This is a genomic window from Nonomuraea monospora, from assembly GCF_039531895.1.
Taxonomy (GTDB): Bacteria; Actinomycetota; Actinomycetes; order Streptosporangiales; family Streptosporangiaceae; genus Nonomuraea; species Nonomuraea monospora.
In genome coordinates, this window is record NZ_BAAAQX010000047.1 from 1 (window position 1) to 54849 (window position 54849).

Consider the following 54849-nt stretch of genomic DNA (forward strand, 5'->3'; position numbering starts at 1 on the left):
TGGTGTCGCGGGCGTCGACCTCGTGCTCCTCGATGTGGATCGAGGACAGGACGTCGTCCTGCACCAGCCGCTGAGAAAGGATGATCGCGTCTTCGTAGTTGTGACCCTCCCACGGCATGAACGCCACCAGGAGGTTCTTGCCCAGCGCCATCTCGCCCTGGTCCGTGCAGGGACCGTCGGCGATGACCTGGTTGACCTCGACGCGGTCGCCCTCGGCCACGATCGGCTTCTGGTTGAAGCTGGTGCCCTGGTTGGAGCGCTTGAACTTGGCGACCCGGTACGTCGTACGCGTGCCGTCGTCGTTCATGACCGTGACGTAGTCGGCGGAGACCTCCTCCACCACGCCGGCCTTCTCGGCGCTGATGACGTCGCCCGCGTCGGTCGCGGCACGGTACTCCATGCCGGTGCCGACCAGCGGCGCCTCGCTCTTCAGCAGCGGCACGGACTGCCTCTGCATGTTGGAGCCCATGAGCGCGCGGTTGGCGTCGTCGTGCTCCAGGAAGGGGATCATCGCGGTGGCGACCGACACCATCTGGCGCGGCGACACGTCGATGTAGTCGACCTCCTCGGCCCGCATGAGCTCGGTCTCGCCGCCCTTGGTGCGGACCAGGACGCGCGCCTCGGCGAACGAGCCGTCGGCGTTGAGCACCGTGTTGGCCTGCGCCTTGACGTAGCGGTCTTCCTCGTCGGCGGTCAGGTAGTCGATCTGCTCGGTCACCTTGCCGTCGACGACCTTGCGGTACGGCGTCTCGACGAAGCCGAAGGCGTTGATCCGGCCGTAGGAGGCCAGCGAGCCGATCAGACCGATGTTGGGGCCTTCAGGCGTCTCGATCGGGCACATCCGGCCGTAGTGGGACGGGTGCACGTCGCGGACCTCGAAGCCGGCCCGCTCACGGGACAGACCACCGGGGCCCAGGGCGGACAGACGCCGCTTGTGCGTCAGGCCGGCCAGGGGGTTGGTCTGGTCCATGAACTGCGAGAGCTGCGAGGTGCCGAAGAACTCCTTGATCGACGCCACGACCGGGCGGATGTTGATCAGGGTCTGCGGCGTGATGGCCTCGACGTCCTGCGTGGTCATGCGCTCGCGCACGACGCGCTCCATGCGGGCCAGGCCCAGGCGGACCTGGTTCTGGATGAGCTCGCCGACGCTGCGCAGGCGGCGGTTGCCGAAGTGGTCGATGTCGTCGACCTCGACGATGACCTCACGGCCCTCGGCGCCCGGCATCGACTCCTCGCCCGCGTGCAGGCGGACGATGTACTCGATGGTGGCGACGATGTCCTCTTCGGTGAGGGTGCCCTGGGTGATCTCCGAGTCGACCCCCAGCTTCTTGTTGATCTTGTAGCGACCCACCTTGGCGAGGTCGTACCGCTTGGGGTTGAAATAGAGGTTCTCCAGCAGGGTCTGCGCCGACTCCTTGGTCGGCGGCTCACCCGGCCGCAGCTTGCGGTAGATGTCGAGCAGGGCGTCGTCCTGACCGGCGGTGTGGTCCTTCTCCAGGGTCGCCCGCATCGACTCGTACTGGCCGAAGCGCTCGAGGATCTGGTCGCTGGTCCACCCCAGTGCCTTGAGAAGCACGGTGACGGCCTGCTTGCGCTTGCGGTCGATGCGCACACCGACGCTGTCGCGCTTGTCGATCTCGAACTCCAGCCAGGCACCCCTCGACGGGATGACCTTGCAGCCGTAGAGGTCCTTGTCGGACGTCTTGTCGACGTTGCGTTCGAAGTAGACGCCCGGCGAACGGACGAGCTGGGAGACCACGACACGCTCGGTGCCGTTGATGATGAAGGTGCCCTTCGGCGTCATGAGCGGGAAGTCGCCCATGAACACCGTCTGGCTCTTGATTTCACCGGTGGTGTTATTGATGAACTCCGCCGTCACGAACATCGGGGCGGAGAAGGTCATGTCCTTCTCTTTGCACTCATCTACGGAGTACTTCGGCGGCTCGAACCGGTGGTCGCGGAACGACAGGGACATGGTCCCCGAGAAGTCCTCGATCGGACTGATCTCTTCGAAGATCTCTTCGAGGCCCGACTGAGTCGGGACGTCCCGACGCCCGGCCTGGCGAGCCGCCTCGACCCGGGCCTTCCACTTCTCGTTTCCGAGCAGCCAGTCGAAAGACTCGGTCTGCAGAGCGAGAAGGTCAGGAACTTCGAGAGGCTCCTGGATACGCGCGAAAGAGACGCGACGGGGACCAGCGGGTACGGCGGAGGCGTTGCGCGAGGCTGCCAACAGATGTCCTTCCGAGGGCTCGCGGCGGACTGACTACACGCACGCCAGACAACCTCGCAACGTGAGCAAGCATCGCGGGTCGTCAAAGGGCAGCGCAAAGGGGCAGTGTAGCCGAACGGCACACGCCTGTCCACTTCACCCTCGCTGCATGCTCCACGTTGGTCGCAGCATCGCCCGTTCAGGCGGAAACGTCAAGCCCGCGAGCCCGACTTTTAGCCGACTCAGGGCCCCGACGCTGGGTTTTCTCCCCTGTGTGACTGATCGCCTACCGCCAGGCCCAAGACGATACCCGCGAACGGGGGCGGTTAACGCTCCGTCACACCGGGGGTCGAACCCATGCCGACAACCGGTGTTGCAGTGACTGGGGTACCCCTATCAAAGGCTTCGCTAAACCTGATTTTTGGTAACAATTGAAGGAAGCGACGCGCCAGCGATCACCTGGAGCCTCAGGCCGTCCCCAAGAGGGTGGACAGGCCGGCCACGAGCCAGCGGGAGTCTTGCCGCACCATGACGAACCTGGCGCGGTTCTGGGTGAACTCTTGCTGGACCCCTTCTTTACCGGGGATCTCCTTGACCGTACCAGTGTTCACGAAGAGCAGAACTTCTACCCGGTCGGGCTCTGCCCGTTCCACACCGGCGCCCGCCACTGCCACGTTCTGGACGATCTTCTCCTCCTTCGCCTTGGGCACCAGGGTCTTCGCCAGCTCCTTGTAATGCCCGGCCAGCTCGCCCGTGGTGAACGTGCCGGCCCTGGCCAGATCCTCCTCCACCGTCCGGTAGTCGTAGGAGAGCAGGTCGGGCGCGACCTTCCTGGCCGCGACCACGGCCTCCTGACCCGCCGCGTCGCTGTCGCGCAGCTCGCGCAGGTCGAACCACATCGTCGGCACCAGCACCCCGCCCGCGACCACCAGGACGCCGAGCACCGCGATCATGAAGACCCTCACCGGACCTGCACCACCTTCGCCGCCAGCCAGGTCCTGCCGATCTTGGTCAGGTCCATCTGCCAGCGGTAGAAGCGCTCCTGCGGCGGGCTGTCGGAGCCGTCCCAGCGGATCTCCACGTCGCCCACGACCAGCACCCTGGCCGTGGTGGCGGTCATCGTGACCAGGCCGGTCGCGCGCAGCACGCCGTGCTGGACGACCTTGTTCTCGACCGTGGTGGTCCGCAACTTGGTCGCGTTGGCCTCGTACTCCGCCCTGGCGGCTCCGGTGGAGGAGCCGATGATCCGCCGCACGTCGGCGTCGGCGCTCTTGTAGTCGAGGGACATGAGGTTCTTGGCGTGCGTGCCCGCGGCCAGGAGCACTGCCTGCTTGTCGCCTGCCCTGCCCTGCTCGTCGCGCGCCTGGGCCGCGATCCACACGCCGGTGCCGACGAGCACCGCCAGCACCCCGCTCAGCGCCGCCAGCAGGATGCGAGCGGGCCGGACAGCAAGCCCTGCCACGTCTGCTCACCCCTCTCCCCGCCGGTCGCTGCCGGATCATAACGCGACATCCGCTTCCGCAGCCCGCCAACCGACGCAGGCGGTTGGGCAGGTGGCGCGGTGGCGGATCGGGTCATATAGGGGCGCTCGGGACACGTCAGGGAGTGAATCGGTCAGAGCCGAAAGATCTCCCACAAATGCCTTCAGATGGCCCTGAGAGGCCCGCAGAGCGCCGGGCACGGCCTCATGCTTGCGATGAGCCTCGGGACGGCCTTCTGCGCCTGTGCGGCGGCCTCGCGAGCGCCGGCCCGCGACCTTACCCGCCGGTTAGAGTTCCGCCACCTCGCCGTTATGCGATCCCGTGCAGGTGGGCGTTGATCAGCCGCGGGTACTCGTCCAGCCAGTTCCGCCCGCGCTCGTCCACGAACGACCCCTGCGGCGGGATCACCCCGTTGGCCGCCAGCCACGTGCCGGGCGGCCGCTGGGTGCGGCGGATCTTGTTGCCGGACGGCATGAGCTGCGGCGGGATCGGCGGCAACGGCCCGGGGTCGTGGCCCATCTGCGCCTCGGCCTCCAGCTCCGACAGGTCCTTCTCCTCCGACATGCCGATCGGGCCGTGCTTCCTGGCGTTGAGGAATTGCCGCACCACCGGCTCGTCGCTCGACAGCAGCATCTCCCGCGAGCCGAACATCACCAGCTCCCGCCGGAACATCAGCCCGATGTTGTCCGGCACCGTGCGGGCGGTGTTGATGTCGTGCGTCACGATCAGGAACGTCGCCTCGATCTCGGCGTTGATGTCCACGATGAGCTGGTTGAGTATCGCGGTGCGCACCGGGTCGAGACCCGAGTCGGGCTCGTCGAACAGGATGATCTCCGGGTCCAGGACCAGCGCCCTGGCCAGCCCCGCCCGCTTGCGCATCCCGCCGGAGATCTCGCCCGGGAGCTTGGTCTCCGCGCCGAGCAGGCCGACCAGCTCCACCTTCTCCATGACGATCTGGCGGACCTGGGCCTCGCTCTTCCTGGTGTGCTCGCGCAGCGGGAAGGCGATGTTGTCGTAGAGGTTGAGCGAGCCGAACAGAGCGCCGTCCTGGAACAGGACGCCGAACAGGCGGCGCAGCTCGTACAGCTTGGCCTCGGCGCAGTTGGCCAGGTCGAAGCCGTCGATCCAGATGTGCCCCCGGTCGGGCCGCAGCAGGCCGACCATGGTCTTGAGGAAGACCGACTTGCCGGTGCCCGAGGGGCCCAGCAGCACCGAGATCTCGCCCGCCGGGAGCGTGAGCGAGACGTCCTCCCAGATGACCTGCCGGCCGAACGACTTGGTCAACCCGTCGACCATGACTTCCACGCCCACGGTCACCTGCCCGATCACAGAAGGCATTGAGAGGATGTCATCACCGTAACGGCGTCCGGGCGAATGGGAACCCGATCTCTCAGCTTGTTACCGGGCAGTTATCAGACTTCCTGTCCAGTAAGGGCGCGCAGGCTCGGCCGCAGCAGCCGGGCCAGCTCCTCCTGCGGCACCCCGCGCAGCTCGTCGATCTCCAGGAGCTGATGGCCCACGGTGATGCCCAGCATGACCAGCGTCATCAGCGCCGCCCGCAGCCGCGCGTCCTCGCCGGGCAGCGCCTCGGCCAGGCGGTCGATCTGCTTGCCGAGCACCTGCCGCGCCGACGCGGCGGCCTCGGGGTGGGTGAGCATGGAGCGCATCATGGCCAGCGAGCCCTGCGGCAGCTCGCCCAGCTTCATGGTCAGCGAGCCCAGCACGTGCTCGACCGCCCCCTCGGGGCCCAGCTCGCCGCCGGCGGGCGGCGTCATGCGGACGGACTGCTGGAACAGCTCCTGCTTGCTGCCGAAGTACTGCATCACGAGGGCCGGGTCGACCTCGGCGCGCTTGGCGACGGCCCTGATCGTGGCGCGTTCGTAGCCCAGCTCGGCGAAGAGCGCCCTGGCCGCGTCGAGGATCCTCGCCTCGGTCCTGCGCCGCCTCTCGGCCCTCGGAACGCCCATCCCCTGACTCTACAGCCGTTGACCGTCCGCTCCATTTCGCTCTACGCTCGTTGAGTCAACAGCCGTTGAGCGAAATGAGGGATCATCATGTCGATCGAAGAGATCGTCACCGGCTTCCACGCGGCCATGCTGCACAAGTCGGCCGACGAACTGGCCGACCTGTACGCCGAGGACGGGCTGCACGAGTTCCCCTTCGGCGGGCTGGCGCCGTACGAGGGCAGGGAGGCGGTGCGCGAGAACTACCGCGCCACGTGGGGCGCGACGCCGTTCGAGGTCGAGGAGGTACGCCGGGTCGCGCTGCACCGCACCGAGGACCCGGAGGTCGTGGTGGTGGAGCAGACCGTGCACGGCGCGGCCGGCGGCCACCGGCTCACCGTGCCGGGCCTGCTCGTGCTGCGGATCAGGGACGGGCGGATCGTGCACACCAAGGACTACATGGACACCAGCGCCATCGCCCAGGTACAGGCGGCGGGCTGATCAGTCCTTGACCCGCGCGTTAACGACGAGCGTGCCCGCCAGCCGGTCGTGCAGGCAGCGCTTTTCCTCGTCGAAGAACGACCACAGCCAGTCAGCCACGGCGAGGAACTGGCCGACCACCGGGATCAGCGGCAGGAACACCCAGAGGGAGCGGAGGGCCGCGGCCCACGGCGAGGGCGGCCGGTCCGTTCCCCGTCCGACCACCTTGAGCCCGACCACCCACTTTCCCAGCGTCCGCCCGAAGCAGGCGTGCGCGGCGCAGAGGTAGGCGAAGGCGGGGACCAGGTTCGCCGGTTCGTCCCAGAAGAAGGGGAACACCCGCTGGACGCCTGAGACGAGCATCGCGCACACCAGGATGTCGAGGAGCCAGGCGCCGAAGCGGGTGAACCGGGGCGCGATCACCCGGCGGTCGACATGGGGGGTGGTGTCGGTCACTCCCCCATTTTGTCGATATTTCAGGATTTCGTGAGGTCGAACACCGTCGTGCCGCCGACCGTGGTCGCGGTGAACGTCTCCTGCACCCACGCCGCGATCTGGGCCGCGTCGTCGCTGCCGCCCGAGCTGCGTCCGGCGCCGCCCATGCCGGTGCCGACGAAGTAGTGGATCTTCTTGTCGGCGACGTACCGCTTGAACTGCTCCAGCGTCGGCGCCGGGTCCGTGCCGTTGAACCCGCCGACCGCCATCACCGGCAGCTCCGTCGCGAGCTGGTACCCGGCCGCGTTGTTGGACCCGACCGTCGCCGCCGCCCACGTGTAGGCGGAGGCGCCGGACTTCAGCAGCGCGGTCAGCTCGGCGCTCGGGGCGGCGGCGCCGAGCAACCCGCCCATGCCACCCCGCATCCCGCCGCCCATGCCCCCACGCATGCCGCCACCCGTACCGCCTGTGCCCCCGCCTGTGCCCCCGCCTGTGCCCCCGCCTGTGCCCCCGCCTGTGCTGCCGCCTGTGCTGCCGCCTGTGCCCCCTGTGCTGCCGTCCGTGCCGCCGCCGCGGCCCGTGCCGCCGGGGTTCTGGGAGCCGCCGTCACTTCCGCCCTGGCCGGGCTGCCCGCCGCCCTGCCACTGGCGAGGCTGCCCGCCCCCTGGTCGCTGGAACCCTCCACCGGATGGCCTCCCAAAACCCCCACCGGTGGAGGGCCCAGCAGTCGGAATGGCGCCCGTGTGCGCCGACGCGGCCGTGTCCACCGCGTACGCCGCCGGCCCGGCCAGGCACGCCACCAGCGCGACCACGACCACGGCCAGCGCCCGGCGGCCGAACAACATCGCCAGCGCCGCCCCGAGCCCCGCCACCAGCACGACCACGCCCAGCCACGGGTTCCAGTCGGAGCTGCGCGACAGCAGCACGTACGACCACCCGGCCGTCCCCGCCGTGACCAGGGCCAGCGCCCGGTGCGCGCCGCGCTCCCAGAGCACCGCCGCCCCCATGCCGACCACCGCCGCGATGGCCGGCGCCAGGGCCACGGTGTAGTAGGCGTGGAAGATGCCCTGCATCAGGCTGAAGATCAGCCCGGTGACGACCAGCCAGCTCCCCCAGACCCACAGCGCGGCCCGTACCGGATCGACGCGGGGCGCGCGGCGCGTCAGCCACGTGGCCGCGACCAGCAGCACCAGCGCCGCGGGCAGCAGCCAGGAGATCTGGCCGCCCGCCTCCGTGTCGAACAGCCGCAGCCAGCCGGCCTGCTGGTTGAGGTTGCCGAGCCCGCCGTAGTTCTCGCCGTTCAGCCGGCCGATGCCGTTGTAGCCGAGCGCCAGCTCAAGGACGCTGTTGTTCTGCGAGCCCCCGATGTAGGGCCGGTCGGCCGCGGGCACCAGCGCCACGGCCAGCAGCCACCACCCGGCCGAGACCACCATGGCCGCACCGGCCAGCAGCAACTGCCGTACCCGCCGCCAGAGCCCCACCGGCGCCGTCAGCAGATAGACCAGCGCGAACCCCGGCAGCACCAGGAACGCCTGCAACATCTTGGCCAGGAACGCGAACCCGATCGCCACCCCCGCCAGCACCAGCCACCGCGTCGCGCCGCGCTCCTGCGCCCTGATCACGCAGTACGCGGCCACGGTCAGCAGCAGGACCAGCAGCGCGTCGGGGTTGTTGAAGCGGAACATCAGCACGGCCACCGGAGTGAGCGCCATCGCGGCCCCGGCCAGCAGCCCCGCCCTGGCCGACAACACCCTGCGCACCGAGGCGTACACCATCGCCACCGAGCCGACCCCCATCAGCGCCTGCGGCACGAGGATCGCCCACGAGTTCAGCCCGAACAGGCGCACGCTGAGCACCATCGGCCACAGTGAGGCCGGCGTCTTGTCCACGGTGATCGCGTTGGCGGCGTCGGAAGCCCCGAAGAAGAACGCCTTCCAGCTCTGGCTGCCGGCCTGGACCGCCGCCGAGTAGAAGGAATTGGCCCACCCTGAGGCCCCCAGACCCCAGATGTAGAGCACACCGGTGCCGACGAGCAGCACGGCCAGCGCCCAACGAGACTTCGCTTCGGTAACCACACCAGGAACGCTAGGCAGGCCGGTTGGCCGGGCGATGAGACGTACATGAGAAGTTTCTGAACCCGCGCGGGGCCCTGGAACGCGAAAAGAGGCGGGCACACCCGGCACCAGGGTGTATCCGCCTCTTTCCGAAGAGCTTCCTGCGTGAAGTGAAGGGGAAGTTACTTCACGGTCACGGTGGCGCCGGCGCCCTCGAGGGCAGCCTTGGCCTTCTCCGCCTGCTCCTTGTTGACCTTGCCGTCGAAGACCGGCTTCGGAGCGCCGTCGACCAGGTCCTTGGCCTCCTTGAGGCCCAGGGACGTCAGGGCGCGGATCTCCTTGATGACCTGGATCTTCTTGTCGCCGGCGGCCTCGAGGATGACGTCGAACTCGTCCTGCTCCTCGACGGCGGCGGCCTCGCCACCGCCACCGGCGGCGGGGGCGGCGGCGACCGCGACGGGCGCGGCGGCCTTGACGTCGAAGGTCTCCTCGAAGGTCTTCACGAACTCGGACAGCTCGAGGAGGGTCATCTCCTTGAACGCGTCGAGCAGCTCGTCGGTGCTGAGCTTCGCCATGATTGTTTCCTTACGTTTAGGACTTGCAGAAAACTAGGAACGGGACCGCGGTACGTGCGGCAACCCCCGGTGTTACTCGCCAGCCTCGTCGCGCTTGGCGCGCAGGGCCTCAGCAAGCTGGGCCATCTGCGTGGGCAGAGCGGCGAACATCGCGGCCGCGGCGCTCTGCTTGGCCTTCAGGGCACCGGCGAGCTTCGCGAGGAGAACCTCGCGGGACTCGAGGTCGGCGAGCTTGGTGATCTCGGAAGCGTCGAGCGTCTTGCCGTCGAGGACGCCGCCCTTGATCACCAGAAGGGGATTGGCCTTGGCGAAGTCACGCAGACCCTTGGCCGCCTCGACAACGTCACCGTTGACGAAGGCGATCGCGGTCGGACCGGCGAGCAGGCCGTCGAGGCCCGTCAGACCGGCCTCGTTGGCCGCGATCTTGGTCAGGGTGTTCTTCGCCACGGCGAACTTCGCATTCCCACCGAGAGAGACGCGCAGCTCCTTGAGCTGAGCGACGGTGAGACCGCGGTACTCGGTCAGAACGGCGGCCTGGCTGCCTTCGAACTCGCTCTTGAGCTCGGCAACCGCTGTCGCCTTATCCGCCCTCGCCATGGGCCTCCTTCCAGATGTGCCGCCGGAGAAGGCCCGCAGAAATGAGAACAGCCCCGGCGCAGGGGCGCACGGGGCTCACGCACATGAATCAACCATGTGGGAAACTCGCATCACACCTGCGCAGGTCGCCCACATGACGTGGAACCTTCGGTCGTCAGGCTCAGAGCACCCGACGACGACCGGCGGTCTTCGGCAACGACCAGAGTACGTGCTGGCCGCCGAGTTTCCAAATCGTTCTCAGTTGGTCGTGCCCTTGGGCAGCTCACCGACCTGGTCGGCGGGCGGCGTCTGGATGGTGACGGCCTCGTTGAAGCCCTTGAAGAACAGGGTCGCGTCGAGCGTCGCGCCGTCCTTGGCGCCGTTCAGCCCGATCTTACGCGGCAGCCCGTCGGCCGCCACCCACATGTCGAACTTGACGTCCTTCAGCTCGGCCAGGTTCTGCCGGGCCTGCTCCTGCTCGGCGGCGGGCAACTGCTGCACGGCCACCTCCACGGGGAAGGTGCCGCTGTAGTGCGTGGTGTCCTCGCCGTTGACGCTCTCGGTGCCGACCGACTTGACGTCCTGCGACGCCGTGACCAGCTTCGTCATGTTGCCCAGGTCGAACTGCTGGATCTGGGCGAGGTACTGGTTGACCTCACCGGCGTGGCCCGTCTCGTTCAGCGAGACCTTGATCCACGGCTTGGTGTTGCCGAGGAAGTCGTTGAGCGCCTGCACCTTCACGTAGACGGTCTCGCCCTGCAGCACCGCCCGCACCCCGCCGGGGACGTTGCGTCCGCCCACGTCGACGGCGTCCAGGGTCAGGTCGGCGGCGACCTGCGGCTTGCTCTGGTAGAGCATGCGGCCCTGCACCTTGCCGGCGCCCTGCTGCGGGTGCGAGACGTTCACCACGGCGTCGACCGTGTAGCTGGTGACCTCGGCGGTCTTCTGCGCCGCCTGCGCGAGAACCTCGGAGGCGGCCAGGTTGACCTGGATGGGCTGGGCGTTCGATCCACAACCGGCGACCGCCGCAACCACGAGCGCGGCTCCTGCCGCGGTCATACTTATCGTGCGCTTCAGCATGTCTTGACCTTACGTTTAAGTTTCCGGGTCATGGCGCCTTCCCCGCACAAATCGGGGAAAACTAAGGGTTCTCCCTCACAGGCTCTGCACGATTCCTCCACAACCCCCTGCCCGGCACGCCCGCCACCAGCCTCCTGCGCACGCGCCCACGGCCCGTCCCCTGGTCCTCCGCAGGCCGCACAGGGCAGCAGGCCTCGCGTACCGAGCGGGCGGCAGGCCGCGCACGCGGGTGGCCGCCTACGCAGCGGGCCACACAAGCCGGACGGGGCAGCAGGCCGGGCGGGCGGCAGGCCACGCGAGCCGGTCGGACAGGCCTGCGAGGCGGCAAGCCGGACGTGGCAGGCCTGGCAGGCGGCAAGCCGGGCGCGTGCAGGCCCGGCAGGTGGCAGGCCGCGTGAGCCGGGCGTGCAGCAGGCGGGCTTGCACACGCCGCACGCGGAGGGCAGCGCAGCGCGGGCCGGGCACGGCCGGGCATGGGGCGGGCCGGACAGCGCGGGCCGGGCACGGGGCAGGCCGCGCGGCCGGGCGGACGGCAGGCCACGCGAGTCGGTCGGACAGGCCTGCGAGGCGGCAAGCCGGGCGTGCAGCAGGCGGGCTTGCACATGCCGCACGCAGAGGGCAGAGCAGTGCGGGCCGGGCAGCGCGGGCCGGGCAGCGCGGGCCGGGCAGCGCGGGCCGGGCACAGGGGCGGGCAGCGCGGGCACTGGGGGCAGGCGGGCACGGGGGCAGGCGCGCACGAAGCGGGCCTACGTGCGGGGCGGGCCTGCGCACGAAGCGGGCCTACGTGCGGGGCATGCCTGCGCACGAAGCGGGCCTGCGTGCGGGGCGGGCCTGGGTGTGTGTCCGGGACGCAGAACGCCCCCGCCCGGACGAATCCAGGCAGGGGCGCGAAGAAGCCGGGAAGCTCAGGCCTCCAGCTCGGCCGTCAGCCCGCGCGTGACGTTGGGGTCGACCGGAACGCCCGGCCCCATCGTCGTCGAGAAGGTGACCTTCTTCAGGTAACGGCCCTTGGCCGCCGACGGCTTGAGACGCAGCACCTCGTCGAGGGCAGCAGCGTAGTTCTCGATGAGCTGGCGCTCGTCGAACGACGTCTTGCCGATGATGAAGTGCAGGTTGGCCTGCCGGTCGGTGCGGAACTCGATCTTGCCGCCCTTGATCTCCGTCACGGCCTTGGCGACGTCGGGCGTCACGGTGCCGGTCTTCGGGTTGGGCATGAGGCCACGGGGGCCGAGCACGCGGCCCAGGCGGCCGACCTTGCCCATGAGGTCGGGGGTGGCCACGACGGCGTCGAACTCGTTGAGCCGGTTGCCCTTGGCGATCTCGTCGATCAGCTCGTCGGCGCCGACGATGTCGGCGCCCGCCTCGCGGGCCGCCTCGGCACGGTCACCGGTCGCGAAGACCAGGACCCGGGCGGTCTTGCCGGTGCCGTGCGGGAGGTTGACCGTGCCGCGCACGATCTGGTCGGCCTTGCGAGGGTCGACGCCCAGCCGGAGAGCGACCTCCACGGTCGAGTCGAACTTGGTGGTCGACGTCTCCTTGGCCAGCTTCGCGGCCTCTACGGGCGAGTAGAGCTTGTCGCGGTCGACCTTGGCCGACGCGTCTTTGTGCGCCTTGCTGCGCTGCATTTCTTGACTCCTAGTGGTGTCCGGGCCGCCTCTGACGGCGGCCCTCCCACGAACTGCTGGGAAAGGTCTTACTCGGCGACGGTGATGCCCATGGACCGGGCGGTGCCGGCGATGATCTTCTCGGCCGCCTCGATGTCGTTGGCGTTGAGGTCGGGCATCTTCGTCTCGGCGATGCTGCGCAGCTGCTCGCGGCTGAGCTTGCCGACCTTGTCGCGGTGCGGGACCGCGCTGCCCTTGTCGAGGCCCAGAGCCTTCTTGATCAGCTCAGGCGCCGGGGGCGTCTTCGTGACGAAGGTGAAGCTGCGGTCCTCGAAAATGGTGATCTCAACGGGGATGATGTTGCCCCGCTGGGCCTCCGTCGCAGCGTTGTACTGCTTGACGAAGTCCATGATGTTGACGCCGTGGGGACCGAGGGCGGTACCCACCGGCGGAGCCGGCGTCGCCTGGCCGGCCGGGAGCTGCACCTTGACGAGTGCGGCGATTTTCTTCTTCGGAGGCATTTGTCCTTCTCCGGGTCCTGATTGCGTTGCGTCCGGCCCGAAGGATTGCGGGCCCGGACATGTCGGAGGCCGCCCTCGCGATTAGGCGGCCGACCGAACGTCTAAGTGTATGTGATCGTCTTAGATCTTCGAGACCTGGTTGAACGAGAGCTCAACCGGGGTCTCACGACCGAAGATCGACACGAGCACCTTGAGCTTCTGCGACTCGGGGCTGATCTCGCTCACCGAGGCGGGCAGTGTCGCGAACGGGCCGTCCATGACGGTGACGGACTCGCCGATCTCGAACTCGACCGTGGGGCCGCTGGCGGCCTTGGCCGTGGTCTTCTTGGCTTCCTCGGTCGGCTCCGGCGCCAGGAGCTTGGCGACCTCGTCGAGGCTGAGCGGGCTCGGCTTGTTGGACAGGCCCACGAAGCCGGTCACGCCGGGCGTGTTGCGCACGGCGGCCCAGGACTCGTCGGTCAGCTCCATGCGCACCAGCACGTAGCCGGGCAGCACGCGCTCCTTGACCGGAACCTTCTTGCCGCTCTTGAACTCCTGGACGGTGTGCGTCGGCACCTCGACCTGGTAGATGTAGTCCTCCATGTTGAGCGACACGTTGCGGCTCTCGATGTTGGACTTCACCCGGTTCTCGTAACCGGCGTAGGAGTGGATCACGTACCACTCGCCGGGCAGACCCCGCAGCGAGCTCTTGAACTCCTCGACGGGGTCGACGTCAGGAAGATCCTCACCGTCCTCGACGGGGGCCGCCTCATCGTCGGCAGCCTCGTCGCTCTCCTCGACCTCGGCCTCCTCCAGAGCCGCCTCGGCGGACTCCTCAGTGGCCTCTTCCAGCTCGTCGCCCCACTCGTCGCGGGACTCGTCCGCCGGAATTGAAGACTCGGACACGGTGACTCTTCCTCTTTCGTGGTTTCGAATGGCGACTCCGACAGGCGACCCACCCGGCGGCGTCTCGGTCAGGATCCGCCGAAGACGCGGAGGACCGCCCATCCCAGGGCGCTGTCGAGCCCGTACACGATCGCAACCATGATCAGAACGAATACCAGAACGACCGTGGTGTAGGTGATGAGATCCTTGCGTGTCGGCCAAATGACCTTACGAAGCTCGTTGACGACCTGCCGATAGAAGAGGGCAGGAGAAGTGCGTGTCTTCTTCTCGCCACTAGGCTTGTCTGCGGTCTCGCCGCGCGTGTCGATCGCCACAGTCCTCACCTGATCCGTCGTATCCAACGCAGTCTTGCGGCGCGCTTACACGCCAATTGTTGCGCGGACCGCACTCGCAGGGCACGAGGGACTCGAACCCCCAACCGCCGGTTTTGGAGACCGGTGCGCTACCAATTGCGCCAGTGCCCTATGTCGTCAACCACACTACCCTGATCGACTCACTGCCTGGACCGAACCGCTCGCCGACATGCGGCGGAAGGACCAGGCGAAAGCATACGGGTGATTGCCCGTCACGTCGAACCAAAACCTGATCGCCCAGGTCAACCGCTGCGAAGGGGCGCGTGGGAGCATGGAGCCATGTCCACCCGATCCCGCATCTCCGCGAGAATTTCCGCGATTTCCGAGTCCGCCACACTCGCCGTAGACGCGAAGGCGAAGGCGATGAAGGCGGCAGGACGCCCCGTCATCGGCTTCGGCGCGGGCGAGCCCGACTTCCCCACGCCCGGGTACATCGTCGAGGCGGCGATCGAGGCGGCCCGCGACCCGCGCTTCCACAAGTACACCCCGGCGGGCGGCCTCCCCGAGCTCAAGAAGGCGATCGCCGCCAAGACCCTGCGCGACTCCGGCTACGCCGCCGACGCCTCGCAGGTGCTGGTCACCAACGGCGGCAAGCAGGCGGTCTACCAGGCGTTCGCGACGCTGCTCGACCCCGGCGACGAGGTGCTGGTCGTCGCCCCGTACTGGACGACCTACCCCGAGGCGATCAAGCTGGCCGGCGGCGTGCAGGTGGACGTCGTGACCGACGAGTCCACCGGCTACCTCGCGACCGTCGGCCAGTTGGAGGCCGCGCGCACCGACCGGACGAAGGTCCTGCTGTTCGTCTCGCCGTCCAACCCGACGGGCGCCGTCTACTCGCGCGAGGAGACCGTCGCGATCGGCCGCTGGGCGGCCGAGCACGGCCTATGGGTCGTCACCGACGAGATCTACGAGCACCTCGTGTACGGCGGCGCCGAGTTCACCAGCATCGCCACGGCCGTCCCCGAGCTGGGCGACCGGGTCGTGATCCTCAACGGCGTGGCCAAGACGTACGCCATGACGGGCTGGCGCGTGGGCTGGCTGATCGGCCCGTCCGACGTGGTCAAGGCCGCCACCAACCTGCAGTCGCACGCCACCTCCAACGTCTCCAACGTCGCCCAGATGGCGGCGCTGGCGGCCGTGTCAGGCGACCTGTCGGCGGTGGCGGAGATGCGGGCGGCGTTCGACCGGCGGCGGCAGGCGATGGTCCGGATGCTGAACGACATCCCCGGCGTCTTCTGCCCTGAGCCGAAGGGGGCGTTCTACGCGTATCCGTCGGTCAAGGAGCTGATCGGCAAGGAGCTGCGGGGGCGCCGGCCGCAGTCGTCCAGCGAGCTGGCCGAGCTGATTCTGGAGGAGGCCGAGGTCGCCGTCGTGCCGGGTGAGGCTTTCGGGACACCCGGTTACTTCAGGCTGTCGTACGCGCTGGGCGACGACGACCTGGCCGAGGGCGTCAGCCGGATGAGCAAGCTGCTGGCCGAGGCCCGCTGAGCCGCCGGGCAGGTCGCTAGGTGGTGATGTCGGCGGCGATCGGCCTGATGTCGTCGGCGAGGCCGGGCGTCGCCCCGACGTAGACGGCGGTGCCCGGCCGCTCCAGCCACATGAAGTTGCGCACGCCCGTCCGGGTCGTCCAGCGCAGCGCGGGTTTGCCCTTGTACGCCGTCAGCGTGGACCTGGCGACCAGCGTGGCGAACTGCTCGGCCGTCCGCACCCCGCACACCACGCCGACGTACATGCGCTCGTCGTTGTCGCTCCAGATGCGGCCCTGGACCTTCTGCGGCCGGGTGAGCGAGTCGAGGCGGGCGAACGTGCCGGCCGGGGTGAGGCCGGCGGGCGAGGCCGGGACGCGCACGTCCGTGTCGTCGTCGCAGGACAGCGAGATCGTGCCGCTGCCGGTGACGTCCGGTTCCTGCTGCGGCGGGGTGGTCTGCGGATCCCGCACCTCGCCGCCGCCGTCCCTGCCGCCGTCCCTGCCGCCGCCGTCGTCACCGCCGATGGCGCCGCAGGCCGTGAGCGTGAACATGAGGAGAACCGCCGCCAACCGCCGCATCGACCCCCCATGAGAGTGCGTTGAACCAGGGAAAAGGCTCCTAGTCTCCTACAGGAGCCTTGACCGAGGCGGCAAGAGTGACGAGTTCGCGGCCGAGGGAGTCGCTGACGCGGATCCACGCGCCCGTTCCCGGGCGTTCGAGCCAGACGATCACGCGTCCGCCTGCCGGGTGCTCGCCCACCACGGCGGGCTTGCCGCGGACGGTGGTCGCGCGGGCGTCCAGCACGGGGATCCGCTTGCGGTAGCCGTCCCAGTCGGCGGCTACCGTACCGCGCTCCACCTGTACCTCGACGAATCTGCCCGCCGCGCCGAAGGCGGCTCGGGCGCGGGAGGCGGTGACGGCGCCGCCGGTGCGTTCGAGGCCCGCGGGCAGGTACGTGAGCCAGAAGTCGTCGGAGACGACCCAGAGCGCGGGCCCGGAGGCGCGCACCGGGCTCGGCTGCCCGACCGAGGCGGCGGCCGGCCGGTCGGGGTCGTGGCTGGGATCGGCCACGTGGCCGGGATCCGGCGCCGCCTGACCAGCGACGGACTCGGCCTCACTGGGGCCGGGCTCGCTGGCCCCGGGCTCGGTGGACCCGGCCTCGTTAGGGGCGGGTTCGTTGGGGGCGGGTTCGATCTGGCTGGGGGCGGGGGCTGGGGTGGGCAAGGCGGCGCGCGGGAGGCGTCCGAAGCCCGACGAGAACAGGCCGTAGATGATGAGCGACGTGACCCCGAGCGCCAGCGCCGCCAGCGCCGCGCGCCATCCCTGGCCGATGTGGTGCCCCTCGGGGATCATGCATCCTTGATATCCCGCCGGACCCCGTCCGTACCGCGTGTTCAGCCCGTCTCGCGGACGCCTCTCGCGATCCTCCGCAGTTCCCGCGCGGCGTCGATCTCCTTGGCGTACTCGGGGCTGACGCACAGCTCGACGGCCAGGCCCGGCCGCAGCTCCCAGACGATCGTGGGGGTGCCGCCCTCGGTGCCGTACGGGACGACCTCGCCGTTCGCGGACACCGTGGCCAGCCGCGCCTGCTTGCCGTTGACGTCCACGACCTCGGTCCCCTCCCAGGACGGCGGGGCGGCGCGCTCGATGGCGGATGCGCCGTGGAAGACGACGAGCTGGACGAAACGGCGGCCGGACGCGTCGCCCACCTTCTCGAAGCTGGCGATGTAACTGCTCTCGGGGTGCACGGTGCCGGGGTCCGCGACCCAGGTGAGGCCGTCGGGCAGGTAGGCGAGGCGGATGCCGCCGAACTGGCGCGGGCTCGCCGGGGGTTCGGTCATGACGGCGCGGTTGGCGGTCTCCCCCGTTACGGAAGGGCCGGTGAAGGCCGCCGGGACAGCCGCGGCGACGGCCGCCGTGACGAGGGCCGCGCCCGCCGTACGGAGGCGGATGGTCCTGGCGCGGTGCCGGCGGCGTACGGACCGGCCTAGATCAGGTGCGGCCTGCACACTGGAGACGTGCGCCGCCATGGCGCCGGCGAGGTCGTCCTCGATCGTCATCTCGTCACTTCCCTTGCGACATCCAGGTTTTCGCGGATCCTGGCCAGCCCTCGCGCCGCCTGGCTCTTGACGGTGCCGACCGAGCAGCCGAGCAGCGCCGCGGTGGCCTGCTCGGACTGGTCCTCCCAGTAGCGCAGCACGAGCACGGCCCGCATCCTGGGCGGCAGCCTGCGCAGCTCGCCGATGAGGGTGTCGCGCAGGTCCAGGTCGGGGCTGTCGGCGGGGGTGTCCGGCGGGCGGGCGAACACGATCTCCTTGATCACCCTGCGCCGCCGCGACCTGCTGATGGCCGCGTTCACCACGACCTTGCGCGCGTACGCCTCGGGGTTGTCGCGGCGGAGGCGGGGCCAGTTCCGGTAGACCTTCTCCAGCGCGTGCTGGACCAGGTCCTCGGCGTCATGCCTGGTCGCCCCGCAGACCAGGATCGCGGTACGCAGCAGCGAGGTGCTCCGCGCGGCGAGGAACTCGTCGAAGGCCGCTTCGTCGTCGTCTGTCATCAGCGAGGGTCCCCTTTCGCCCTCCCCAACGCGCGAACCCGCCCTGAGGTTGAGTGGCAAGATATGCAGATGCTCCGGCCCCTGCATGCGCTCCCCAAGGCCCATCTCCATCTGCACTTCACCGGCTCCATGCGGCACTCGACCCTGATCGAGCTGGCCAGGGAGCAGGGGCTGACCCTCCCCGACGCGCTGGAGCAGGACTGGCCGCCCAAGCTGCGGGCGACGGACGAGCGGGGCTGGTTCCGGTTTCAGCGCCTGTACGACATCGCCAGATCCGTACTGACCCGTCCGGAATACGTCTACCGGCTGATGCGGGAGACGGCGGAGGACGAGGTGGCGGCCGGATCCCGGTGGCTGGAGATCCAGGTCGACCCGTCGGGCTACGCGCAGCGCTTCGGCGGACTGACGGCCACGCTGGAGCTGATGCTGGACGCCGTCGAACAGGCCGCGAAGCACGCGGGCATCGGCATCGCCGTCATCGTCGCGGCCAACCGCACCCGCCACCCGCTCGACGCCAACACCCTGGCCAGGCTCGCCACCCAGTACATCGGCAAGGGCGTCGTCGGCTTCGGCCTGTCCAACGACGAGCGGCGCGGCGCAGCCAGGGACTTCGAGCGGGCGTTCAGGATCGCCAAACGCGGCGGCCTGCTGGCGGTGCCGCACGGCGGCGAGCTGCTGGGGCCGCGCAGCGTCGCGCAGTGCGTGGACGACCTCGGCGCCGACCGGGTCGGCCACGGCGTGCGCGCGGCCGAGGACGAGTGGCTCATGCAGCGCCTGGCCGACCGGCAGATCTGCTGCGAGGTCTGCCCCACCTCGAACGTCGGCCTGGGCGTCGCCGAGGAGCCGGCCGACGTGCCGGTGCGGCGGCTGTTCGACGCGGGGGTGCCGATCGCGCTGGGCTCCGACGACCCGCTGCTGTTCGGCACGCGGCTGCTGCGGCAGTACGAGCTCGCCAGGGACGTGTACGGGTTCAGCGACGCGGAGGTGGCGGAGCTGGCGCGGCAGTCCGTACGGTCGTCCACCGCGCCAGAGTCGGTGCGCAAGGAGCTGCTGAAGGGCGTGGACGACTGGCTCACGCGCTCACTCGACTGACGAGGCTATGCGGACGGCCTCCGCCATGCTCTTCGCGCCCTCCAGCCGGAAGTTGAGGCCGTCCCGCGTCCAGAGGAGCGTGGCGGCGGCCTGGCGGAGCGGGACCTGGGTGCCGTCCTCGCGGGGGATGTAGCCGAGGGGGTGCTCGCCGGGGATCCACCAGGCTTCGCGGCCGTTCACGCGGGTGTATTCGGGGGCGGGCGGGCCGAGCTTCTTGAAGAAGAACGGGGTAACGGTGCCGTCGAACTGGTCCAGCCTGAGGCCTCCCGGCCAGTACATCGAGACCACCCTGCCGCCGTCGGCCACCGTGACGCGCTCCGGGTCGGCGAGTGCTGTGGGGGTCTTGACCTGGAACTTCGCCTGGTTCTGGACGTCGGCGCGGGGGACCTCGTGCTCGCCTGGGAGCGGGGTCGTGGTGGTGACGGGCGGGGGTGTCGTCTCGCCGATCTCTATCTCTATGCCGGCGAAGCGCAGGATCTGGACGACGGCGGCGCGGCCCTGGGGGGTGGCGGCCGTGACCGTGATGACGGCTATGACGACGGCTGCGATGACCGTCCACCTCGTTCGCCGGCGACGTGCACCGTCCCGCCGGCCCGGCGCCGGAGAGTCGGTGCGGGTGGGGGGACGCACGGGGCCGGTGATCGGGCCGTGCGCCGGATCGGGCCCGGCGCCGGGCGCAGAGGCATCCGGCGCAGAGGCATCGGGCGTGGTGGCGGCGGGCGTGGTGGCGGCGGGTGGTTCGAGGCGGGCGCGGACGGCGGCGGCCACGTCGGACGAAGGCGGCGGCTCGGGAACGTCGAGAAGATCACCGAGAGCCGTCAGCTCGGCTTCGATCTCGTCGAAAGGCTCATGCGAGCTCATCCCCCACCTCCTCCCTCAACCGCGCCAACCCCCGATGCGTACTGGACTTCACAGTTCCGACAGGCCAGTCGAGCACCTGCGCCGTCTCCGCCTCGCTCAGTTGTAAGAAGTACCGGCACACGACCGCCTGACGTTCCCGCTCGGGCAGCCCGCGCACCGCCGCCAGCAATCGCGAGCGCCGGTCGGTGGCGACGGCGAGACCTTCGGGGTCGTCGGGCACCCGCGTGTCGGCGGTGCCGCTGAGCCGCAGTTCGAGCGAGGAGCGCCGGCCACGCGACCGGGTGAGGTTGTGGGTCTCGTTGGCGACGATGCGCAGCAGCCACGGCCGGAAGGGCGCGTCCTTGCGGAAGCTCGGCAGGTGGCGGAACGCCTTGACGAACGCCTCCTGCACCACGTCCTCCGCCTCGTCCCCCGCGCCGAGCATGAAGGCGGTACGGTGGGCGAGCGCGCTGTAGCGGGCGACCAGCGCCTCGTAGGCCCCCAGGTCACCGTCGAGCGAGCGCGCGATCGCCTCGTCGTCGTCCATGGCGAGTCAGATTCCACCGCAAACAGGTCACGCGGGGAAGGGTGATCCGCGGATCGTGTCATCCTGGTGACTGTCGCGGGCACTAGACTCGGGCAATCCGTGAGCCCCTCGAAGGAACGGGATTATGTCTTCTGGGTATGACCGTGTAGTGCAACCCGCGGCCGGTGACGAGGCCCTGGAGAACCACCTGGGTGGGGACGAGGCCAAGAACTATCGGCAGTACGAGTTCGACATGGTCGCCCCGCATGTCGGCCGCTCGATGCTGGAGATCGGCTCGGGGCTGGGCCACTTCGCCGAGCAGTTCCTGCCGCGTCTCGACCGTCTGGTGGTCAGCGACTTCGACCCCTACTGCGTCGAGCAGCTGGAGAAGCGCTTCGCCGACCGCGACGACATCAGCGTCCTGCAGTTCGGGCTGCCGACGGACATCCCGCTGGAGGACAAGGTCGACACGGTCGTCATGATGAACGTCCTGGAGCACATCGAGGACGACGCGGAGGCGCTGCGCTCGCTGGCGCGCGTGACGCAGCCGGGCGGGCGGATCATCATCTGGGTGCCCGGCTACCAGCAGCTCTACGGCGACTTCGACCGCAAGGTGGGCCACGTCCAGCGCTACACGCCGAAGACGCTGGGCACGACGGTCGCCAAGGCGGGGCTCGACGCCGAGGTGCTCAAGCCGATCAACTTCCTGGGCGGCATCGCCTGGTGGGTGGCGGTGCGCCGGGGCGGGGTGGGCTACCCGGACCCGCGCCTGGTCAAGATCTACGACCGTACGGTGGTGCCGATGACCAGGCTCATCGAGCGGTTCGTCACGCCGCCGTTCGGTCAGACGGTGTTCTGCGTGGCGCGCGTCCCGCAGAAGCTTTAGAAGACACGTCCGGCCGCGCCCGAGGATCTCAGGGGCGCGGCCGGACGGGTCACTTGATGGAGCCGGCGGTCAGACCGCCGACCACCTTCCGCTCGATCAGGGCGAACAGGATGATCACCGGGATGGTGGCGATCACCGAGCCGGCGAACAGGTTCTGCCAGTCCACCTGGTACTGCCCGATGAACGAGTTGAGCGCCACGGGAAGCGGCTGGTTCGCGGTCGTGGTGGTGAGGGTCAGCGCGACCACGAACTCGTTCCACGCGGCGATGAACGTGAAGATCAGCGCGGTGATGACGCCGGGCATGGCCAGCGGCAGCGTGATCCTGAACAGCGCGCCGAAGCGCCCGTTCCCGTCGATGAAGGCGGCCTCCTCCAGCTCGCGCGGGATGGAGGAGAAGTACGCGGTCAGGATCCACACGGCGAAGGCCAGGTTGAAGCCGGCGTTGACGAGGATCAGCGCCCAGATCGAGTCCACCAGCCCGAACTGGAAGAACTCGCGGTAGATGCCGACCACCATGGCCGTGGGCTGGAACATCTGGGTGATCAGCACCAGGATGAGGAACGCGTTACGGCCGCGAAAGTTGTGCCTGGCCGCGTAGTACGCCGCGGGCAGCGCGACCAGGAGCACGAGCACGGTCGATCCGGCCGCCACCTTGATCGTCACCCAGAGGTTGCCGGCCAGGCCGCTGCCCCAGAAGTCGGTGAGGTTGGACCACACCCACTCGTCGGGCCAGAACGTCACGTCGCGCAGCGACTCCTGCGAGCGCAGCGAGGTCAGCAGCATGACCACGTACGGGAACAGGAACAGCAGCGCGACGACGTACGCGGTGGCCGCGATGAGGACGGTCTTCAGCCTGGGCATGGCGCGCGCGACGCCGCCGCGCCTGGCACGGGCGTGGTGGTGATGCGGCTGGGCCTGCGCCGGCATGGTCTTGACGGCCATCACGCCACCTCCTTGTTCCATCGGGACACCTTGAGGAAGATCACGGTGAGCACGATCACCATGCCGAAGTTGACGACGGACATGGCGGCCGATTCGCCGATGTCGGAGCCCTTGAGGATGTACATGAGGATGGTCGAGGTGGCGGTGGAGTAGCCGGGCTGCCCGTGGGTCATGGCCCAGATGATCGGGAAGCTGTTGAAGACGTTCATGACGTTGATCAGGGCGGCCACGGTGAGCGCGGGGCGCAGCAGCGGCAGGGTGATCGACCAGTACGTCCGCAGGCGTCCGGCGCCGTCCATCCTGGCGGCCTCGTACACGTCTGAGGGGATCGTGGCGAGCCCGGCGAGCAGCGCGTACGTGGTGAACGGCACCGACACGAACACCGCGACGAACACCAGCCACGGCATGGCGGTGGCGGCGTCGCCGAGCTGGTCGGCGGCGGCTCCGCCCATCGCGTCGATCAGGCCGAGCTGGAGGCGGATCTGGTTGATCACGCCGACCTCGGGGTCGAGCATCCACTTGAAGATGATGGCCGTCATCAGCACCGACGCGGCCCACGGCGCGATGAGCGCCCAGCGGGCCAGCTTGCGCAGCGGGAAGCGCTGGTTGAAGAGCTGGGCCAGGGCCAGCGAGAGCAGCACGGTGAGCGCGACGACGGCGACGACCCAGATCACGCTGCGGAGCATGACGTCGGCGAAGTCCTTCTCGGCGAAGAGCTTGTCGTAGTTGGCGAGCCCGGCCGAGCCGCGCACCACGCCGAGCCGGCTGATCTCCAGGAACGAGGACCTGATCATCTCGACCACGGGCCAGATCACGACCAGGGCGATCAGCACGATGGCGGGCCCGATCCAGGCGAGGGGTTCGAGGGCGCGCAGGCCCCGCGATCGCGCGCGCGGCTTCTTGACGTCCAGGGTTGTCACTCAAGTACCTTTCGCAAGGACGGTACGACCGGCGGTGGCCGGCCGTACCGTGGTCTCGCTGGATCAGCCGGCCGCTTCCGCGGTCTTCTGCAGCTCACCGAGGACCTTGGCCGGGTCGTCCTTGACGGCCCCGCCGATGGTCTGCTTGATCGCCGGGTTCAGGGTGGCCCACTTGGGGTCCTGGAAGGGGTAGAAGCTGGCGTTGGGCAGGGCGGCGAGGAACGGCTTGAGCTTCTCGTCGCCGGACAGCTTCTGGATGCCGCCGTTGGTGACGGGCAGCAGCTTGTAGATGTCGGAGATCTTCTCGGCGGCGTCGCCGGTGTAGAAGAAGTCGAAGAACTTCTTGATCTCGGCGGCGTGGCCGTTCTTGTTGAACGCCATGATCCAGTCCATGACGCCGAGCGTGGTGTCGAGCGGGCCGGCCTTGCCGGGGATGGGCGCGACGCCGTAGTTCTTCAGGCCGGCCGCGTCGAAGATCGGGATGGACATGGGGCCGCCGTTGACCATGCCGACCTTGCCGGCGCCGAAGTCCTCCCAGACCGTCTTGCGGTCCTTGGTGCCGGGGTTGGGGGTGGTCAGACCGGCGTCGACCAGGCCCTTCATGTACGTGAAGGTCTCGACGTTCTGCGCCGAGTTGATCGCCCACTTGCCGGCGGCGTCCTTGTAGCCGCCGCCGTTGCCGAGCATCCACAGGAACGACTCGGCCTGGGCCTCCTCCTGGCCGAGCGGCAGGCCGAACGGCTGGGTCACGCCGGCCGCCTTCAGCTTCTCGGCGGCGGCCTTGAGCTCGTCCCAGGTCTTCGGCGGCTCGGTGATCTTGGCCTTCTCGAACAGGTCCTTGTTGTAGAACAGGGCGCGGGCCGAGGAGACGAACGGGATGCCGTACGCGGTGCCGTCCACCTTGCCGAACTCGGCGAACTTCTGCAGCATGTCGCCGGAGACGTTCGGGGACAGGACCTCGTCCACCTTGTGGAGCAGGCCGTCCTCGACGAAGCCGGAGTAGTCGCCGGTCTGCAGGATGTCCGGGATCTGGCCGTTCTGCACCATGGTGGCGACTTGCTTGTCGATGTCGTTCCAGTTGATGACCTGGACCTCGACCTTGATGTTCGGGTTGGCCTTGGTGAACTCGTCGGTGACGCCCTTCCAGAACGTCTCGCCGGAGTTGGGCTTGCCGGGGCCGTCGCCGTAGTCGGCCGCGACCATCTTCAGCGTGACCGTGCCGTCACCCGACGCCTGGGTGTCACCTCCGCCGCCGGAGCCGCCAGAACCGCAACTGGACAGGACCAGCATGGTGGCAAGGCCGAGAGCGGCGCCGCCCACAAGCTTCATGTTCACTGGAGATACCGCCTTCTCGTCGGACGGGCCCCGCTGGTCCGTACCAGCCGGCCGGGCCCCGCCCAGGGGGATGAGCACGCGGCCCAGCACCAACCAGCGCATCGCCGCGTTTGCGCAAGCGTAAGCCGGAGTTCAGCGGCCGGTCTATACCGGCCTGTCTCGGTTTGGCAACACTCGGGTGGCAAAGAGCGCACATCCGGTCTAGACCGGATGTCAGAGAATCTTGCGGCGGACGTTCTCCCCGCCCTCGGGCGAGCCGATCCACGGGCCCTCGACGGACGGGTCGAGGATGCCCTCCTCGACGAAGGTGTAGCGGCCGTCGAGCACGTAACCGGCCACCCGGGCGTCGAGATTGTCGCTGTTGTCCCACAGGCGGTCGAACAGCGCGTCCACCCGGCGTCTGGACTGCTGGCAGAAGGTGTCGGCCAGCTCGTACGGCCTGCGCCCCAGATCCTTGGAGTCCTCCTCGGCCTTCAGGCAGACGGCGGTCATCGCGTACAGCTCGGCGCCGATGTCGACGATCCTGCCGAGGAACGCCTGCTTGTGCTCCAGCCTGCCCTGCCAGCGGGACATGCCGTAGAAGGTGGACCTGGCCAGTTTCCTGCTGGTCCGCTCCACGAAGCGCAGGTGCCCGGCCAGCGGGCCGAAGCCGGCGTACGCGGTGGGCAGGTTGCCGGTGCCGGCCACCAGCGTGGGCAGCCACTTGGCGTAGAAGCGGCCGGCCCTGCGCAGGGCCTGGGCGCGCTCCTGGCGACTGGCCTCGGGGTTGATCAGCTCGCCCGCGGCGGACAGGTGCGCGTCCACCGCCTCCCGGGTGATCGCCAGGCGCATGATCTCGGAGGAGCCCTCGAAGATGCGGTTGATGCGGGAGTCGCGCAGCATCTGCTCGGCGGGCACCCCGCGCTCGCCCCTGGCGACCAGCGACTCGGCGGTCTCGTAGCCGCGCCCGCCGCGGATCTGCACCAGCTCGTCGAGCACCTGGTACGACAGCTCGGAGGCGAACAGCTTGGCCAGCGCCGCCTCGATCCTGATGTCGTTGCGCCGGTCGTCGGCCAGGCGGGCGGTCAGCTCGCAGACGGCGTCAATGGCGTACGCGGTGGCCACGATGAAGGCGACCTTGGTGGCCACGGCCTCGTGCAGGCCGACCTTGCGGCCCCACTGCACGCGTTCGTTGCCCCACTCGCGGGCGATCTTGACGGCCCACTTGGCGTTCCCTGCGCAGGTGGCGGGCAGCGACAGGCGGCCCGTGTTGAGCGTGGTGAGCGCGATGCGCAGCCCTTCGCCCTCCTTGCCGATGAGGTTCTTGGCGGGCACCCTGACCTGGGAGAGCTCCGTCACGCCGTTCTCTATGCCGCGCAGCCCCATGAACGTGTTGCGCCGCTTGACCGTGATGCCCGGTGAGTCGGCCTCCACCACGAACGCGCTGATCTTCTTGCCGGTCCTGGCCATGACGACGAGGAGGTCGGCGATGACGCCGTTGGTGGTCCAGAGCTTGACGCCGTCGAGCACGTACTCGTCGCCGTCGCGCACGGCGGTGGTGGCCAGCCGCGCGGGGTCGGAGCCGACGTCGGGCTCGGTCAGCAGGAACGCGGAGATCTCCCCCGCCGCGCAGCGCGGCAGGTACTCCCGCTTCTGCTCCTCGGTGCCGAACAGCTTGAGCGGCTGCGGCACCCCGATCGACTGGTGCGCGGACAGCAGCGTGGCCAGCGCGGGACAGTAGGAGCCGACCAGCGTGAGCGCGCGGCAGTAGTACAGGTACGGCAGGCCGAGCCCGCCGTACTCCTCCTTGATCGTGATGCCGAACGCGCCGAGCTCCGCCAGGCCCTTCACCACGTCGTCGGGCACCTGCGCGGTCCGCTCGATGAGCGCCGGGTCCACGCGCGCGTCGAGGAAGCGCCGCACCGCCCGGACGAACTCCTCCCCCTTCTTCGTCGCGGCGTCGGGCAGCGTGGGCGCCGGATGCACCAGGTCCATCCGGAAGTCGCCGAGGAAGAGCTGCTTGGCGAAGCTCGGGCGCGCCCACTCCTTCTCCCGCGCCTGCTCGCCCACCTGCCTGGACTCCGCGTACTTGGCGTGCTGGGTCATGGCACCTCCCGACTCGCGCCGTCTGTGCTCATGTGTACTGCCCGCCTGACGGCGCTCTGTCGCCGTTTATAGCCCGATTTTGTAGGAACGGCGAGGGTTGATGCCGAGCGCCGCGAGCGCCACCGCGCCCAGCACGGCGGGCACCAGCAGGTACGTGCCGCAGAACGCCAGCCCCAGCAGCGACATCCCCGTCCCCACGACGGCCATGGTCCGGTGACGGCCGCGCGGCAACATCCGCACCGCCGCCGCCACCCCCGCCGAGGTGACCGCCGCCAGGCACGCCGACGTCGCGCGCATCAGCAGGTCCAGGTCTGTCGCCCACACCAGGACGGGCACGCTCAGCACCAGCACCAGCCCGAGGCTCCGGAACGGCGTCTCGCCCGGCGCCCCGCCCCTGGCGAACCAGCGCGGCAGCGCCCCGTCCGCCGCCAGCGCCGCACCCAGCCTGGCCGCCCCGGCGATGTAGGTGTTGACCGCCCCGAACGTCAGCAGCACCGCGACCACCCCGGTGACCGGGCGGGCGGCGGGGCCGAGGCCGATCAGCAGCATGTCGGTGAGCGGCACGGCGGACATGTCCGCGCCGAGCACGGCGACGGAGGTGACGGAGACGCCCGCGTACAGCAAGCCGATCACCACGAGCGTCACCGCGGTGGCCCGCACCAGCCCGTTCCTGCTCGCGAACTCGCCCGACAGGTGGCTGGCCGCCTCCCAGCCCACGAAGGCGAACATGAGCACGCCGGCCGCGCCGGCCACGCCCGCGAAGCCGTACGGGGCGAAGGGGGTGAAGTTGACCGGGTCGGCGTGCGGCGCGGCGGTGATCACGGCGGTGGCCAGCAGCGCGACGAGCAGGGCGACGAAGCCGATCTGCAGCCGTCCTGACGTGCGCAGCCCCGCGGCGTTCGCGGCGAACGCGGCGGCCAGAATGAGGCAGGCGGCCACAGTCGCGTTCACGCCCAGGCACGCCTCGACGTACTGGCCGCCCACCAGCGCGCCCGCGACCGTGCCGATCGGCACGGCGCCGTAGAACCACCAGCCGGTCACGGCGGCGGCGCGCCGGCCGAACGCGAGCCCGACGACGGCCGCCACCCCTCCGCCGCCGGGATAACGCGCGCCGAGCGCGGCGAACGTCAGCGCGACGGGCACGCTGAGCGCCAGCATCCCCGCCCAGGCCAGCACCGACGCGGGCCCCGCCGCGGCGGCGGCCAGATGCGGCAGCACCAGCATGCCGGGGCCCAGCACGGCACCGACCAAAAGCGCCGTGCCCTGCCACGCCCCCATGTGTCCACTCATGACCCCCGAACGTAACCCGCGCGTTCGGTGTCATCTCGTGCTAGCCGAACGCTTGGCCGGAATGTCGGGTATCTCTGGCGTATGGATGAACTTGATTCGGCGATCATACGGCTGCTCCAAACGGATGCGCGGCAGTCCAACCGCGAGCTGGCCAGGCAGCTCGGCATCGCGCCCTCGACCTGCCTGGAACGGGTGCGGGCGCTGACCAGGCGGGGCGTGATCCGCGGCTACCACGCCGACATCGACCCTGCCGCGCTCAACCGCGGCGTCCAGGCGATGGTGTCGGTGCAGGTACGGCCGCTGAGCCGGGCGGTGATCAACACCTTCAAGGAGTCGGCGGCGGCGATGCCGGAGGTGCTGAGCGTGTTCGTGCTGGCCGGAGGGGATGACTTCCTGCTGCACGTGGGGGTGCGGGACCTCGATCATCTGCACGGGTTCCTGCTCGACCGGCTGAGCAAACGCAAGGAGATCGTGGGGTTCCGGACGTCGGTGGTGTTCCAGCAGGTGCAGAAGGCGGTGCCGACGCGGCTGGAGGATACGTGACTTTCGTCAGGGGTGATCCTGGACGGTCGGCGGATACGGGCGGGGCCTTCGGGTTTCTAGGTTTCTTCCCGTGAAACTCCTTCTCGCCCTCGCCCTCGCCCTGAGCCCGGCCCCCGATCCGACCCCCGCCGCCATCGACGCCTACCTGGAGCAGGCGATGGAGTCCACCGGGGTTCCGGGCCTGTCCGTGGTCGTCACGCACGGCGGCAAGGTCGTGCACGCGGCCGGGTACGGGCACGACTCGCAAGGGCGGCCGATGACCGCCGACACCCCGATGCGGGTGGCGTCGGTGAGCAAGTCGTTCACCGCCATGGCCGTCATGACGCTCGTGGACCAGGGCAAGATCAAGCTCGACGAGCCGGTCGCCGCGCAACTCCCCGGCTTCACGATGGCGGATCCGCGGGCCGCGCGGATCACCGTCCGCCAGTTGCTGAACCAGACCTCCGGCCTGTCGGACCGCACGGTGGACATCGCCTCCACGGAGGAGGCCACCTCGCCGGCCGACTTCACCGCCCGCCTGGCCGGCTCACGGCTCGCCGCCGAGCCCGGCACCCGCTACGAGTACTGCAACGTCAACTACGACCTGGCCGGGCGGCTGGTGGAGGTGGCGAGCGGGCGGCGGTTCGGCGACTACCTGCGGGATCGGGTGTTCGGGCCGCTGGGCATGAAGTCCAGCGCCATCTCCGACAAGGTCGTCCCGGTCGCGGACGGCTACAACTCGCTCTTCGGTGCCTGGCTGCCTCGGCCGGAGCTGGCCGGGTTCCACGACGAGAGCGGGGCGGGCGGCGTCATCACCACCGCCGCCGACATGGGCAAGTGGCTGATCGCGCAGACGGGCGACGGGCGGCCGCTGGTCAAGCGGGAGAGTCTGAAGGCCATGCACGAGCCTTCGAAGCTGCGCCCGTACGGGATGGGGTGGGGCATCGAGGACGGCGGGCGACTCGTGCACTCGGGGAACCTGTTCACCTACAACGCGGTCGAGGCCATCTCCCCCAGGACCGGCTACGGGTTCGCGGTGATGACCAACAACGCGACGCTGTACGACCCGACGTACGACATCATGCTCGGGCTCACGGCGCTGAGCGAGGGCAGGACGCCGGAGGGGCCGGGCGGCGAGCGGCAGCTCTTCGAGGCGGCGCTGGCCGCGTTCGCGCTGCTCGCGGCCGGGCTGGGCGCTCTGGGCGTGGCGCGGGCGCGGCGGTGGGGTGCGCGGCGTTCCGGGCGGCCGTGGTGGCGGATCGGGCTGCGGATGATGCCCGCGCTCGTTCCGGTGGCGGTGCTGGCCTGGTATCCCGACCTGGTGTCCGTGCTGGTCAACGGGCGGACGGTCACGTGGGCGCAGCTCACCTACTTTCCCGCGCCGCTGTCGGTCGCGGTGCTGGTCGCGGCGCTCGCCGGCCTAGGGGTAACGGTCGCCCGGATTCGTGCGCTGCGTTCCGAACGTCGCCGGGGCCTGCCTGATGACGTGGTTTGTAAGCCTTCCGGCAGTTCTCACCAAGTACAGGTGTAGATCGACGAAGGGAGCAAGGCCGGTGCGTCTCATACGGGGGAAGCTCGCCACCGACCCCGTGGCGTTCGAAGCCTTCTACCGGCGGCACATCGACGCTGTCACGAGGTTCCTGGCACGCCGGGTCGACGACCCGCACACGGTCGCCGACCTGGTGGCCGACGTGTTCCTCGCGGTGTTCGACTCGGCGCACACCTACCGCCCGGGCAAGGGCAGCGAGATCGCGTGGCTGTACGGCGTCGCGCGCAACACGCTGTCGTCCGAGCGGCGGCGGGCGCTGCGGGAGTCCCAGCTCACGCATCGGGTGAGCGGGCGGCGTCCGCTCGACGGCGACGACGTGTCCCGGCTGGAGGAACGGATCGACGCGGAGCGGCCCGCCAGGGCGGCCTTCGAGGCCATGGCCGGGTTACCCGACGGGGAGCGCGCCGTCCTGGAGCTGGTGGTACTTGAGCAGCTCACGCCGTCGGAGGCGGCGGTGGCGCTCGGGATCCGGCCGGGGACCGCCATGGTGCGGCTGCACCGCGCCCGCAAGGCGCTCCGCGACCTGCCCTTCGTCATGGAAGGAATCCCACGATGAGATTCGAGGAGCAGTTGCTGATGGACCTGCAAGCCGAGATGACCGCGCGCAACGAACGCACCCGCCGTACCGGCCGCCGCCTGCTCGCGGGGGCGGCGGTGGCCGGGCTGGCCGCCGTGGCGGCGGTGGCGGTGCCGCTGCTGACCAGCCCTGAGCCGGCGTACGCGGTGAGCGCGAACGCCAACGGCACCGTCACGGTGGAGATCAAGGAATTCAGGGACGCCGAACAGCTGGAGCAGGACCTCAAGGATCACGGCGTGACCGCGGACGTCACGTACCTCAAGCCGTACACCAAGTGCCAGAACGATCGGGGCGCGCTGGTCGGCGGGGGGTACGACACTCCGGAGGAGTGGCGCGCGTCCGTGCACTACAAGGTCGCCAGGCCGGGGGCGAAGGGGTTCGTCATCGATCCCCGGCAGGTCGGGAAGGGGCAGACTGTGCTGCTGGAGTTCACCGAGAACCCGAAGGGGCCGGTCAAGTCTCAGCTCAAGGCTGAGGTGATTCAGGGGGCTGTCGCGGCGTGCGTCCCTGAGAAGGACCCGACGCAGGTCGGCTGACCACGGGTTCCCCGGCCTTCGCGCTTCAGGCCGGGGAACCCGTCAGACTCTCTCTACGGGGGACGGCGGCGTAGCTGATCGCCAGGGCGGCCAGGCTCAGCGCCGCGGCGGCCAGCCCCAGCCACCGCAGCCCGTCCACCGCCACCAGCCCGCCGCCCAGCGCCGACCCGGCCGCGATGCCGATGTTGAACGCGCACACGTTCACCGACACCGCCAGCGTCGGCGCCCGCCCGGCATGCCGCAGCACCAGGCTCTGCAGCACCGGCGTCGTGGCCGAGGTCAGCAACCCCAGCGCCAGCACCGCCACCACAGCGGACCCCGCCCACGGCACCGCGAAAGGAAAGACCACCAGCACCACGCTCAGCCCGGCGAACGTGCCCCGCACCGTACCGGCCAGCGACCGGTCCGCCAGCCGCCCGGCCACCAGCCCTCCGGCCAGGCTGCCGGCCCCGTACACGAGCAGCAGCGTCGACACCGCCGCCGGCCCGAACCCGGTGATCTCGGTCAGCGTGGGCGCCAGGTACGTGAACACCGTCGAGGTCGCCGCCAGCCCGACGGCCGTCGTAGCGATCACCACCAGCACCCGCCTGCTCACGACCGTCGCGATCTCGTCCCGCACGCTTGTCACCTCCGCCGCCTGCCTGGGCAGCACGACGGCCAGCAACCCGGTCACGGCCAGCGCCAGCCCGGCCAGCACCGCGAACGGCGTCCGCCACCCCGCGTCCTCCCCCAGCAACACCCCGAGCGGCACCCCGAGCAGCGTCGCCACCGAGAACCCTGAGCCCACGGCGGCGATGGCCGTCCCGACGCGCCGCGGCTCCACCACCCGCGTCACCACCATCAACGCCAGGGTCAGGAAGGCCGCGTGGCTCAGCGACGCGATCACCCTTCCGACGATCAGCACCTCGTACGAACCGGCCGCCGCGCAGATCGCGTTCCCTGCGGCGAACACCAACAACAACCCCAGCGCCAGCCCCTTACGCGGCAGCCGCACCGTCACGATCGTCACCAGCGGGCCGCCCACCACGACGCCCAGCGCGTACGCCGTCACGGCCTGCCCCGCCGTGGACACGGAAACCTGGAGGTCGGCGGCCACCTGAGGCAGCAGCCCGGCGATCAGATATTCGGACGTGCCGACCACGAACACGCTCAGCGTGAGCATGGCGGGCACCAGCAGAGTTTTTCTCATGCGGGCACGCTAAAGTCTCACATGCATGTGAGAGTCAAGTCGTGGAGGTGTTCGTGGGATGCGGATCGGTGAGCTCGTCCGGCGCACCGGCGTGAGTGAGCGGCTGCTGCGCTACTACGAGGAGCAGGGGCTGCTCACGCCGTCGCGGCTGCCCAGCGGGTATCGCGAGTACACCGAGGATCAGGTGGAGACCGTGCGGCGTATTCGGTGTTTGCTCGCGGCCGGGTTGAGCACCTCGACCATCGCCACGGTGCTGCCCTGTCTGGAGGCTCGGGGGGAGCGGTTGGCGCCTACGTGTCCGGATGTGGTGGGGCAGCTTCGGGCGGAACGGGATCGGATCGATCAGGCGATGCGTGATCTGTCCGAGTCCAGGCAGGCCTTGGAGCTGGTCATCTCAGCCGCGCGCGTCTGAACCGGGAACCGGTTGGTGGACCTCCGCCGCCAGCCATTCACGCAGTCGGTCGTCGTCACTGCGGCTGATCAACCGCACCAGCCCTCGATGCTGGCGGTGGCCGGGCGTGTCGTGCAGGCGGTCTCGCCAATCCTCGGCGTACTCACGCAACGCGCCGATCAGCTCGGTAACGGCCTCGTCGAAAGTCCGGCCGTCCGCCGCGATCGGCGAGCCGGGGATGAACATCGACCAGCCGCCGTCCTCGGACGCTACGTGGATTTTGGGGTACCGGGCTATCAAGGCGACAACATCGCAGGGTGGGCCGGCTGCTGGTACAGCACCTCGAACAAGTGACCGCCCTTGATGAGAATCGAAGCTTCGACAGGCCGCTCGTCATCACTGTGGATCACCCGGAACTGCCGGATGACCGGTACGTCCGCCGGTAGGTCCAGCATCACGACCTCTTCGGTACGCGGTTGCCGCACCGAAATTCGATCTACGAATGCCCGCTGCGGGAAGCCCAGGTCCGCGAGAACCTTGGGAGCCCCACCCTTGACTTTCGCTCGTCCGGCGAGAGGTGATCCCGCGACGATGGCGAGCGGGTAGTACGACCACGAGAGTTCGATGGGATCGCCGGCATGCAGCAGAAGGCGGTGCCGCTCCACACAGCGCTCACCTTCGCCGAGAGCGAGGGCCTGCGCGACATCGGCCGGCGGCTCCGTCTCGCTCACGTGCAGGAGGTCGTAGCTGTAGCCGCCCGATGCGGGGGCCTTGTATGCCGTCGCGGTAACGGTGAAGGGCTGCCGCTGCCGGACGAAGACGCCCTTGCCGGGTTGCCCCTCCAGGAAGCGCTCGTCTTTCAGGAGCTTCATCGCCCCTTGGATGGTGGCGGGCGCGCAACCGTACTGCTCCGCAAGCTGCGAGGTGGAGGGCAGCTGTGCGCCTGCGGGGAGAACCCCGGACATGATCTGCGCCCGAAGGTCTGCGGCCACCTGCTGATGCCGAGGCCGGCTGTCGACCCGTCTGGCCATGCTCAGCCTTCCTCGTGTTCGTATCGCAGTTCACGACCGCTGGCGACCATGGTCATCACGGTGCTCTCGAACGGAGTCCCGTCGTGGTCACGGGTGACGCGGCGAAGCACCAGAACCCACTCGTTCGCATCGAGCTCCAGCAGGTCTCGCTCGATGACCGTGGCCGGCCGGGCGCTCACCGTCTCCTCCACCTTGCGCGCCCGATGCCCCAGCTCGGCGAGCAGCCGCACAGCACCGCCACGGATCTTGCCGGGTTGCGCGAGGGGTGTGCCGCGGGCGATGGAGGCCGGGTAGTAGGAGTCGGCGAGCTCGATCGGTACGCCGTCGAGAAACACGATCCGACGCCGGACCACGACCTGTGGATCGCCCTCGATGTTCAGGTCACGGGCGACGTCTGCCGTGGCCCTGATCTCACCGACTTCGCGCAGTTCGTTCGTACCGACATGGCCCCGCTGGGCGGCTTCCTCGGTCCACGCGTCAGGCTCCCCGTCGCGGGCAGGCCGGACGTAGGGAGTCGAGGCGTTGTTCCAACCTGACGACCGCACGTCCCATCCTCCTCCGGACAACTCGTCCTACTTCATCACCTTACTAGTACGCCAGCAAGGTGGACGGCCAGACAGCCTTGCTGCGATTTCAATATGGCAGTACGGTCGTAGGCAGGACGTTCCAGAAACTCGAAGGAGAATCAGGATGAGAGACCTGTACGGCAGCAACCTCGGCGAGGTGCCGTTCACCAGGCTGTGCGGCGGCAATCAACAGAACGAGGACGGGGAAAGCTGTGTCCTGATCGCCCCGATCCCCGGCGTGAAGGACGCCTACGCCCTGCGTGACTCGAAGAACCCGGACGCCGGGACTCTCCGCTTCAGCGGCGACGAGCTTCGCGCCGCCGGGCTCGCCACCATCTGAGCGTCACCCCGAAGGACGGCGGTCCCTGCCTGATCACAGCAAGCAGGGCCCGCCATCCCCTCGCACTCTACGGGAGCGCCCGAGCATGCATTGGCACGCCTACCAGTGGACCGGCCCCGGAGCCGACCGCGGCAACGAGGCCGAACGCCGACCGGCCTCATCCGACTTCCCCTCCTCGCTGGTGCCGCCGATGCGGACCGGTGACTGGTTGGCCAAACCGGCGGCACGCATCACCCGTACCTTCGACGAGCCTGGCCAGGCGGCCGGGTGGATGGCCGCCGAGTACGCCAAGACGTGCGACGTGCTGCTGCTGCCCGAGCGGATGCCGCTGGAGGAACGGCTGGAGACCGCGGTCGATCTGCTGTCCCGGGGCGTGGACGTGCAGTGGGGCGAATGGCTGCAGGGCGGCCGGTTCGTCACGATCGGCGTGATCTGCTGCCCCAACCGGCACGTCTCCCATCCGTGCCCGATCCGCCACCCCTCACGATGACGACCGCGTTGGAGGTCGGTATGAGCATCGAGGACTTTCACGGCCCGCACCCGAAGCCCCCGAAGGAGGGACTCGCCCGGATCGACTGGTCCGAGCCGGTGGGCAGGTCTGTCTCAAGCCGCGTGCGGGCCCACACCTGCGGCTGCGCGCCGACCACGTACGAGCTGTGCATGGCCGGCGGTCTGAGCCACATCCGCCGGACAGAGCGAACGTCTGCCGGGGATCGAGTCCAAGAAAGCCCGTGGCAGCGGACCTGCGAGGCGCAGCGGCTGTGGAACGACCTGCTCGCAGGGAACGCGCGATAGCACCCGCGAGCGCCGCGACGCCCTTCGAGCGGCGTCGCGGCGCAGGATGATCAGCTCAGACGGTGGTCCCGTCGTCGAACCCGAAGCCGTACTTGGACGGCTTCTCCCCCGGCGGCAGCAACCACTGCTGGGCCAGCCTGAAGTCGCACGGCTGCACCACCACCCGCGTGCCGACGGCTGTGGCGTTGTTGAGCAGGCCCGCACATCTGAGGGATCCCGGGTTGCGCAGGACCCAGCGGCCGTCCAGCCCGCCGGGCTGCACCGCCCAGAAGATCCACTGCTGGTCGCCCAGGGCCACCCGGCTGCAGTCCCGCAGCACCAGCGGGGTGTTCAAGGGGACGGGAGAGCTGGTGTTCGCCATGCTGAGGCACTTGCCGCTGAAGTGACGGACCGAGTTGTCCGTGAAGGTGACCTGCGCGAAGCCGTGCCAGAGCTGGTTGCAGTCCATCAACACGATCGGGGTGCCGTCGGCGGTGCCGGCGTTCAGCGGGCCGAAGCACTTGGGGCCGCCGACCGCGTTGCTGGCGATCGTCGTGAACGGGAAGTCCACGGCCTGGGAGGCCGCCGCCGGTGTCCCCGCCGACACCAGCAGCGCGGCCAGTCCGGCGAGGAGGGAGAGGAGAAGTCGGCGCACATTTGCTCCTTCGAGCAGTCGGGGATGGTGTGACACGCGGGGTGCGTGCACGTTGGTAGGGCGTTCCATCCCGTTCCTGATCAGGGAGGTGAGCGGTCCAGCCTGGGACATGCGCGTGCCAACGCCGGTGCTCGCGAGGCCAGGCTCTCCCTACGCGCCCCGCAACCGATCCACCCGGCAGATAATTCGGTTGCGGGGGTCTCAGGCGTCCTCGTAGCCTCATGGACATGCGCCTTTACCAGTGATTCGCAAGCAAGCAATCGTCACCCGCCGACTTCCGAACCAGGTAGAGGAGCCTCGTATGCGTGCACGCTCGAACAAGCAAAAAGGCCGCCCCACGCTGCCCGTGGTGCGACCGATGCCCAAGATGCCGCAGCGGCCCATCGCGCCGCCGCGCCGCATCCCGCCGAAGGGCCGATAAAGCAACTACCGGGATGGGTAGTTAGGCGAGCGCCGCCCCCTTGTTACGCCCGGGGCGGCGCTCGCCGCTTTGCTAGAGCCTCTCGATGATGGTGACGTTGGCCTGGCCGCCGCCCTCGCACATCGTCTGCAGCCCGTACCGGCCGCCGGTGCGCTCCAGCTCGTGCAGCAGCTTGGTCATAAGGATCGCGCCCGTGCCGCCCAGCGGGTGGCCGAGGGCGATCGCGCCGCCGTTCGGGTTGACCTTGGCCGGGTCGGCGCCGAGCTCGTGCATCCAGGCCAGCGGCACCGGGGCGAACGCCTCGTTGATCTCGACGGCGTCGATCTCGCCGATCGACATGCCGGCCTTCTTCAGCGCCCGCTGGGTGGCGGGGATCGGCGCGGTCAGCATGTAGACGGGGTCGTCGCCCATGAGCGCGAGCTGGTGGATGCGGGCCCTCGGGGTCAGGCCGTGGTCGCGTACGGCCTGCTCGGAGGCGATGAGCACGGCGCCGGAGCCGTCCGAGATCTGCGAGGAGGTGGCGGCGGTGATCTGGCCGCCCTCCTTCAGGGTCTTCAGCCCGGCCATCTTCTCCAGCGTCGTGTCGGCGCGGGGGCCCTCGTCGTCCTCGACGCCGTTGATCGGGGCGATCTGGTCCTTGAAGTAGCCGTTCGCGATGGCCTTGGCGGCGCGCTGGTGCGACTCGAACGCGAACTGCTCCAGCACCTCCCGCGTGTAGCCCCACTTCTCGCACATCAGCTCCGCGCCGCGGAACTGCGAGATCTCCTGCTTGCCGTAGCGCTCCACCCACTTCTCGCCGAACGGGAAGGGCATGCCCTTCTCCAGCGCGGCCGTGATGGACGAGCCCATCGGCACGATGCTCATCGACTCGACGCCGCCGGCCACGACCAGGTCCTGCGTACCGGACATGACGCCCTGAGCGGCGAAGTGGATCGACTGCTGCGAGGAGCCGCACTGCCGGTCGATGGTGACGCCGGCGGTGGTCTCGGGCAGCCCAGCGGACAACCAGGCATTTCTCGCTATGTCCATGCTCTGGGGCCCGAACTGCATGACGCACCCCATGATGACGTCCTCGACCGCCTCGGGGTCGACGCCAGTGCGGTCGATCAGCGCCTTCAGCGTGTGAGCGGCCAGGTCAGTGGGGTGGACGGTGGAAAGACCGCCCTTCTTCTTGCCGACCGGGGTGCGGACCGCCCCGACGATGTACGCCTCTGCCACAGTGCCTCCTGGAAACCGAGCATTATTCGGTTACTAGTGGCAGGGTACAACAGAACCTCATTCGGTTGCAGGGTCCGCAGGGGGTACGACGTCCTCCTGCGCGTCCTCCTGCGCGTCCTCCTGCGCGTCCTCCTGCGCGTCCTCCTGTACGTCTTCCTGCGCGTCTTCTGTGGCCGGGGCCACGAGGTCCTCCGGCGCGTCGATCCGGAAGCGCCAGCGGTCCACGGGAATGCCGTTCAGCGCCTCCGACAGCTCCAGCGCCAGCGCGCCCAGCTTCACTTGGTCGTCGCCGCGCAGCTCGATCGCGGTCAGCTCGGTCGCGAAAGGCAGCAGCTCCTGTACGGCCGGAGGCTGCCCCTTCTCCGGCACCAGCGCCGCCCTGATCTCGCCGGCCGTGAACGTGAACTCGTCCTCTTCATCCTGCTGCAGCAGGGGTTCCAGCTCCTCGGCGCTCGGACGTACCGGCAGAATCACCGCAGGCCCGCTCTCAGCGGCGCCGTCGGCCGGATCGCTCACCTCGCCCCGGCACACCGCCAGCCCGCCCAGCCGGAAGGCCAGCCCCTCGGCCAGGTAGCGGTCGAAGAAGTCGAGCGGCAGCGGCCCCTCGGCGGCCACCCGGACCGCCCACGCCTGCTCCAGCTCGCCGCCGGTCAGCTCCTTGTCCGCCTCGACGGGGGCATGCACGCGGACGTCCACCGCCACGACGTCGTCGCCGTCCAGCCTCGCGTTCGGGTCGGCCAGCTGGACGATGCGCAGCAGCTCGGCCGGATCCGGTTTGGCGGGCAGTGCCGCCGTGGGGCCAGTACGCAGTCTCCGCTTCGCCAACCAGCCCATGCCCGCCTCCGCGCTCAGCTTCTGTAAGAGCTCGTCATCGTGGCGTACACGATGACGTTGTCCGTGTAGTGCCCGGTGGTCCGATCGTAGGTGCCACCGCAGGTGATGAGGTGCAGTTGGGCGTTCTGCTGCTCCCCGTACACGCGCTGGGTCGGGAAGGTCTTCTTGTCCGCCTGCTCCACGCCGCCGACCGTGAACACCGCGGTCGTCTTGTCCTGGCGCTTGACCTCGATGGTGTCGCCGTTCTTCAGCTCCGGCAAGCGGGCGAAGACGGCGGCGCGAGTGCGGGTGTCCTTGTGCCCGAGCAGGACGGCGGGGCCCACCTCACCCGGCGTGGACATGTTCCTGTACCAGCCGACCAGGTTGTGGTTCTCCGACGGAGGGACCTGGATCGAGCCGTCCTTCTTCAGACCGACCGACTGGATCGGGGCGTTGATGCCCAGCCGCTCGATCACCAGCCTGACCGGCGTGGACGGCAGCATGGGCGGCGCCGGGGTGATCTGCGGCAGCGGCGGCGGGACGTTCGCCGGCGCCTGGAACCACGCCTGCTCAGGCTGCGCCGACTGCTTCGGCTGGGCCTGCAGGTTCAGGGTGTCCCTGCTGCTGCTCTGGAGGCCGTACTCCTCGGGGGACCTCAACACGATCAGCAGGCCCGCCACGACCGTCACCACGCCGGCTATCGCGGCCGTGATCAGGACCGCCCTGAGTGCGGTGCTGCCCTTGTCCTGGGGTGGCGGCTGGTTCTGGCCGCCGTACGGGTAGTAGCTCGACACCGGTCAGCCCTTGATCGAACGACGTCGCATCATCAGCCCGCCTACCGCGGCAGCGCCCACCAGGGCTGTGCCGGTGAGGATGAACAGCCGGCCGTCAGGGCCCATCGTGCCACCGGCACCGGTGTCCGCGCCCGCCTTCGGGGTGGTGGACTTTCGCGTGGTGCTGCTGGTGGGCCGGATCGTCACCGTGGAGGGGCGGGTGGTGGTGGGGCGGGGGGTGGTGGTGTCGGTGGTGGGGCTCGGGCTGGGGCTGGGGCTCGTCGAGCCACCGACCGTGAAGGTCCACGTCTTGACGTTCGCGGTTGGCGCGAGGCACTTGATCACGGGGTTGGTTGACGTGGTACCGAAGGCAAGGTCGCCTGGCGTAAGCGTCACGGTGCCCGTGGTGGTGGGCTTGACCTTGATAGTGACGGAGGTGGGCAGTGTGATGTCTCCCCCCGCCGTGATGCTGGTGGACAGCGCAGCCTCGCCGGTTGCGGTGGCCGGGGTGCCCGCGCCGCTCGCCTTGATTGTGGCGAAAAACTTCGCACCCGAAGTGGGCCAGCCTGTGGTGGGGGCCTTGAGCGGGTCGCCAGTCGTCTGAAGGGTACCGGTCCACGTGATTGAGGCATCGGCGTTCGCGCTCGCGCTAGTGGGGGTCGTCATCGCGACCTTGATGTCCACGTCGGCGGGATAGTTGGTGTCAGTGCTTGTGGCGTCAGTGAGGTCGCAGTCGTAGGTGAGGATGTCATCCCCAGTGCCGCCACCGCCACCCGCCTGCACAGGGATCGTTGTGCTTGTAGGAGCCGCTGACACATAGGTGCAAGTCGTCTGCTCACCCGCCACGGTGATGGTGAGCAATGTGGTTGCGGCCGTAGTCACCGGAGTCAGGACGAGGCTGCCACCAGTCGTGGCGGTCACGTTGACCGTCCCGGTCATCTTCGGAGGTGTGTACGCCCCGTTCGCCACAACTGGCGTGGTGACCGTGCCACTGCCTGCGCCCTCCACCGGCGATGGGTTGCCGCCCGTAACCGTGAGATCGCCGCCTGCAGTGCTAACCGACGCCTGGGCAGCGATTGGTTTCGTAGCAATCATGGACGGGAAGGTCCACTCAATCGTGGCAGCCTTAGAAGGCTCCACAGACGTAGGCGGAGTGGCCGTCACAATCACCGATTCGGCCGCTAGGTAGCCGTTCGAGCACTTGTATGTAATTTTCAGCGGGTCCGCTGCTGCGGCCTGAGCCGGAGACGACCAAGCGAGGACCGCACAAGCAAAGAGGACCAGCGCGCTCGCAAGCCCCATAGCGGACGTCTTACGGGCGAGGCGGCGCCCCACCTGGGACATAAGCACGGGTCCTTCTCCGTTTCAAAGCCAGCTCAACAGTCGTGCCAGAATTCCAGCCGTTGGTCACGGTTAGGTTGAGATCCTACGAACTGTCCCTGTCAACTTCCCGTAAACCGGCAAATCCACCCCAACTTTCCCTCTCAACCCTTCTTCTTAGACAACGTTGCGTACACAACTATGTTGTCCGTGTAGTGGTGAGTCGTCTTGTTATAGACCCCACCGCAAGTGATAAGCCTGAGCTGAGAGTTGCTGGTGTTGCCGTACACCCGCTTCGTCGGGAACGAGTTCTTGCTGGCCTGCTCGATCCCGCTAACCGTGAACCGGGTGACCTTACCGTCCGACCGATACACGTAGATCTGGTCACCCTTAGCCAGCTCCCGCAGCCGATCGAAGACGGCAGGCCCCGATCGGGTGCTCACGTGCCCGTTGATGATCGCCGGCCCGGTCTCCCCCGGCACCGGCGAGCCCTTGTACCAGCCCGTCCGGTTCGGCTTGCTGAGCGGAGGCGTGCCGAGGACGCCCTTCTTGCTCACCGTGACCGAGCCGATCGGCGCGTTCACCTTGATCTTGGGGATCTTGATGCGGGTCGGCTTGGGCGCCGTCTTGCCCGCCTTGGCCGTGGTCTTGGGGATCGACGGCACGACCGGCACGGCCGCCAGCGGGGGTGGCGCGTCCAGGCGGGCCGGGGTCAGGGGGACGTCCTTGCCGCCCGGGCCGACCGTCGGCGGCAGGATGAACGCGCCCGCGTTCGACATCTCGACCGTGGACGGCGCGCCCTGGGGCGCGGCGAGCGGCTTGCCCGAGCCCGAGCCGTCATCCACGGGGGGCGGCGCCAGCGAGAGCAGGCTCACCATGACCAGGCCGATGCCGCCGAGCGAGCCGGCGATGAGCAGGCCCGGCAGCGCCCGCTGCATCGGCGTCCTCTCCTGCTGCTGCTCCTGCTCCTCCATCAGAGCGCTCCTCCCGCATGCTCGGCCCTGCGTCGCCGCAGCAGCAGCCCGCCGCCGGCGGTTCCCATCACCAGCGCCATCCCGCCGGCCATGAGGCCGAACGGGGGCCTTTCCTCGTCAGGGGCCACGCCGGTCTCGACGCCGCCGCTGGGGGTGTTGGCCACTTGGGCGCGGTAGTACTTGGTGGCGGTGGGGCCGGTGCTCTTCGGGGTGACCGTCGCCGTGGTGGTGCTGGTGGTCGTCGGGGTGACGACTCTGACCTGGTCGCCGCCGACGGTGCCGTCGTGGTCGCCGGATCCGTTGTTGTCGGTGCCCGGGTCGTCGTCCGGGTCGTCCGGGTCATCGGTGGGGTCGTCCGTGGGGTCGTCGGTGGGGTCGTCCGTCGGGTCGTCCGTCGGGGTCTGGGTGCCGGTGCTGCCGATGGCGACGTCGATGGTGCCCGGGTTGTTCTGGATGGTGCAGGTGGCCTTGTCCTGGTCCGGCGGCTGCGTGAGCCTGCCGATGGTCACCTTGAACGCGTCCACGTGGACGGGCTTGCCCTCGAAGTTCTTGATCTCGAGGGTGTGCTCCTTGTACTCGAGCGCGTTCTTGGTCTCCCACAGGACCACTTGAGTCGTAGTTCCGGTGGGCGGTCGCTGCGTGTCAGGGTCGATACCCGGCTCCACCAGCAGCGGAGTGACAGGCGCGCCGTCGAGGAGCACTTGCACCTGGCCGAGCCCCGGCCCACGCCTGCCCAGGTAGGCCACCTTCGTGCCCCTGAACGTCAGCTTGGCCACTGCGTCTTTCTCGCTGGTCGTGTGGAGGTCGTGATGGTGGTCTTCGAACTCCTCGCTGGGATGCTCCAGAGCCCAGGTCCCTGCGGGGTACGTGACAGCGGCATCGGTGTCGTTGACCACCCGCTCGCTGGCGGCAGGGGTGAACCTCACGTTCAGGGCGCCCGGCTTGAGACGGATCGTGCCCGTCTCCGTCAACATGGCGCTGTAGGAGAGCCCGCTGGGCAGATCGAGCTGGCTGCCGGGCACCAGCTGCTCCTGCTCCTTGGCGCCCCTGGGCTTGAGCTGGCCTTCCCACGCACCAGTGATGTCCACGACGCCCTCGAGCTCCAGCCTGGAGCCGGCGTCGAAGTAACCGGGCGAGCCGAAAAGCGCCTGGCCCTTGTAGGACATGTCCCACCGGACGTTGAGCCCGCCGGAGGCGACCTGCGGAGTCATCTTCGCTTCGAGGTCCACGCCGCTGCCGGCGACGCCGCCCGTACAGTGATAGTCGATCACCAGCGAGGTTTCGGCCGCCTGACTAGGGATCTGCGCTGTTACGACCACCCCAGCAGATGCCGCCACGCCCAAGGATGCAGCGAATAACGCCCTGTGCCACCGTCTCACGGAGACTCCGATCCCCCACATACCAGACCGAGGGTAGATCTTAGAGTCGAAACACCGGCAACACATGCCGAAACCCGCTACATCCGGCACTTGTGATGAACCCGTGTCCCCAGCCCCCACCGCCGGGTATACCTTCCGGTAACAGAATCCTGTTCTGCAAGCGGAGGCGACTGATGCAGCGAGACCTCTTCGACGACGAACACCTCCTCTTCCAGGAGGCCGTGCGCGGCTTCATGACCCGCGAGGTCGTCCCGCACCACCCCCAGTGGGAGAAGGACGGCATCGTCCCCCGCGAGGTCTGGAAGAAGGCCGGCGAGCTGGGCATGTTCGGCTTCTCGGTGCCGGAGGAGTACGGCGGCTCGGGTGTCAAGGATTTCCGTTTCAACGCCGTGGTCGTCGAGGAGGTCATGCGCAGCGGCGCCACCGGCCTGGGCTTCTCGCTGCACAACGACGTCATGGCCCCGTACGTCGTGGATCTCACGAACGACGAGCAGAAGCAGCGCTGGCTGCCCGGCTTCGCGTCCGGTGAGCTGATCACGGCGATCGCGATGAGCGAGCCCGGCGCGGGAAGCGACCTCCAGGGGATCAGGACCACCGCGATCCGCGAGGACGACCACTACGTCGTCAACGGCCAGAAGACGTTCATCACGAACGGCATCAACGCCGACCTGGTCGTCGTGGTGGCCAAGACCGACCCGCAGGCAGGCGCGAGGGGCACCACGCTGGTCATGGTGGAGCGCGGCATGGATGGTTTCGTGCGCGGGCGGAACCTGGACAAGGTCGGGCTGAAGGCGCAGGACACGGCCGAGCTGTTCTTCGACAACGTACGCGTCCCCGTCGCCAACCGCCTCGGCCCCAAGGACGGCGAGGGCTTCTTCCAGCTCATGCACAACCTGCCACAGGAGCGCCTGTCGATCGCCGTGGCGGCCGTGGCCGCGGCGGAGGCGGTGCTGGAGCAGACCGTCGAGTACTGCAAGACCCGCCAGGCCTTCGGCCGCAACCTCGGTTCGTTCCAGAACACCCGGTTCGTGCTGGCGGAGCTGGCCACCGAGACGGAGATCGCCCGCCACTACGTCGACAAGTGCATCCTGGCGCTGAACGCCGGGCAGCTCACGGCGGTGGACGCGGCCAAGGCGAAGTGGTGGACGACCGAGCTGCAGACCAAGGTGATCGACCGCTGCGTGCAGTTGCACGGCGGGTACGGCTACATGACCGAGTACCCCGTGGCGAAGGCGTGGCTCGACAGCCGGGTGCAGACGATCTACGGCGGCACCACCGAGATCATGAAGGAGATCATCGGCAGGTCGTTCGGGTTCTGATCCACGGACAGTGCGTCCGTCACAGGCCGATCGTCCCGTCGATCCGCTCGCGGAGCAGGTCCGCGTGCCCGTTGTGGCGGGCGTACTCCTCGATCAGGTGCATGAGCACCCAGCGCAGCGAGACGGTGCCGCGCCAGGCGTCATGCCCTTCGAGCCCGAGGTGGGCGGCCCCGGCCACGAACTCCTCCGCGAACGCCACCTCCCCCTCCCACGCCCGCCAGGCCGCCTCGATCACCTCGGGCTCGGGCACGGCCCCGTCGAAGTCCCCGTCGGGGTCGGCCTCGGAGGAGAAGAGCGGCGGCGCCTGCTGCCCGGCCAGCACGCACCTGAACCAGCGCCGCTCCACATCGGCCAGATGCCGCACCAGCCCCAGCAACGACAGGGTGGAGGGCTCGACGGCGCGCCGGGCCACGTCCGTGTGCAGGCCTGAGCACTTCAGGCGCAGGGTCTCGCGCTGGTAGCCGAGCATTTCGAGCAGGAGCCGCCGCTCGTCGCCCGTCGCGGGGCCGGTGAAGCGGCGGTCCCCTGGCGCGGGGAAGAGGTCTCCTCTCCTGCCCTCGGCGGCTGGGTGCGGGGGCGTCGGCGAAGCGTGCAGCGGCAGGTGCTTGGTGAGGGCGGTGACGCGGTTGCGCGGGCCGAACAGCGCGATGGCGACGTACTCGATCTCCTCGCCCGGTGTGGCGGCGAGGGCGGCGCGATAGTCGTCGTAGTCCCGGGATCGGCGGGCCACCTCGTTGAAGCCCACGGTCACCACGTCCTCCCGGCCGCCGGCCTTGTCATGCAGCTCACGAAGCTGTTCGGCCGTCGCGCTCAGCACGGGCACCGGGTGCGGGTCCAGCCCGGCGTGGATGCCGCCCGAGGCGTCCTTGTCGTCCTGCGGCGGCGGGCCGGCCAGCCGCCTGCCCAAGCTCAGGCCGAGCACGGCGGCGGCGTTCACCGCCCAGCCGTGGGGCAGGTCGGCGCGGACGACGACCACCTGTTTCGTGGGCAGGGCCATGGGGGCACACTCCGATGCGTGTTGAGCGGGGGACGTCCCAGAAGGTAGTCATCCGTACGCGGGCAGGCGGGCCTGGCCGAACGAATGACTGGAATGCGGCCTTGCGCGGCGACCTCGCCGTTCTGTCGTTCGGCGTTGGCGGTGGCTTCCGGTCAGTCGGGCGATCGTCCGGGGTGGGCCGGTTTCGCGCGCACAACCCGGCCGGGCCGCATACTGGACGATATGGACAGCGGCCTGATCCTTCTGATTTTTCTGGCGGTGCTGTTCGCCTGGCTGCTCAACCGCGTGCGGCGGGCGATCCGGCTGGGGCCGATCGGTTATGCCGGTGTGGTGATCGTGTTCGTGCTGGTCATGTTGCTGCTCTGGGGCCAGACCAAGATCTAGGACTGCGAGGCGCCGATGGAGGCTCTGCCACTCGTGCTCGCGCTCGCCGGTCTCGTTCTTACTCTCTTGGGGTTTTTCGGCCGGATCGGATGGTTGCCGCGTAACAACGTCGCGGGAGTGCGTACGCGCTCCACGATGCGCAGCGACGCCGCCTTCCGCGTCGCCAACAGGGCGGCGGGCGTTCCCACCATGGCCGGGGGCGGTGTCGTGCTGGCGGGGGCAGTGGTGATGTGGCTCATGCTGGGGGCGACGGCCGGGTCGCGGTGGCACTCGTCGCCCTCGGGGGCATGATGGCGCTGGTGATCGCCGGTGGGGTGAAGGGGGTCCGCGCAGCGAGGGACGTGCCTGAGTAGCGGTGCGTCGGGTGGCTACGGTCAGACCGCAGCGACACTCGCGCCCAAGCACGGCGTCGGCAGGTCCGTAGGCGGCCTCCATGCGAACGCCGTGACCTCCTCGGGTTGGATCGTGATGGCGGACGGCTCTACCCGGAACGCGAACCGGAAGTCGGCGTGCAGGTGGGCAGGCTCCCCATTGGACGGGTTGGCGGGAATGTCGTGGACATCGATGTCCACGGGCGCCAGCGGGGAGACGGCGTGTTGCCACCGCAGCCCGGTCTCCTCCGCCAGTTCGCGCAGCGCCGCACCGTACAGGCTGTGGTCCTCGGGCTCGACGTGCCCGCCCGGCAGCAACCAGCGGTTGAGGCCGCGGTGATGAATCATCAGGACCCGCTCGGCGTCGTCGATCGCCGCGGCGCTGGCGGTGACGTGCAGGGGCAGAGTTCTGCGGGAGGCGAGGTCCTGCCCGCCCCGCGCCAGGGCTTGCGCCAGCGGTCCGACGTCGGTGGCGCGGTCGGGGTGAGCTTCGAGGTAGCGGCCGAGGATGGCGGCGATCTCCTGGCGAGTGACGGTCATGCCACCCCATGGAAGTAGGTCAGCCGGGCCGCCGCAATCGACTGCCGGACTCCGGCGGGAACTTCGCACATGTTCCACGTCGGCAGAGCGTGTCCAACTAGGGTCGGTGCCGGGTCTCGGATTCCAGATGCCTGACGAGCTCCTCCAAGGTCTCTCCACAACGTACGTTCGACAGTCCGCTCGCCCTGGGCAGCAGGTTCGTACGGACGGCCGCCCAACCTCCGGCCAGGTCGTACACCTGCCATCCCAGAAAGGCCCCGATCACCTGCGCCACGGTCACCTGCACGGCTGCGCTCCGGCAACCAGCGTCGGGCTCGAAGAGGACGCACGCACGTCCGTGTAGCGGCGGGCAACACGGTGAGCGGCTCTCATGGGCTCAAGGACGGGATGCCAGGCGTAGATCGTTCGCTTGCGGCTCGCGTCCCAGCCTGTTCGCCACCAGAACCGCTCGCGATCGCACCAGATGACCAGGCCGACCCATACCGACACCAGGGCCAGCCCGTAGCCCTCATGGACGTCGCTCGGGATGCCCATGTGGCTCAGCTCCCGCTGCAGTTCCTCAGCCGCGTCGAGCGGCAACACCATGCGCACGAGAGCGGCCGCCGGTTGACTTGGATTCATTCCACCTACCTCCAGTGCTGCGGGAACCAGTGCGTCCAAGTGAAGCCAGGCGGGCGGGACCTTTGAACTTCGCCGCAGCCCGTTGTCGGGACGTGTTGAGTCACGGAGAAACGTCCCGCCGTGGCCTTGAAACGTCCCGGTACATTCGCGTCCACTGGGATGTGTGAACGAACGCCTACGCACAGCGATGCTCCGCCACGGCGTGGCCCTGGAGGACCTTGCCGAGACGTGCGGTGTGGAGCCCAAGACGGTCGAACGGTGGATCAACACAGGGCGCGTACCGCATCGCCGGCATCGGTGGGCGGCGGCCAAGCTACTGACCGCTGACGAGACGTACCTGTGGCCTGACGTGCTGGAAAGCAGTCAGGCCCGCCGGGGTGGAGCAAACCGATCGGAGCTGGTGGAGGTCTTCCCCGATCGTGCCAGCGTTCCTCGGGAAGTGTGGTTGCGGCTCCTGAGCGATGTTCAGCAGAAGGTGGACGTGCTGGTCTTCTCTGGGACGTTCTTCGCCCAGACGCAGCCCAAGATCGCACGGCTGCTGGCCGAGACGGCGGCGCGCGGTGTCGCGATCAGGCTGTGCTTCGGCGACCCGAACGCTCAGTCCGTCGAGACGCGTGACCGGGAGGAGGGACTCGGCGGAACGCTGGCCGCCAAGATCCGGTCATCTCTGACCTACTACCGGTCGCTGCCCGAGCTGGACGGCTGCGAGATGCGGCTGCACTCGACGACGTTGTACGCCTCGCTGTTCCGCTACGACGATGACCTCCTGGTCAACCCGCATGCGTACGGAGAGCCGGCCTCGGCGAATCCGACCTTCCACTTCCGCCGCCTCGATGGCGGGACGATGGCCGAGCACTACCTGTCGTCGTTCGAACGGGTCTGGGCCGGAGCCGTTCCGTGGTCCGGCGCGGAGATCTGAAAGGCAGCTCATGGGACGAGTCGAGTACTGGAACGACCCTGAAGCCCCGAAGGCGAACAGCCTGGTGCCGGCCTGCGGGACGGTCACCGTGGACGACGCGGGACGCATCCTCATGCAGCGCCGGCGGGACACCGGCCAGTGGGCTCTGCCGATGGGCAAGATGGAGATCGGTGAGACGCCTTCGCAGTGCGCCGTGAGAGAGACCGAGGAAGAGACCGGCATCCGGGTTGAGCCGGTCGGTATTCTCGGCATTTACTCCGATCCCGGGCACATCGTGGCCTACACCGATGGCGAGGTTCGCCAGGAGTACGAGGTCATGTTGATCGCGCGTCCGGTCGGTGGGCGGCCTGAGGCGAACGACGAGGCGAGCGACGTGCGGTGGGTCGAGCCGGGCGAACTGCGCACTCTGGACATCCATCCCACCCAGTGGCGGCAGCTCGACGACTACCTGCGGGGGCGGCGTTCGCACGTTGATTGACCTGCCGGAGCTCTGAATAAGGGGATCATGGTCCGGCAGGTGTTGCGCAGATCAGCCGGCGGTGTCGGCAAGTTCCGTCAGACTGTCGACACGCCAGTTGGCCGCTGCGGCTTCCTGACCGTCAGCCCATAGATGGCCCCACGGCCCCCTGCGCACATGAGCCGTCCGAAGACCGGCGGCCTTGGCTGGGATGACGTCGTTGGACGGGTGGTCGCCGACGTACACGATCTGATCGGGCGCAGCACCGGCGAACTGGATCAGCCGGGCGAAGAACGCCGGATCCGGCTTGGCGACACCCCACTGGCCGGAGGTGGCGATCCCATCCACGGGCAGATCCAGCGCCCCCAGCAACTCGGCGACGCGCGCCGTCTGGTTCCCGGCGATCAGCACGTGGTGACCGGCCGCCCTCAGCGCGGCGAACGCCGACCGCACGTCGGGATAGAGGTCCTCCTCCTCGACGCGCTCCCCGCGACCGGCCGCCTCCCTTTCGGCGTACTCGGCGTCCAAGTCGACTCCCGGACGCAGCAACCGGATAGCGTCGGCGTTGTCCCGCCCCTGGGCCACGACGGCGCCGACCAGGGCTGAGAGGGTGTGGCGGGGAATGTCGAGCCAGTCGGCCCAGGCCGCCCAGTAGCGGTCGTCGCGCAGGATGGTCTCCCCGACGTCGAAGACGTACATCACGGGCTGAGCCCGTCGGGAGCGGCGGCGCGGCGGGAGCGCCAGCGCGACGGTACGAAGGCCAGAAGCAGCATCATGACCCCGATGAGCAGATAAACCCCCGAAGCCCCCACAAGACCGGAAGCCGCCGGAAAGCTCACCAGTTCGAGAACGGCAGCTCCGGGGTCGATCGCCCAGATCCCGCCCACCAGGGACAAGCCCGCTCCGGCGAGCAGCGGCGCGAGCGGGGAGAGCAACTGCCATCCGGCCAGGACCGCGAGCACGATTCCGACTCCGACCAGCATCGTCACATAAAGGCCGGTCCCCTCCGACGAGACGTCGAAGTCGCCTATGCGATCCAGCAGCCGATGAGACGCGATGGCGAGGCCGTAGTAGATCACCGGTAACGCCGCCAGCCCCACCACCGCGCCGATGACATGCCGCATCGTGTCTCGCATCCGCGCCGTTCTCCTTCACACGTGGTGCGCGTACCACCCACGTGTGCGACCGTACAGCGTCACGCCCCCGTTCCGAGGATGACGCGGGCCACCAGCGAAGGATCATCACTCATCGGCACGTGCCCGCACCCCTTCATCAGCTTCACCCGCTGCCCCGACCACCGGGCCGCCCGCACCGCCTGGCGGCGCAGCAGCAAGCGGTCGTGCTCGCCCCAGGCGATGGTGATCGGCGACTTGGGCGGCGCGGGCGGCATGAGCCCGCCGAACGACTCCAGCGTCTCCTCGAAGCCGGGCGCCGCGCCCAGGGCCTGGGTGGCGGCCATCAGGGCGGCCGGGTCGAGCCTGGCGGGGTGGGCGACGAGGAGCCCGGCCGCGACCGTGCGCACGTAGGGGTTCTCGAGCTGTTCGAGGGGCATGGCGCGGGCGGAGGCGCGCATGACGCGCAGCATCGCCTGGCAGTAGAGGAGCTCGGCGCGGGACCAGAAGGCGATCGGGGAGAACGCGGTGGCGGCGCGTACGACGCCGCGTGAGGCCAGTTCCAGGGCGATGTAGCCGCCCAGGGAGTTGCCGGCGACCAGGGGGTCGCGGATGGCGAGCCTGGCGCAGAACGACTCGATCGCGTCGGCGAGCGACTCGGCGGTGTACGGCACGCCGGGCGGCAGCTCGGGCGATACGCCGAAGCCGGGCAGGTCGACCGCGTACACGGTGTGCGCGGCGGCGAGCCGGTCGAGGACGGGCAGCCAGCCCTGCCAGTGGTGGCCGATGCCGTGGATGAGGATCAGTGGCGTGCCGGTGCCCCGGCGTTCGAAGGCCAGCTCCATGGCCGCCAGTGAATCACTCAGCGACCACGGGTGGGAATCTCGAACCAGACGGCTTTGCCTTCCCTGGTGGGACGTGACCCCCAGCGCCTGGCGAGCTGGTCGACGAGGTAGAGGCCGCGCCCGCCCTCGTCGTTCTCGCCGGCGCTGCGGATGCGGGGCAGGCGCAGGTCCTGGTCGAAGACCTCGACCCAGACGGCCTCCTCGCCCCTGCGCAAGCGCAGGGTGAACTCCTTGTCGCCGACGACTTCGTCCTCGAAGCCCGGCATGTCCCAGGACTCCTCGAACGGCAGCGGCGGCCCCTCCACGACCAGCTCCCTGCGCGGCACCCCGGCGGTGGCGGCGTGCAGCACCACGTTGGTGACGACCTCGGAGACGAGCAGGCAGGCGAGCTCGGCGCGTTCCTCGGGCACGTTCCAGCTCGCGAACGCCTCGGCGGCCATGCGGCGCGCCTCGCCGACCATGATGGGCTGGGCGGGGAACGTGCGGGACTCCACGTCGAGGTCGACGTCGCTGGAGCGGACCACGAGGATGGCCATGTCGTCGTCGATCTCGCCGGGCACCGCGACGGTGGCGGCGTCGGCGATGCGCTCGACCTCGGCGTCGGACATCTTGGCGAGCTTCTCGCAGAGCACGCCCAGCGTCTCGGCCTCGCTCGGCATCCGGCCGTCGCGGCCGGGGCGGCGGTCGACCAGGCCGTCGGTGTAGAGGAGCAGCGCCGCGCCCGGCGGCAGCGTGCGGGTCTCTTCCTTGTAGACCAGGTCGGCGTGCAGGCCCTTGGCGCGCACCCCGAGCGGCTGGCCGACCTCCTCGATGTCGAGCTCGACGCACTGCCCGTCGACCAGCAGCAGCGGCGCGGCGTGGCCGGCGTTGGCGAAGGAGAGCTGGCGCGACCAGGCGTCGTAGACGAGGTACTGGCAGGTGACGATGGGCGGGACGCTGACGTCGGTGCCGTTGTCGTCCTGCTCGGGGGTGGCGATGATGCGGGTCCACTCGTCGAGCCTGGCCAGGATGTCGGCGGGCGACTTGTCGTCCTGGGCGAAGGCCCGCAGCGCGGCCCTGAGCTGGCCCATGATGGCGGCGGCCTTGGCGCCTCTGCCCTCGACGTCGCCGATGACGATGCCGACGCGGCCGGCGGACAGCGGGATGACGTCGTACCAGTCGCCGCCGACCTGGGTCTGGATGCCCTGCCCGTGGGAGGCGAGCGGGGCGGCCGGGTAGTAGCGCACGGCGATCTGCAGGCCGTCGAGCTGCGGCAGCGCCCGGGGCAGCAGGTACTTCTGGAACGACTCCGCCGTGTGGCGCTCCTCCTCGAACAGCAGCGCGTTGTCGATCGCGAGCGCGACCCGGGTGGCGATGGCGCCCACGAAGTCGCGGTCGAAGGCGTCGTAGTGGGGGCTGCGGCGGTCGGTGAGGTTGGACAGCCCGAGGTACATCAGGCCGAGCGTCTCCCCCCGCACCAGCAGCGGCGCGACGATGGCGGAGGTCATGCCGATCTCGCCGCACAGGCGCGCGCTGTTCTCGTGGGGGGCGGGGCTGCGGTTGGTGGCGAAGTTCTCCACCAGGATGGTCTCCTGGCGGCGGAAGGCGGTGTCAGCGTAGTGGCCGGAGGGGTAGCGGATCTCCGCGCCCACCGGCTTCCATGTTCCCGACGGTGGCGTCCACCCCTGTACGTGCTGCGAGACCCTGCGGACGAGCCTGTCGCCCTCCATCAACTCGATGAAGCAGTGGTCGGCGAACTGGGGGACGAGCATCTCGGCGACGCGCTTGAGCGTCTCCTCGACGTAGAGGGAGCCCGCCAGCCGCTCGCCGATGCGCTCCAGCAGCCCGAAGCGGTCCTTCTCCCGCTCGTTGCTGCGCAGCGCCTCACGGGCCGTGATGACGATCCCCGTCACCGCGCCCGAGGCTGGGCGCAGCGGCACGGCCTGCGCGCGGACGTAGACGATCGTCCCGTCGCCGCGCCTGACGTCGAACGTGCCTTCCCAGACGCCGCCCTTGAGCACGTGCTTGGCGAGCTCGATCGCCATCGGGTGGTCCTTCTCCATGATCCCGAGGGACAGGACGGACGAGTCGCGCGAAGGCGACTTACCCTGACGGCCGAAGAGTTTCTCGGCGAATGGATTCCAATAGAGGAGATTGCTGAAACGGTCGGTGACGACCACGGCCATTTCGGCGTGGTCGAGCACGGACCCGGCAGCAAGGTGATCAGCCGCTTCTTGTGACAGATCCCCCCATCGCTTCATCCGGAGACCACTCCTCGGGGTGGCGTGTATGCAAAGCGGACCACGAGCGCTCCTGCAACAGTCTTGGCCAGGGGAGAGTGGAGGGCCTCCCAGGAGGGATTCAACCAAGTAGTCGCGCGCGCGTCAGCGCTTGGAGACAAAAACGTGCGCGGCGACATCGCGCGGAAGCTCCGCGGGAGTATCCTTCGCGTCACCGTCACCTGTCACCCGTACACCGTCGTCGCTCGCCGCGAGCGTCACCTCGCGTCCGGGTTGTATCCCAACTTGCTTGAGTTTAAGCATCACAGCAGGATCGCTTTGCACTTGTTCGCTAATTCGACGCACGACTACCGGTGTGTCGCGTGTGCCGGCCAGGTCGCACATCGTCGTCAGCACGTCGTCAGCGCTCTCCACCGGCTCTCTGGCGCCCAGCTCGGCGAGCCCGGGGATGGGGTTGCCATGCGGACACACCGTCGGGTTGTCGAGCAGCGTCACCAGACGCGACTCCACGGACTCCGACATCACATGCTCCCAGCGGCACGCCTCGATGTGCACCTCTTCCCACGGAAGGCCGATGACCTGCGTGAGCAGACACTCGGCGAGGCGGTGCTTGCGCATCACCCGCGTGGCGAGCGTGCGGCCCAGCTCCGTCATCGACAGGTGGCGGTCACCCTCGACGCGGACGAGCCCGTCGCGCTCCATGCGTGCCACGGTCTGGCTCACAGTGGGGCCGCTCTGCTGGAGGCGCTCGGCGATGCGCGCGCGCAGCGGGACGATGCCCTCTTCTTCAAGCTCGTAGATGGTACGGAGATACATCTCCGTGGTGTCGATCAAGCCGTGTGCGGTCAAGGCTCCTCCCAAGTGAATGGTATACGCCGGTCGTGGGACTGAGCCCGTCCGCTGCGGGCACAGGAGTCACAGGGAACCCTATTGGGAGAACGACCGACGATGGTTAAGGACGGCAACAATGGGGCGGCCGAGTTCCTTCCCGACCGTCTCGATCTTGACTCGCTGCGCAGCGCGGCGGCCTGCTGCGAGGGCTGCGACCTGTACAGGAACGCCACGCGGACGGTGTTCGGAGAGGGCCCGCAGCAGGCGAGATTCATGCTCGTCGGCGAGCAGCCGGGCGACCAGGAGGACCGCCAGGGGCATCCGTTCGTGGGCCCGGCGGGCCGCATTCTGGACAAGGGGTTGCAGGAGGCGGGAATCGAGCGAGGCGATGTCTACCTCACGAACGCCGTCAAGCACTTCTCTTTCACGCCTCGGGGGAAAAGACGGATTCATCAGAAGCCCACGGCTTCGGAGATCGACGCCTGCCGGCCTTGGCTCAACGCTGAACTGGCCGCGGTCCGGCCCGAGGTGGTCGTGGTGCTCGGCGCGACGGCCGCGCGGTCGCTGCTGGGGCGCTCGTTCAAGGTGACGCGGCATCGGGGCGAGGCGGTGCCGCTCGGTGACGCGCTGGCGGTGGCGACCATCCATCCGTCCGCGGTGCTGCGGGCGCCCGACAGGGACGCGGCGTACGCGGGCTTCCTGGCCGACCTCCAGGCGGCGGCCCGCGTCGCCTGAGCGTCAGCCCGGGGTCCGGTCCTTGAGAGGCACGGCGGACGAACCGGCCCGGTAGTTGCGGAAGCCCGCGACGGACAGCCCGACGACCAGCACGGTGACGGCGCAGGCCAGCCCGCCGCCCACCCAGGCCCCGGTCAGCCCGAACGCCGTGGCCGTGGCGCCGGCCCGCAGGTCGCCCAGGCGCGGCCCGCCCGCCACGACCACCATGAACGCCCCCTGCAGCCGCCCCCGCATCTCGTCGGGCGCGTAGAGCTGGAGTATCGACTGCCGCCACACCGACGAGATCACGTCCGCCACTCCGCCGATGGCCATGAACAGCACCAGCAGCCACA

General features: G+C 69.2%; 62 protein-coding genes and 1 tRNA gene (1 of these 63 only partly in view). 17 read left to right on the plus strand and 46 right to left on the minus strand.

Going from position 1 to position 54849, the window contains the following annotated elements:
* The 5 genes from rpoB to ABD331_RS52110 all read right to left on the minus strand — a co-directional run.
* A partial coding sequence (gene rpoB / locus ABD331_RS52090) for a DNA-directed RNA polymerase subunit beta (RefSeq protein ID WP_344493482.1) occupies positions 1-2230 on the minus strand: 2230 nt, incomplete at its 3' end.
* A 446-nt stretch (positions 2231-2676) separates the two neighbouring features.
* A complete protein-coding gene (locus ABD331_RS52095; RefSeq protein WP_344493484.1) occupies positions 2677-3174 on the minus strand; it encodes a hypothetical protein in 498 nt (165 codons plus the stop codon).
* Positions 3171-3671 carry a hypothetical protein gene (locus tag ABD331_RS52100; protein WP_344493486.1) on the minus strand — a complete coding sequence of 167 codons (501 nt, stop codon included), beginning with the start codon at positions 3669-3671 and terminating at the stop codon, positions 3171-3173. The genes ABD331_RS52095 and ABD331_RS52100 overlap by 4 nt, the downstream gene beginning before the upstream one ends.
* Before the next feature lie 328 nt (positions 3672-3999).
* Positions 4000-5001 carry an ABC transporter ATP-binding protein gene (locus tag ABD331_RS52105; RefSeq protein WP_344493713.1) on the minus strand — a complete coding sequence of 334 codons (1002 nt, stop codon included), beginning with the start codon at positions 4999-5001 and terminating at the stop codon, positions 4000-4002.
* 101 nt (positions 5002-5102) lie between these two features.
* Positions 5103-5657: a TetR/AcrR family transcriptional regulator gene (locus ABD331_RS52110; RefSeq protein WP_148441999.1), complete on the minus strand. Its 555-nt coding sequence runs from the start codon at positions 5655-5657 to the stop codon at positions 5103-5105.
* A gap of 87 nt (positions 5658-5744) precedes the next feature.
* Between ABD331_RS52110 and ABD331_RS52115 the strand changes: the two genes are divergently transcribed.
* Positions 5745-6134, plus strand: a complete 390-nt coding sequence (locus ABD331_RS52115; RefSeq protein WP_344493489.1) for a nuclear transport factor 2 family protein — start codon at positions 5745-5747, stop codon at positions 6132-6134.
* On the opposite strand, the gene ABD331_RS52120 is transcribed toward ABD331_RS52115, so the two are convergent.
* The 10 genes from ABD331_RS52120 to ABD331_RS52165 all read right to left on the minus strand — a co-directional run bounded on the left by ABD331_RS52120 (position 6135) and on the right by ABD331_RS52165 (position 14307).
* Positions 6135-6569, minus strand: a complete 435-nt coding sequence (locus ABD331_RS52120) for an RDD family protein (RefSeq protein WP_344493491.1) — start codon at positions 6567-6569, stop codon at positions 6135-6137.
* A 20-nt stretch (positions 6570-6589) separates the two neighbouring features.
* Entirely contained in the window at positions 6590-8623 is a 2034-nt protein-coding gene (locus ABD331_RS52125; protein ID WP_344493493.1) for an ArnT family glycosyltransferase, read from the minus strand.
* A gap of 161 nt (positions 8624-8784) precedes the next feature.
* Positions 8785-9177 carry a 50S ribosomal protein L7/L12 gene (rplL, locus tag ABD331_RS52130; RefSeq protein WP_344493495.1) on the minus strand — a complete coding sequence of 131 codons (393 nt, stop codon included), beginning with the start codon at positions 9175-9177 and terminating at the stop codon, positions 8785-8787.
* 72 nt (positions 9178-9249) lie between these two features.
* Positions 9250-9774 (minus strand): 50S ribosomal protein L10, encoded by a 525-nt coding sequence (gene rplJ / locus ABD331_RS52135; RefSeq protein WP_148442004.1) that lies wholly within the window; start codon positions 9772-9774, stop codon positions 9250-9252.
* 237 nt (positions 9775-10011) lie between these two features.
* The gene (locus tag ABD331_RS52140; RefSeq protein ID WP_344493499.1) at positions 10012-10812 is read right to left on the minus strand and encodes an SCO4651 family lipoprotein; all 801 of its coding nucleotides are present in this window, start codon (positions 10810-10812) and stop codon (positions 10012-10014) included.
* A gap of 926 nt (positions 10813-11738) precedes the next feature.
* Positions 11739-12458, minus strand: a complete 720-nt coding sequence (rplA, locus tag ABD331_RS52145; protein ID WP_148442007.1) for a 50S ribosomal protein L1 — start codon at positions 12456-12458, stop codon at positions 11739-11741.
* Positions 12459-12526: 68 nt separating this feature from the next.
* Positions 12527-12958: a 50S ribosomal protein L11 gene (gene rplK / locus ABD331_RS52150; RefSeq protein WP_148442008.1), complete on the minus strand. Its 432-nt coding sequence runs from the start codon at positions 12956-12958 to the stop codon at positions 12527-12529.
* A gap of 120 nt (positions 12959-13078) precedes the next feature.
* Complete coding sequence (gene nusG, locus ABD331_RS52155; RefSeq protein ID WP_344493504.1) at positions 13079-13843, minus strand: transcription termination/antitermination protein NusG; 765 nt, start codon at positions 13841-13843, stop codon at positions 13079-13081.
* A gap of 68 nt (positions 13844-13911) precedes the next feature.
* The gene (secE, locus tag ABD331_RS52160; RefSeq protein ID WP_080043257.1) at positions 13912-14157 is read right to left on the minus strand and encodes a preprotein translocase subunit SecE; all 246 of its coding nucleotides are present in this window, start codon (positions 14155-14157) and stop codon (positions 13912-13914) included.
* Positions 14158-14234: 77 nt separating this feature from the next.
* A tRNA-Trp gene (locus ABD331_RS52165) sits at positions 14235-14307 on the minus strand.
* 168 nt (positions 14308-14475) lie between these two features.
* Here ABD331_RS52165 and ABD331_RS52170 point away from each other — a divergent pair.
* Entirely contained in the window at positions 14476-15684 is a 1209-nt protein-coding gene (locus ABD331_RS52170; RefSeq protein WP_344493507.1) for a pyridoxal phosphate-dependent aminotransferase, read from the plus strand.
* A 16-nt stretch (positions 15685-15700) separates the two neighbouring features.
* Here ABD331_RS52170 and ABD331_RS52175 read toward each other — a convergent pair whose 3' ends face one another.
* Genes ABD331_RS52175 through ABD331_RS52190 form a run of 4 tightly spaced genes read right to left on the minus strand, consistent with a single transcriptional unit; the run spans position 15701 to position 18222 of the window.
* On the minus strand, positions 15701-16243 hold the full coding sequence (locus ABD331_RS52175) for a hypothetical protein (RefSeq protein ID WP_344493509.1): 543 nt from the start codon (positions 16241-16243) through the stop codon (positions 15701-15703).
* A 40-nt stretch (positions 16244-16283) separates the two neighbouring features.
* Positions 16284-17018, minus strand: a complete 735-nt coding sequence (locus ABD331_RS52180) for a hypothetical protein (protein ID WP_344493511.1) — start codon at positions 17016-17018, stop codon at positions 16284-16286.
* Positions 17019-17059: 41 nt separating this feature from the next.
* The gene (locus ABD331_RS52185) at positions 17060-17725 is read right to left on the minus strand and encodes a hypothetical protein (RefSeq protein ID WP_344493513.1); all 666 of its coding nucleotides are present in this window, start codon (positions 17723-17725) and stop codon (positions 17060-17062) included.
* Complete coding sequence (locus ABD331_RS52190) at positions 17722-18222, minus strand: SigE family RNA polymerase sigma factor (RefSeq protein ID WP_344493515.1); 501 nt, start codon at positions 18220-18222, stop codon at positions 17722-17724. The genes ABD331_RS52185 and ABD331_RS52190 overlap by 4 nt, the downstream gene beginning before the upstream one ends.
* Before the next feature lie 69 nt (positions 18223-18291).
* Between ABD331_RS52190 and ABD331_RS52195 the strand changes: the two genes are divergently transcribed.
* Positions 18292-19314 (plus strand): adenosine deaminase, encoded by a 1023-nt coding sequence (locus ABD331_RS52195; RefSeq protein ID WP_344493517.1) that lies wholly within the window; start codon positions 18292-18294, stop codon positions 19312-19314.
* Here the strand turns inward: ABD331_RS52195 and ABD331_RS52200 are convergent.
* Positions 19303-20175: a hypothetical protein gene (locus ABD331_RS52200; protein WP_344493519.1), complete on the minus strand. Its 873-nt coding sequence runs from the start codon at positions 20173-20175 to the stop codon at positions 19303-19305. The genes ABD331_RS52195 and ABD331_RS52200 overlap by 12 nt on opposite strands.
* Complete coding sequence (locus ABD331_RS52205; RefSeq protein WP_344493521.1) at positions 20162-20701, minus strand: RNA polymerase sigma factor; 540 nt, start codon at positions 20699-20701, stop codon at positions 20162-20164. The genes ABD331_RS52200 and ABD331_RS52205 overlap by 14 nt, the downstream gene beginning before the upstream one ends.
* Before the next feature lie 148 nt (positions 20702-20849).
* Here ABD331_RS52205 and ABD331_RS52210 point away from each other — a divergent pair, with 148 nt between their 5' ends.
* Entirely contained in the window at positions 20850-21566 is a 717-nt protein-coding gene (locus ABD331_RS52210; RefSeq protein WP_344493523.1) for a class I SAM-dependent methyltransferase, read from the plus strand.
* Between the two features lie 49 nt (positions 21567-21615).
* Here the strand turns inward: ABD331_RS52210 and ABD331_RS52215 are convergent, their stop codons facing one another.
* The 5 genes from ABD331_RS52215 to ABD331_RS52235 all read right to left on the minus strand — a co-directional run bounded on the left by ABD331_RS52215 (position 21616) and on the right by ABD331_RS52235 (position 28139).
* Complete coding sequence (locus tag ABD331_RS52215) at positions 21616-22530, minus strand: carbohydrate ABC transporter permease (protein ID WP_344493525.1); 915 nt, start codon at positions 22528-22530, stop codon at positions 21616-21618.
* On the minus strand, positions 22509-23429 hold the full coding sequence (locus ABD331_RS52220; RefSeq protein ID WP_344493527.1) for a carbohydrate ABC transporter permease: 921 nt from the start codon (positions 23427-23429) through the stop codon (positions 22509-22511). The genes ABD331_RS52215 and ABD331_RS52220 overlap by 22 nt, the downstream gene beginning before the upstream one ends.
* A 63-nt stretch (positions 23430-23492) precedes the next feature.
* The gene (locus tag ABD331_RS52225; protein WP_344493529.1) at positions 23493-24758 is read right to left on the minus strand and encodes an extracellular solute-binding protein; all 1266 of its coding nucleotides are present in this window, start codon (positions 24756-24758) and stop codon (positions 23493-23495) included.
* Between the two features lie 219 nt (positions 24759-24977).
* Positions 24978-26849 (minus strand): acyl-CoA dehydrogenase family protein, encoded by a 1872-nt coding sequence (locus ABD331_RS52230; protein ID WP_344493531.1) that lies wholly within the window; start codon positions 26847-26849, stop codon positions 24978-24980.
* A gap of 66 nt (positions 26850-26915) precedes the next feature.
* Positions 26916-28139 carry an APC family permease gene (locus ABD331_RS52235; RefSeq protein WP_344493534.1) on the minus strand — a complete coding sequence of 408 codons (1224 nt, stop codon included), beginning with the start codon at positions 28137-28139 and terminating at the stop codon, positions 26916-26918.
* Positions 28140-28220: 81 nt separating this feature from the next.
* Here ABD331_RS52235 and ABD331_RS52240 point away from each other — a divergent pair, with 81 nt between their 5' ends.
* The 4 genes from ABD331_RS52240 (at position 28221) to ABD331_RS52255 (ending at position 31323) form a co-directional block, all read left to right on the plus strand.
* Entirely contained in the window at positions 28221-28682 is a 462-nt protein-coding gene (locus ABD331_RS52240; protein ID WP_225271320.1) for an Lrp/AsnC family transcriptional regulator, read from the plus strand.
* Positions 28683-28752: 70 nt separating this feature from the next.
* On the plus strand, positions 28753-30192 hold the full coding sequence (locus tag ABD331_RS52245) for a serine hydrolase domain-containing protein (RefSeq protein WP_344493538.1): 1440 nt from the start codon (positions 28753-28755) through the stop codon (positions 30190-30192).
* A 22-nt stretch (positions 30193-30214) separates the two neighbouring features.
* Entirely contained in the window at positions 30215-30766 is a 552-nt protein-coding gene (locus ABD331_RS52250) for an RNA polymerase sigma factor (RefSeq protein ID WP_344493540.1), read from the plus strand.
* Positions 30763-31323 (plus strand): hypothetical protein, encoded by a 561-nt coding sequence (locus tag ABD331_RS52255; RefSeq protein WP_344493542.1) that lies wholly within the window; start codon positions 30763-30765, stop codon positions 31321-31323. The genes ABD331_RS52250 and ABD331_RS52255 overlap by 4 nt, the downstream gene beginning before the upstream one ends.
* A 25-nt stretch (positions 31324-31348) precedes the next feature.
* Here the strand turns inward: ABD331_RS52255 and ABD331_RS52260 are convergent, their stop codons facing one another.
* Positions 31349-32512, minus strand: a complete 1164-nt coding sequence (locus tag ABD331_RS52260; RefSeq protein WP_344493544.1) for an MFS transporter — start codon at positions 32510-32512, stop codon at positions 31349-31351.
* Positions 32513-32570: 58 nt separating this feature from the next.
* Between ABD331_RS52260 and ABD331_RS52265 the strand changes: the two genes are divergently transcribed.
* Complete coding sequence (locus tag ABD331_RS52265) at positions 32571-32924, plus strand: MerR family transcriptional regulator (protein WP_344493546.1); 354 nt, start codon at positions 32571-32573, stop codon at positions 32922-32924.
* Here the strand turns inward: ABD331_RS52265 and ABD331_RS52270 are convergent.
* The 3 genes from ABD331_RS52270 to ABD331_RS52280 are packed head-to-tail and all read right to left on the minus strand — an operon-like array spanning position 32907 to position 34479.
* Positions 32907-33149: a hypothetical protein gene (locus tag ABD331_RS52270; protein ID WP_344493548.1), complete on the minus strand. Its 243-nt coding sequence runs from the start codon at positions 33147-33149 to the stop codon at positions 32907-32909. The genes ABD331_RS52265 and ABD331_RS52270 overlap by 18 nt on opposite strands.
* Before the next feature lie 50 nt (positions 33150-33199).
* The gene (locus ABD331_RS52275) at positions 33200-33934 is read right to left on the minus strand and encodes a GntR family transcriptional regulator (RefSeq protein ID WP_344493550.1); all 735 of its coding nucleotides are present in this window, start codon (positions 33932-33934) and stop codon (positions 33200-33202) included.
* Between the two features lie 2 nt (positions 33935-33936).
* Positions 33937-34479, minus strand: coding sequence for a GntR family transcriptional regulator (locus tag ABD331_RS52280; protein WP_344493552.1), 543 nt, complete (start codon positions 34477-34479; stop codon positions 33937-33939).
* Positions 34480-34624: 145 nt separating this feature from the next.
* On the opposite strand from ABD331_RS52280, the gene ABD331_RS52285 reads away from it, so the two are divergent.
* Together ABD331_RS52285 and ABD331_RS52290 are read left to right on the plus strand one after the other, a co-directional pair.
* Positions 34625-34840: a DUF397 domain-containing protein gene (locus ABD331_RS52285; RefSeq protein WP_344493554.1), complete on the plus strand. Its 216-nt coding sequence runs from the start codon at positions 34625-34627 to the stop codon at positions 34838-34840.
* Between the two features lie 85 nt (positions 34841-34925).
* Positions 34926-35330 carry a hypothetical protein gene (locus ABD331_RS52290; RefSeq protein ID WP_344493556.1) on the plus strand — a complete coding sequence of 135 codons (405 nt, stop codon included), beginning with the start codon at positions 34926-34928 and terminating at the stop codon, positions 35328-35330.
* A 360-nt stretch (positions 35331-35690) separates the two neighbouring features.
* Here ABD331_RS52290 and ABD331_RS52295 read toward each other — a convergent pair whose 3' ends face one another.
* The 7 genes from ABD331_RS52295 to ABD331_RS52325 all read right to left on the minus strand — a co-directional run bounded on the left by ABD331_RS52295 (position 35691) and on the right by ABD331_RS52325 (position 43059).
* Complete coding sequence (locus ABD331_RS52295; RefSeq protein WP_344493558.1) at positions 35691-36269, minus strand: RICIN domain-containing protein; 579 nt, start codon at positions 36267-36269, stop codon at positions 35691-35693.
* 493 nt (positions 36270-36762) lie between these two features.
* On the minus strand, positions 36763-37908 hold the full coding sequence (locus ABD331_RS52300; RefSeq protein WP_344493560.1) for an acetyl-CoA C-acetyltransferase: 1146 nt from the start codon (positions 37906-37908) through the stop codon (positions 36763-36765).
* A gap of 57 nt (positions 37909-37965) precedes the next feature.
* Complete coding sequence (locus tag ABD331_RS52305) at positions 37966-38742, minus strand: hypothetical protein (RefSeq protein WP_344493562.1); 777 nt, start codon at positions 38740-38742, stop codon at positions 37966-37968.
* A gap of 14 nt (positions 38743-38756) precedes the next feature.
* On the minus strand, positions 38757-39515 hold the full coding sequence (locus ABD331_RS52310; protein WP_344493564.1) for a class F sortase: 759 nt from the start codon (positions 39513-39515) through the stop codon (positions 38757-38759).
* Between the two features lie 3 nt (positions 39516-39518).
* Positions 39519-40433 (minus strand): hypothetical protein, encoded by a 915-nt coding sequence (locus ABD331_RS52315; RefSeq protein WP_344493566.1) that lies wholly within the window; start codon positions 40431-40433, stop codon positions 39519-39521.
* Between the two features lie 545 nt (positions 40434-40978).
* Entirely contained in the window at positions 40979-41788 is an 810-nt protein-coding gene (locus ABD331_RS52320; protein WP_344493568.1) for a class F sortase, read from the minus strand.
* Positions 41788-43059, minus strand: coding sequence for a hypothetical protein (locus tag ABD331_RS52325; RefSeq protein WP_344493570.1), 1272 nt, complete (start codon positions 43057-43059; stop codon positions 41788-41790). Before ABD331_RS52325 ends, ABD331_RS52320 begins: the two co-directional genes overlap by 1 nt.
* 281 nt (positions 43060-43340) lie before the next feature.
* Here ABD331_RS52325 and ABD331_RS52330 point away from each other — a divergent pair, with 281 nt between their 5' ends.
* Positions 43341-44486, plus strand: coding sequence for an acyl-CoA dehydrogenase family protein (locus ABD331_RS52330; protein WP_344493572.1), 1146 nt, complete (start codon positions 43341-43343; stop codon positions 44484-44486).
* 19 nt (positions 44487-44505) lie between these two features.
* Here ABD331_RS52330 and ABD331_RS52335 read toward each other — a convergent pair whose 3' ends face one another.
* Positions 44506-45483: a mycothiol transferase gene (locus ABD331_RS52335; RefSeq protein WP_344493574.1), complete on the minus strand. Its 978-nt coding sequence runs from the start codon at positions 45481-45483 to the stop codon at positions 44506-44508.
* Positions 45484-45705: 222 nt separating this feature from the next.
* On the opposite strand from ABD331_RS52335, the gene ABD331_RS52340 reads away from it, so the two are divergent.
* Together ABD331_RS52340 and ABD331_RS52345 are read left to right on the plus strand one after the other, a co-directional pair.
* Positions 45706-45867, plus strand: a complete 162-nt coding sequence (locus ABD331_RS52340; protein ID WP_344493576.1) for a hypothetical protein — start codon at positions 45706-45708, stop codon at positions 45865-45867.
* A gap of 15 nt (positions 45868-45882) precedes the next feature.
* Positions 45883-46158, plus strand: coding sequence for an SdpI family protein (locus tag ABD331_RS52345; protein WP_344493578.1), 276 nt, complete (start codon positions 45883-45885; stop codon positions 46156-46158).
* An 83-nt stretch (positions 46159-46241) separates the two neighbouring features.
* On the opposite strand, the gene ABD331_RS52350 is transcribed toward ABD331_RS52345, so the two are convergent.
* Together ABD331_RS52350 and ABD331_RS52355 are read right to left on the minus strand one after the other, a co-directional pair.
* Positions 46242-46778: an NUDIX hydrolase gene (locus ABD331_RS52350; RefSeq protein ID WP_344493580.1), complete on the minus strand. Its 537-nt coding sequence runs from the start codon at positions 46776-46778 to the stop codon at positions 46242-46244.
* 276 nt (positions 46779-47054) lie between these two features.
* On the minus strand, positions 47055-47363 hold the full coding sequence (locus ABD331_RS52355; RefSeq protein WP_344493582.1) for a hypothetical protein: 309 nt from the start codon (positions 47361-47363) through the stop codon (positions 47055-47057).
* Positions 47364-47562: 199 nt separating this feature from the next.
* Here ABD331_RS52355 and ABD331_RS52360 point away from each other — a divergent pair, with 199 nt between their 5' ends.
* The gene (locus ABD331_RS52360; protein WP_344493584.1) at positions 47563-48318 is read left to right on the plus strand and encodes a helix-turn-helix domain-containing protein; all 756 of its coding nucleotides are present in this window, start codon (positions 47563-47565) and stop codon (positions 48316-48318) included.
* Between the two features lie 10 nt (positions 48319-48328).
* Positions 48329-48796, plus strand: a complete 468-nt coding sequence (locus ABD331_RS52365; RefSeq protein WP_344493586.1) for an NUDIX hydrolase — start codon at positions 48329-48331, stop codon at positions 48794-48796.
* A gap of 51 nt (positions 48797-48847) precedes the next feature.
* On the opposite strand, the gene ABD331_RS52370 is transcribed toward ABD331_RS52365, so the two are convergent.
* From ABD331_RS52370 to ABD331_RS52390, 5 genes are all read right to left on the minus strand, one after another.
* Positions 48848-49474 carry an HAD family hydrolase gene (locus ABD331_RS52370; RefSeq protein WP_344493715.1) on the minus strand — a complete coding sequence of 209 codons (627 nt, stop codon included), beginning with the start codon at positions 49472-49474 and terminating at the stop codon, positions 48848-48850.
* Positions 49474-49911, minus strand: a complete 438-nt coding sequence (locus ABD331_RS52375) for a hypothetical protein (RefSeq protein WP_344493588.1) — start codon at positions 49909-49911, stop codon at positions 49474-49476. The genes ABD331_RS52370 and ABD331_RS52375 overlap by 1 nt, the downstream gene beginning before the upstream one ends.
* A gap of 59 nt (positions 49912-49970) precedes the next feature.
* Positions 49971-50732: an alpha/beta fold hydrolase gene (locus ABD331_RS52380; RefSeq protein ID WP_344493590.1), complete on the minus strand. Its 762-nt coding sequence runs from the start codon at positions 50730-50732 to the stop codon at positions 49971-49973.
* A 17-nt stretch (positions 50733-50749) separates the two neighbouring features.
* A complete protein-coding gene (locus ABD331_RS52385) occupies positions 50750-52972 on the minus strand; it encodes an ATP-binding SpoIIE family protein phosphatase (RefSeq protein WP_344493592.1) in 2223 nt (740 codons plus the stop codon).
* Between the two features lie 123 nt (positions 52973-53095).
* Positions 53096-53800, minus strand: a complete 705-nt coding sequence (locus tag ABD331_RS52390) for an iron-dependent transcriptional repressor DtxR (protein ID WP_148442044.1) — start codon at positions 53798-53800, stop codon at positions 53096-53098.
* Positions 53801-53899: 99 nt separating this feature from the next.
* Between ABD331_RS52390 and ABD331_RS52395 the strand changes: the two genes are divergently transcribed.
* Positions 53900-54517 carry a UdgX family uracil-DNA binding protein gene (locus ABD331_RS52395; protein WP_344493595.1) on the plus strand — a complete coding sequence of 206 codons (618 nt, stop codon included), beginning with the start codon at positions 53900-53902 and terminating at the stop codon, positions 54515-54517.
* Between the two features lie 3 nt (positions 54518-54520).
* Here the strand turns inward: ABD331_RS52395 and ABD331_RS52400 are convergent, their stop codons facing one another.
* Positions 54521-54849 carry the end of an MFS transporter gene (locus tag ABD331_RS52400; RefSeq protein WP_344493597.1) on the minus strand. The gene runs 943 nt beyond the window's last position, so the window shows 329 of its 1272 coding nt (coding positions 944-1272); the start codon falls outside the window, past its right edge — the gene reads right to left on this strand; the stop codon is at positions 54521-54523.

Coding starts and splice junctions, on each gene's coding strand:
- ABD331_RS52110 (WP_148441999.1), bottom strand. CDS start 5,657: ATGGGCGTTCCGAGGGCCGAGAGGCGGCGCAGGACCGAGGCGAGGATC.
- ABD331_RS52115 (WP_344493489.1), top strand. CDS start 5,745: ATGTCGATCGAAGAGATCGTCACCGGCTTCCACGCGGCCATGCTGCAC.
- rplL (WP_344493495.1), bottom strand. CDS start 9,177: ATGGCGAAGCTCAGCACCGACGAGCTGCTCGACGCGTTCAAGGAGATG.
- rplJ (WP_148442004.1), bottom strand. CDS start 9,774: ATGGCGAGGGCGGATAAGGCGACAGCGGTTGCCGAGCTCAAGAGCGAG.
- ABD331_RS52140 (WP_344493499.1), bottom strand. CDS start 10,812: ATGACCGCGGCAGGAGCCGCGCTCGTGGTTGCGGCGGTCGCCGGTTGT.
- rplA (WP_148442007.1), bottom strand. CDS start 12,458: ATGCAGCGCAGCAAGGCGCACAAAGACGCGTCGGCCAAGGTCGACCGC.
- rplK (WP_148442008.1), bottom strand. CDS start 12,958: ATGCCTCCGAAGAAGAAAATCGCCGCACTCGTCAAGGTGCAGCTCCCG.
- ABD331_RS52170 (WP_344493507.1), top strand. CDS start 14,476: ATGTCCACCCGATCCCGCATCTCCGCGAGAATTTCCGCGATTTCCGAG.
- ABD331_RS52175 (WP_344493509.1), bottom strand. CDS start 16,243: ATGCGGCGGTTGGCGGCGGTTCTCCTCATGTTCACGCTCACGGCCTGC.
- ABD331_RS52180 (WP_344493511.1), bottom strand. CDS start 17,018: ATGATCCCCGAGGGGCACCACATCGGCCAGGGATGGCGCGCGGCGCTG.
- ABD331_RS52185 (WP_344493513.1), bottom strand. CDS start 17,725: ATGACGATCGAGGACGACCTCGCCGGCGCCATGGCGGCGCACGTCTCC.
- ABD331_RS52190 (WP_344493515.1), bottom strand. CDS start 18,222: ATGACAGACGACGACGAAGCGGCCTTCGACGAGTTCCTCGCCGCGCGG.
- ABD331_RS52195 (WP_344493517.1), top strand. CDS start 18,292: ATGCTCCGGCCCCTGCATGCGCTCCCCAAGGCCCATCTCCATCTGCAC.
- ABD331_RS52200 (WP_344493519.1), bottom strand. CDS start 20,175: ATGAGCTCGCATGAGCCTTTCGACGAGATCGAAGCCGAGCTGACGGCT.
- ABD331_RS52205 (WP_344493521.1), bottom strand. CDS start 20,701: ATGGACGACGACGAGGCGATCGCGCGCTCGCTCGACGGTGACCTGGGG.
- ABD331_RS52215 (WP_344493525.1), bottom strand. CDS start 22,530: ATGGAACAAGGAGGTGGCGTGATGGCCGTCAAGACCATGCCGGCGCAG.
- ABD331_RS52225 (WP_344493529.1), bottom strand. CDS start 24,758: ATGAAGCTTGTGGGCGGCGCCGCTCTCGGCCTTGCCACCATGCTGGTC.
- ABD331_RS52230 (WP_344493531.1), bottom strand. CDS start 26,849: ATGACCCAGCACGCCAAGTACGCGGAGTCCAGGCAGGTGGGCGAGCAG.
- ABD331_RS52235 (WP_344493534.1), bottom strand. CDS start 28,139: ATGAGTGGACACATGGGGGCGTGGCAGGGCACGGCGCTTTTGGTCGGT.
- ABD331_RS52240 (WP_225271320.1), top strand. CDS start 28,221: ATGGATGAACTTGATTCGGCGATCATACGGCTGCTCCAAACGGATGCG.
- ABD331_RS52255 (WP_344493542.1), top strand. CDS start 30,763: ATGAGATTCGAGGAGCAGTTGCTGATGGACCTGCAAGCCGAGATGACC.
- ABD331_RS52260 (WP_344493544.1), bottom strand. CDS start 32,512: ATGAGAAAAACTCTGCTGGTGCCCGCCATGCTCACGCTGAGCGTGTTC.
- ABD331_RS52265 (WP_344493546.1), top strand. CDS start 32,571: ATGCGGATCGGTGAGCTCGTCCGGCGCACCGGCGTGAGTGAGCGGCTG.
- ABD331_RS52270 (WP_344493548.1), bottom strand. CDS start 33,149: ATGTTCATCCCCGGCTCGCCGATCGCGGCGGACGGCCGGACTTTCGAC.
- ABD331_RS52275 (WP_344493550.1), bottom strand. CDS start 33,934: ATGGCCAGACGGGTCGACAGCCGGCCTCGGCATCAGCAGGTGGCCGCA.
- ABD331_RS52285 (WP_344493554.1), top strand. CDS start 34,625: ATGAGAGACCTGTACGGCAGCAACCTCGGCGAGGTGCCGTTCACCAGG.
- ABD331_RS52290 (WP_344493556.1), top strand. CDS start 34,926: ATGCATTGGCACGCCTACCAGTGGACCGGCCCCGGAGCCGACCGCGGC.
- ABD331_RS52305 (WP_344493562.1), bottom strand. CDS start 38,742: ATGGGCTGGTTGGCGAAGCGGAGACTGCGTACTGGCCCCACGGCGGCA.
- ABD331_RS52315 (WP_344493566.1), bottom strand. CDS start 40,433: ATGACCGGGACGGTCAACGTGACCGCCACGACTGGTGGCAGCCTCGTC.
- ABD331_RS52320 (WP_344493568.1), bottom strand. CDS start 41,788: ATGGAGGAGCAGGAGCAGCAGCAGGAGAGGACGCCGATGCAGCGGGCG.
- ABD331_RS52330 (WP_344493572.1), top strand. CDS start 43,341: ATGCAGCGAGACCTCTTCGACGACGAACACCTCCTCTTCCAGGAGGCC.
- ABD331_RS52335 (WP_344493574.1), bottom strand. CDS start 45,483: ATGGCCCTGCCCACGAAACAGGTGGTCGTCGTCCGCGCCGACCTGCCC.
- ABD331_RS52340 (WP_344493576.1), top strand. CDS start 45,706: ATGGACAGCGGCCTGATCCTTCTGATTTTTCTGGCGGTGCTGTTCGCC.
- ABD331_RS52345 (WP_344493578.1), top strand. CDS start 45,883: ATGGAGGCTCTGCCACTCGTGCTCGCGCTCGCCGGTCTCGTTCTTACT.
- ABD331_RS52350 (WP_344493580.1), bottom strand. CDS start 46,778: ATGACCGTCACTCGCCAGGAGATCGCCGCCATCCTCGGCCGCTACCTC.
- ABD331_RS52355 (WP_344493582.1), bottom strand. CDS start 47,363: ATGGTGTTGCCGCTCGACGCGGCTGAGGAACTGCAGCGGGAGCTGAGC.
- ABD331_RS52365 (WP_344493586.1), top strand. CDS start 48,329: ATGGGACGAGTCGAGTACTGGAACGACCCTGAAGCCCCGAAGGCGAAC.
- ABD331_RS52370 (WP_344493715.1), bottom strand. CDS start 49,474: ATGTACGTCTTCGACGTCGGGGAGACCATCCTGCGCGACGACCGCTAC.
- ABD331_RS52375 (WP_344493588.1), bottom strand. CDS start 49,911: ATGCGAGACACGATGCGGCATGTCATCGGCGCGGTGGTGGGGCTGGCG.
- ABD331_RS52380 (WP_344493590.1), bottom strand. CDS start 50,732: ATGGAGCTGGCCTTCGAACGCCGGGGCACCGGCACGCCACTGATCCTC.
- ABD331_RS52385 (WP_344493592.1), bottom strand. CDS start 52,972: ATGAAGCGATGGGGGGATCTGTCACAAGAAGCGGCTGATCACCTTGCT.
- ABD331_RS52395 (WP_344493595.1), top strand. CDS start 53,900: ATGGTTAAGGACGGCAACAATGGGGCGGCCGAGTTCCTTCCCGACCGT.